At 40.3% G+C, this 47,153-nt stretch carries 35 protein-coding genes and 1 pseudogene (1 of these 36 cut by a window edge); 26 read left to right on the forward strand and 10 right to left on the reverse strand.

Features of this window, described 5'->3' with window-relative positions; translation table 11 throughout:
- The 9 genes from RM368_RS05425 to RM368_RS05465 form a co-directional block, all read right to left on the reverse strand.
- On the reverse strand, nucleotides 1-602 hold the 5' portion of the coding sequence (locus tag RM368_RS05425; protein WP_322693106.1) for a class I SAM-dependent methyltransferase. The gene continues 220 nt to the left of window position 1, outside the view; the window shows 602 of its 822 coding nt (coding positions 1-602); its start codon is at nucleotides 600-602; its stop codon lies beyond the left edge, outside the window.
- 63 nt (nucleotides 603-665) lie between these two features.
- The gene (locus RM368_RS05430; protein ID WP_322693107.1) at nucleotides 666-1,847 is read right to left on the reverse strand and encodes an acyl-CoA dehydrogenase family protein; all 1,182 of its coding nucleotides are present in this window, start codon (nucleotides 1,845-1,847) and stop codon (nucleotides 666-668) included.
- Between the two features lie 409 nt (nucleotides 1,848-2,256).
- On the reverse strand, nucleotides 2,257-3,738 hold the full coding sequence (locus RM368_RS05435; RefSeq protein ID WP_322693108.1) for an amidohydrolase family protein: 1,482 nt from the start codon (nucleotides 3,736-3,738) through the stop codon (nucleotides 2,257-2,259).
- 89 nt (nucleotides 3,739-3,827) lie between these two features.
- On the reverse strand, nucleotides 3,828-5,312 hold the full coding sequence (locus tag RM368_RS05440) for an amidohydrolase family protein (protein WP_322693109.1): 1,485 nt from the start codon (nucleotides 5,310-5,312) through the stop codon (nucleotides 3,828-3,830).
- A 57-nt stretch (nucleotides 5,313-5,369) separates the two neighbouring features.
- Complete coding sequence (locus RM368_RS05445) at nucleotides 5,370-5,525, reverse strand: hypothetical protein (protein WP_322693110.1); 156 nt, start codon at nucleotides 5,523-5,525, stop codon at nucleotides 5,370-5,372.
- Nucleotides 5,526-5,581: 56 nt separating this feature from the next.
- Nucleotides 5,582-6,640 (reverse strand): ABC transporter substrate-binding protein, encoded by a 1,059-nt coding sequence (locus tag RM368_RS05450; RefSeq protein ID WP_322693111.1) that lies wholly within the window; start codon nucleotides 6,638-6,640, stop codon nucleotides 5,582-5,584.
- A 161-nt stretch (nucleotides 6,641-6,801) separates the two neighbouring features.
- On the reverse strand, nucleotides 6,802-7,131 hold the full coding sequence (locus tag RM368_RS05455; protein ID WP_322678249.1) for a ferredoxin family protein: 330 nt from the start codon (nucleotides 7,129-7,131) through the stop codon (nucleotides 6,802-6,804).
- A complete protein-coding gene (locus RM368_RS05460) occupies nucleotides 7,128-8,795 on the reverse strand; it encodes an FAD-binding protein (RefSeq protein WP_322693112.1) in 1,668 nt (555 codons plus the stop codon). The genes RM368_RS05455 and RM368_RS05460 overlap by 4 nt, the downstream gene beginning before the upstream one ends.
- A gap of 510 nt (nucleotides 8,796-9,305) precedes the next feature.
- Nucleotides 9,306-11,117, reverse strand: coding sequence for an iron uptake porin (locus RM368_RS05465; protein ID WP_322693113.1), 1,812 nt, complete (start codon nucleotides 11,115-11,117; stop codon nucleotides 9,306-9,308).
- A gap of 879 nt (nucleotides 11,118-11,996) precedes the next feature.
- On the opposite strand from RM368_RS05465, the gene ssuD reads away from it, so the two are divergent.
- The 6 genes from ssuD to RM368_RS05495 all read left to right on the forward strand — a co-directional run bounded on the left by ssuD (nucleotide 11,997) and on the right by RM368_RS05495 (nucleotide 17,324).
- Nucleotides 11,997-13,145, forward strand: a complete 1,149-nt coding sequence (ssuD, locus tag RM368_RS05470; RefSeq protein WP_322693114.1) for an FMNH2-dependent alkanesulfonate monooxygenase — start codon at nucleotides 11,997-11,999, stop codon at nucleotides 13,143-13,145.
- Nucleotides 13,146-13,243: 98 nt separating this feature from the next.
- Nucleotides 13,244-14,071, forward strand: a complete 828-nt coding sequence (gene ssuC / locus RM368_RS05475) for an aliphatic sulfonate ABC transporter permease SsuC (protein WP_322693115.1) — start codon at nucleotides 13,244-13,246, stop codon at nucleotides 14,069-14,071.
- Between the two features lie 140 nt (nucleotides 14,072-14,211).
- A complete protein-coding gene (locus tag RM368_RS05480) occupies nucleotides 14,212-14,982 on the forward strand; it encodes an ATP-binding cassette domain-containing protein (protein WP_322693116.1) in 771 nt (256 codons plus the stop codon).
- Nucleotides 14,983-15,227: 245 nt separating this feature from the next.
- Entirely contained in the window at nucleotides 15,228-15,752 is a 525-nt protein-coding gene (locus RM368_RS05485) for a GNAT family N-acetyltransferase (protein ID WP_322693117.1), read from the forward strand.
- Nucleotides 15,753-15,853: 101 nt separating this feature from the next.
- Nucleotides 15,854-16,237 (forward strand): hypothetical protein, encoded by a 384-nt coding sequence (locus RM368_RS05490; RefSeq protein WP_322693118.1) that lies wholly within the window; start codon nucleotides 15,854-15,856, stop codon nucleotides 16,235-16,237.
- Nucleotides 16,238-16,373: 136 nt separating this feature from the next.
- Nucleotides 16,374-17,324, forward strand: a complete 951-nt coding sequence (locus tag RM368_RS05495; RefSeq protein ID WP_322693119.1) for a D-2-hydroxyacid dehydrogenase — start codon at nucleotides 16,374-16,376, stop codon at nucleotides 17,322-17,324.
- A 138-nt stretch (nucleotides 17,325-17,462) separates the two neighbouring features.
- On the opposite strand, the gene RM368_RS05500 is transcribed toward RM368_RS05495, so the two are convergent.
- Entirely contained in the window at nucleotides 17,463-18,659 is a 1,197-nt protein-coding gene (locus RM368_RS05500) for an acyl-CoA dehydrogenase family protein (RefSeq protein WP_322693120.1), read from the reverse strand.
- A 217-nt stretch (nucleotides 18,660-18,876) separates the two neighbouring features.
- On the opposite strand from RM368_RS05500, the gene RM368_RS05505 reads away from it, so the two are divergent.
- The 20 genes and pseudogenes from RM368_RS05505 (at nucleotide 18,877) to RM368_RS05600 (ending at nucleotide 47,027) form a co-directional block, all read left to right on the forward strand.
- Entirely contained in the window at nucleotides 18,877-19,065 is a 189-nt protein-coding gene (locus RM368_RS05505; RefSeq protein WP_322693121.1) for a hypothetical protein, read from the forward strand.
- Between the two features lie 1,935 nt (nucleotides 19,066-21,000).
- Nucleotides 21,001-24,111: a peptidase domain-containing ABC transporter gene (locus RM368_RS05510; RefSeq protein WP_322693122.1), complete on the forward strand. Its 3,111-nt coding sequence runs from the start codon at nucleotides 21,001-21,003 to the stop codon at nucleotides 24,109-24,111.
- Nucleotides 24,112-24,227: 116 nt separating this feature from the next.
- A pseudogene (locus RM368_RS05515) lies at nucleotides 24,228-25,772 on the forward strand (HlyD family efflux transporter periplasmic adaptor subunit).
- 175 nt (nucleotides 25,773-25,947) lie between these two features.
- Nucleotides 25,948-26,736 carry a peptidylprolyl isomerase gene (locus RM368_RS05520; RefSeq protein ID WP_322693123.1) on the forward strand — a complete coding sequence of 263 codons (789 nt, stop codon included), beginning with the start codon at nucleotides 25,948-25,950 and terminating at the stop codon, nucleotides 26,734-26,736.
- Nucleotides 26,737-27,173: 437 nt separating this feature from the next.
- A complete protein-coding gene (locus RM368_RS05525; RefSeq protein WP_322693124.1) occupies nucleotides 27,174-27,425 on the forward strand; it encodes a hypothetical protein in 252 nt (83 codons plus the stop codon).
- 534 nt (nucleotides 27,426-27,959) lie between these two features.
- Nucleotides 27,960-31,052: a tetratricopeptide repeat protein gene (locus tag RM368_RS05530; protein WP_322693125.1), complete on the forward strand. Its 3,093-nt coding sequence runs from the start codon at nucleotides 27,960-27,962 to the stop codon at nucleotides 31,050-31,052.
- A gap of 72 nt (nucleotides 31,053-31,124) precedes the next feature.
- The gene (locus tag RM368_RS05535) at nucleotides 31,125-31,562 is read left to right on the forward strand and encodes a Nif11-like leader peptide family RiPP precursor (RefSeq protein ID WP_322693126.1); all 438 of its coding nucleotides are present in this window, start codon (nucleotides 31,125-31,127) and stop codon (nucleotides 31,560-31,562) included.
- A 67-nt stretch (nucleotides 31,563-31,629) separates the two neighbouring features.
- The gene (locus tag RM368_RS05540) at nucleotides 31,630-32,892 is read left to right on the forward strand and encodes a nif11-class peptide radical SAM maturase 3 (RefSeq protein ID WP_322693127.1); all 1,263 of its coding nucleotides are present in this window, start codon (nucleotides 31,630-31,632) and stop codon (nucleotides 32,890-32,892) included.
- A 6-nt stretch (nucleotides 32,893-32,898) separates the two neighbouring features.
- Complete coding sequence (locus RM368_RS05545) at nucleotides 32,899-33,069, forward strand: hypothetical protein (protein ID WP_322693128.1); 171 nt, start codon at nucleotides 32,899-32,901, stop codon at nucleotides 33,067-33,069.
- A gap of 108 nt (nucleotides 33,070-33,177) precedes the next feature.
- A complete protein-coding gene (locus RM368_RS05550; protein ID WP_322693129.1) occupies nucleotides 33,178-34,458 on the forward strand; it encodes a calcium-binding protein in 1,281 nt (426 codons plus the stop codon).
- Nucleotides 34,459-34,844: 386 nt separating this feature from the next.
- Entirely contained in the window at nucleotides 34,845-36,854 is a 2,010-nt protein-coding gene (locus RM368_RS05555) for a tetratricopeptide repeat protein (protein WP_322693130.1), read from the forward strand.
- Nucleotides 36,855-37,060: 206 nt separating this feature from the next.
- Nucleotides 37,061-39,046, forward strand: a complete 1,986-nt coding sequence (locus tag RM368_RS05560) for a tetratricopeptide repeat protein (protein ID WP_322693131.1) — start codon at nucleotides 37,061-37,063, stop codon at nucleotides 39,044-39,046.
- Nucleotides 39,047-39,049: 3 nt separating this feature from the next.
- Nucleotides 39,050-40,078 (forward strand): SDR family oxidoreductase, encoded by a 1,029-nt coding sequence (locus RM368_RS05565; protein WP_322693132.1) that lies wholly within the window; start codon nucleotides 39,050-39,052, stop codon nucleotides 40,076-40,078.
- A gap of 19 nt (nucleotides 40,079-40,097) precedes the next feature.
- Nucleotides 40,098-41,363 (forward strand): class I SAM-dependent methyltransferase, encoded by a 1,266-nt coding sequence (locus RM368_RS05570; protein ID WP_322693133.1) that lies wholly within the window; start codon nucleotides 40,098-40,100, stop codon nucleotides 41,361-41,363.
- A 39-nt stretch (nucleotides 41,364-41,402) separates the two neighbouring features.
- On the forward strand, nucleotides 41,403-42,200 hold the full coding sequence (locus RM368_RS05575) for a glucose-1-phosphate cytidylyltransferase (protein WP_322693134.1): 798 nt from the start codon (nucleotides 41,403-41,405) through the stop codon (nucleotides 42,198-42,200).
- Nucleotides 42,197-42,850, forward strand: coding sequence for a PIG-L deacetylase family protein (locus tag RM368_RS05580; RefSeq protein WP_322693135.1), 654 nt, complete (start codon nucleotides 42,197-42,199; stop codon nucleotides 42,848-42,850). The genes RM368_RS05575 and RM368_RS05580 overlap by 4 nt, the downstream gene beginning before the upstream one ends.
- A 45-nt stretch (nucleotides 42,851-42,895) precedes the next feature.
- Nucleotides 42,896-43,429, forward strand: a complete 534-nt coding sequence (gene rfbC, locus RM368_RS05585; RefSeq protein ID WP_322693136.1) for a dTDP-4-dehydrorhamnose 3,5-epimerase — start codon at nucleotides 42,896-42,898, stop codon at nucleotides 43,427-43,429.
- 185 nt (nucleotides 43,430-43,614) lie between these two features.
- Nucleotides 43,615-44,499, forward strand: a complete 885-nt coding sequence (locus RM368_RS05590; RefSeq protein WP_322693137.1) for a hypothetical protein — start codon at nucleotides 43,615-43,617, stop codon at nucleotides 44,497-44,499.
- Between the two features lie 35 nt (nucleotides 44,500-44,534).
- Complete coding sequence (locus RM368_RS05595) at nucleotides 44,535-45,452, forward strand: NAD(P)-dependent oxidoreductase (RefSeq protein ID WP_322693138.1); 918 nt, start codon at nucleotides 44,535-44,537, stop codon at nucleotides 45,450-45,452.
- A 183-nt stretch (nucleotides 45,453-45,635) separates the two neighbouring features.
- Nucleotides 45,636-47,027 (forward strand): DUF4910 domain-containing protein, encoded by a 1,392-nt coding sequence (locus RM368_RS05600; protein WP_322693139.1) that lies wholly within the window; start codon nucleotides 45,636-45,638, stop codon nucleotides 47,025-47,027.
- The last annotated feature ends 126 nt before the right edge of the window (nucleotides 47,028-47,153 follow it).

The raw sequence follows: 47,153 nt of genomic DNA on the forward strand, positions 1-47,153 counted from the left end.
AAAGCCGAATTGCCAATGACGACTTCATGAGGAGGATCGACTGGCTTACGAGTGCCTTGTCCTCGTTGTCCAGTCCGCCGCTCATTGCCTAACCATTTCTTTACGACTCCAACAGCAGCTTGTTTCCAAGGTAGATTGCTTTCCCAAGGATTATCACCGGTCTGAAGCAGTGCTAATCCACCATCATCAGTAAGCAATTCATAAAGGCTTTCAAGCACTAGTTCGCGTTCCATCCAGTGGAAGGCTCTACCAATAGTGGCTAACTTAAATTTTCCTAAACTAGCGTCGATGAATTCTGCGCCTTGTTGTAACCAAGTGATATTATTTGCTCCGACTGCTGCTGCTTGGCGTTTAGCTTCTGCAATCATGTCGGGATCGGGATCGATCGCTACAACTTCTTCAAATTTGGTACGCAGACCAATTGAAATTAATCCTGGGCCAGTACCTAAATCAAGGAGTCGTCCTTGACCATTGAGATTAAATATTTCCGCTAGTTTGTCGAATACAATCGGTGGGTATTTGGTTCTATATTGAGCATAGCCCTCTGCGGCTCCCTCAAATAAACTTGGGTCATAAGTAGGAAGTATTTTTAGTTGAGTCATATCAATTTTAGATTTTGGATTTTGGATTTTGGATTGTAGAGACGCGATGAATCGCGTCTTTGGCTAAGAATATTGCGTGATAACGGGTAATTCATCATTGAGTACCCAATCGCCGATCGCTTTCAATTTGTAATCCACAGGATCGTGCAGGGTAAAGGTTCGTAAATCCCGCCAGTAACGGTCAAATCCATATTTGGTTGCTGTGGCGCGAGTTCCGGTAACTTCAAAGATGCGGTTGGTAATATCTATACCTACACGGGTAGCTAATGCCTTGGACGCGGAAACTGCGATCGCTACTTCTCCCCTTTCTTGATGAGTCAGTTCTACATCTTTATCCCACGCTGCTTGTACTTTCTCGGCTGCTTGGTCAGCTAGTGCGATCGCAGCTTGAATTTCCACCCAAAAGTCTCCGTAATGATGCAGAATATATGGGTCTTGAGTAGCACTATCTACCCCTGATGTAATCCACGGTTGAGTAGTAGTTTTAGTATATTCACGAGCAGCAGCAAAAGCTCCTTTAGTAATTCCTAGATAAACGTTGGTTTTTGTTAGCTGGGCAATAATCCCAAGAAAAGTTGAGAAGGCACTATCATGCGGATTTGGTGGCCCCAAAATCTCATCTTTTTCTACTAAGACATTGTTAAATGTATAACTACCGCTATCAGTGCGGCGTTGCCCAATATTATCCCAATCTTGATTAGAAACTAACCCTTCTCTGTCTTTAGGAATTATAAATATGAAAGGTAATTCTACGCCATCTTCCAAAGCGGAGAATACTCGGTAATCGGCAACGGAAATACCTGTACCAAAGCTTTTAACACCATTAACCCGAAAATTTTCGCCTTCTGGGTTAATCTTCAGCCTAGTATCCTTTGTATTGATAGCATTTGCCCAAAATAAGTTATTTTTAGCAGTTTCTCTATAGTATTTTTCCTTTTGGGCTGGTGTGCCAGAAACGTGACCCAAAGCCGTTAAATTGAGATGATTACCATATAATTGACCAATTGAACCATCTGCTTTTGATAGCTTTCTGACAATTTTTAAAGCATCAATCCAAGTTGCACCAATGCCACCATATTGCTTAGGTACAATCAGTGGCAACAAACCACTTTCACGCAGTTTATTAATTTCCTCTTCTGGAACTCCAGCTTTAGCATCCCGTTCAACTGCGGATTGAGCAAGTTCTTTGGATAGAGAAGTTGCTAGGTCAACGTAATCTTTTGGTTTTGTAATATCTAGTACCATAATTAAATCATTTTTGTGTAGGTTAGTTTTTACAAACCAATGCATCAAAGGTGCAACCCGATGCAATCAAGATGCAAACCGATGCAATCAAGATGCAAACCGATGCATCAAAGGTGCAACCCGATGCAATCAAGGTATAAACCTATGCATCAAAGGTGTAAGTCGATACAATCAAGGTGCAACCCGATGCAATAAAGGTACAAACCGATGCAATGAAAGTGCAGATTGTGGCTATTAGACACAGAATTTAGAGAAATGTAGAGTGGGCAAGGCCCACGCTACAAGTGAACAGAGGAAATGGAACATGGAACGTTGTTATTGTCCTTTGTCATTAGTCCTTTGTCCTTTGTCCTGCAAATGACTAATACTTCGACTACGCTCAGTACAAGTGACTAATGACTAATGACAGTTATTTCTTAGCCGCTAGATATTCGTTTGCGGCTTTCTCAACACCTGTACCCTTGAAGAAGTCTTGATTGAGACTGGTGTACAACTCTAAGGGATGGATTGAGAGGAAGTAGCGAAGGTCTTCTTCGGTAATGATTTCGCGTTCTGCCATTGAGTAGGCGTTGGCTGTAACGGCGGTGATATCAGGTACATCCCAGTGACCGGAATCTGAACCCAAGAAGGCTTTAACGCGATCGCCAAAAGGATTAGCGGCACGATTAAAAGCTTGAGCTACACGGGTATCATCTGATTCTGTACCGAAGTAGAAGTGATTCAAGAAGCGATCGCGCACATCTTCTGGCTTCTCTATTCCCGCTAGTTCAAATTCGTCGAGTTCGCCAGGATCTTCTGGCGCTAATAATTGATGGTGGAATCCTAAACCGTCACCAATTTTATCTAAGCGTCCATCTACAAGTTCGCCACCGTAACGAGTATATAACTCTACTAGTGCTTCCTTGTCGATAATCGCAGGATTGTTATTTGATAACAAATGTTGTTTGTTGCGGGTTTCCCAGTGCCAAATAATATCGGCGTAGAGACTAGCACCCCAAGCTGAACCACCTTCTAAGAAGGCAAACTTTAGTTGTGGGAAGCGGCGGGTAACTCCACCAAAAAACAGCGATTTGCATAATGCTTCCGCCGCAAAGGCAAAGTGATTAATGTGATTGTACTGGGCATTGGTGACAGAACGCTGAGTTGTCCAACCTTGGCTAGAAGCATGAGTTGTGGGTACAACTTTCAGTTCTACACATTTCGCCCAGAATGGATCGTAATCATACTGGCTATCTAAGCCAAAGTTATCAATCCAAACTACTTCGTTAGCGACTTCTTTGCCATACTTCTCAAAGGCAGGAATTGGACGACGAACATAACCGGGGATTTGAATTGCTTTGAGTCCCAGAACATTCACCGCATATTCCAACTCTTCAATCCCTTCTTCGGGAGTGTGCAGTGGGATGGCGGCGATGGGTGTTAAGCGATCGCTATAAGGATGGAAAATATCAGCATGGTAGGTGTTAACTGCCCGACAAACAGCCCGCCGCATTTCTTCGTTGCCGATATTTGGGGCCATTGTTGCCAAGTTGGGGTAGACAACGGCAAAGTCTGTACCTGCTTCTTGCAAGCGTTCGTGTAGCAACTTGGGCAAGCTAATGGTAGCCAAATTCAAAGTATTTTTGGTCGGACGACCCCACCAGTTAGGGCGATTGGTGCGATAAGCAAAACGTTCTTCCCAACTTTGCTTGTACCACTTAAAGCGAGAAGCTCCTGGTAAATTTTCTTTGAAACGTTCGACAATTTCAGTTCCACCAACTTGCTCTAAATAATCCAAGACTGCTGGTTCAAATTCCTGGGTATGTACATCGGTGTCAACGATTGGATAACCAAGTTTTTCTCGAATTTGAGCAGACCTGGTTTTTTGTGGGCGGTCTAAAGCGATCGTCATGATAGTTCACCCTAAATTATTCAAATTGTTTATGGAGATTGGCAAAGACGCAGAATCAATCCTTTGTAGAGACGGCGATTTATCGCGTCTTAGCTTAATTTCCCAGCCAAAAATTCATCTGCGGTTTTCTCCACAGTCGTACCTTTGAAGAAGTCACGATTCAGGCTGGTGTACAATTCCAAGGGATGAATTGACAGGAAGTATTGCAAATCTTCTTCACTGATAATTTTGCGTTCTACCATTGAATAGGTATTGGCAGCGATCGCAGTAATATCAGGTACGTCCCAATGACCAGAATCGGAACCCAAAAATGCTTTGACGCGATCGCCATAAGGATTAGCTTTCCGGTTAAAAGCTTGAGCTACACGGGTATCATCCGATTCTGTCCCGAAGTAGAAGTGATTCAAAAAGCGATCGCGGATATCTTCTGGCTTGATAACTCCGGCAACGGCGAATTCATCTAAATCACCTGGTTCTAGGGGAGATAATAAATCAGCGTGGAAACCTAAACCACTACCTAGCCGTTCCAAACGACCATGTACTAATTCACCACCGTAACGGGTATATAGTTCTAACAGTTCTTCGCGATCGATATTGGCAGGATTGTTATTTTCCACCAAATGGTCTTTATTGCGAGTATCCCAGTGCCAAATCAAATCGGTGTACAAACTAGCACCCCAAGCTGCACCTCCTTCTAAAAAGGCAAACTTGAGCGTGGGGAAGCGGTGAGTTACACCACCAAAAAATAGAGATTTACACAGTGCTTCTCCAGCCGATGCAAAGTGACCAATATGGTTGTATTGGTAATTGCTAATGGAACGCCGATTGATCCACCCCATACCGGAAGAATGAGTGGTGGGGACAACTTTCAGTTCTACGCACTTAGCCCAGAAGGGATCGTAATCATATTTACTATCCAAGCCAAAAGTATCAATCCAGATGGCTTCGTTGGCTACTTCTTCGCCATACTTCTCGAAGGCGGGAATCGGGCGGCGGATATGTCCGGGGATTTGAATTGCTTTGAGTCCAAGCACTTTCACCGCATATTCCAATTCTGCGATCGCCTCTTCGGGCGTATGCATGGGAATAGCGGCAATTGGTGTTAAGCGATCGCTATAAGGACGGAAAATATCAGCGTGGTAAGTGTTAGTTGCACGGCAAACAGCCCGCCGCATTTCTTCATTGCCGATGTGTGGAGCCATCGTTGCCAAGTTGGGGTACACAACAGCAAAGTCTGTACCAGCTTCTTGTAAGCGTTCGTGTAATAGCTTTGGCAAACTAATGGTAGCTAAATTTAGGGGATCGTTAGTGGGACGAGTCCAGAAAGGAGGGCGGGCGGTGCGGTAAGTGCGGCGTTCATCCCAAGATTGCTTAAACCATTTAGAGCGAGATGCACCGGGTAAATGCTCTTGAAAACGCTCTGCGATCGCACTTCCAGCAACTTGCTCTAAATAGTCCAAGAATGCTGGGGGAAACTCTTGGGTATGTACATCGGTGTCAATGATGGGATAGCCCAATTTTTCCCGAATTTGAGCAGACTTGGTTTTTTTGGGACGTTCTAACGCAATAGTCATAAGTTCTACCTGATTTTTCAATTGGATTGGGTAGATAGTACTGATTAAGAAGGTTGTCTACTTTCTTCTTACCAGCATTTTTTTGAAGAAGTTGGGATTTTTATTTACATCTAATGTGGCGAGATTAGTAAATATAAAATCTCGATAATTAGCAAAGCTAATTATTTCCTTCTCCACAAACTTGTAGATATTAGCTGTAACAGCAATAGTCATAAAACCTTTTTCCAAACTGAGGAGTATTTTTCTATAACAAGCTAATAAAGATAAAATTAATGCGATTGTTCATTAACAGCCCAATCTGTTAATTTAAAGTCCGACTTTGCTAAACCCTGCGAGACTAAAAATTTCTTTGTTCCCTCTAAAAGTTTCACTCCGTCGGCTGGTAATGGTTCTTCTGAAACCTGTTTTAGTGGGTACGATACTTTAATAATATCGATAGAATATTTAGTAGTTTGAGCGTGATACTGATAATATTCTTCAGAATTAGCTTTTAAATCCTTGGCTGCTTCTGTGAGAATTGCATTAAATTTATGTGGGAAATCAGGCTGTTTCGCTAGAAAGCTTTCAGTTGCAACAACTAATGATGTCCCTGATAAACCCTGATGATTTGCCGAAGAATCAATCACTGGAAATCCTTGTGATTTTAGAAAAGGCCCCAAATCGCTGGAAGTTGCATAAGCTGCTACATCACCACGTTCTAAAGCAGCTTTTGCTTCAGTAGTCATCAAGTGAACAACTTTTACATCTTTGGCAATTTTAGCTTCAGCTAATAGACCCAGCAGGTATCTATGCATATAAGAACCTTTTTGAGTAGCTATTTTTTGACCTTTCAGTTCAGCAAGCGATCGCGCACCATTTTTTTTCGCCACTAACCAGGCGGTTGTATTAAATTGAGTAATTCGCAGCAGTCGCGTTTCCTGACCCCTTGCTCTCAAAATTATGGCTGGTGTATCGCCTAAAGAACCAACATCTAATTGTCCGGCAACAAGCGCCTCATTTAGATCCGGCCCGTTAGGAAATCTTGCAAAAGTAATGTTTTTAAATCCTGCTTTTTGCAACTCCCGATCTAAAATTCCTTTTTTCTTTGCCCAACCAAGTGGCCCCGTCGGTGCTGAACTACCTACATAACCTATACGTAGTGTAGAAATATTATTGGATGCAGCAACAGTGTTATTGACATTAACAGCCTCAATGGATTGAGCAGATTTAGTTTCGCCTTGGCTACATCCTGTAGTTACGAACAGTAGGATACAAGTCACAGAGGTTGATAATCTGGAAGTAAATTTATTTTTACTAATAGAACCTGTTACTACTGAAAACGACAGCATAACTTTTTTCTCCGCCGTACTATACGCGGTGTACAACTTTCTCTTAGACCTAACCCCCAACCCCTTCCCTAGAAGGGAAGGGGAGCAGGAATCAAAGCCTCTCTCCCTGCGGGGGAGAGGAATGGAAGCGGGGTTCTAAGGATAAGTTGCACATCGCGTTACTATTTCATCTGCTTCAAAATTTGGAATGTTTCATCGGCTTTTGCTGTTGAGGTGCGTTTATGTCCCCAACCAACATTTTCACGATAACTACCCAGTAGCCCTACTTCTGCCAATTCTGCCTCGTTGACTGAAGTCGTTACATCGCTTTCTGGTGCAACATAAAGAGCATCAACTGGACAATACAACTCGCACATATAACAGGTTTGGCAGTCACTCTGTCGAGCAATGGTTGGCGGTGCATCAGGTACGCGGTCAAATACGTTGGTTGGGCAAATATTCACGCAGATATTACATTTTATGCACCGCGACTCGCTGACCAACTCAATCACACTGCTGCTCCTATTTTGGATTTTAGATTTTGGACTTCGACTTCGCTCAGTCGAGCGATTTTGGATTGGAAAATATCTTCTGCATTCAGTAAAGGCTGAGTTTTTACCCAGACTCGATCTAATCCACCACTAATCAAGTGATGTTGCTGGTTAGCATCAAGTTCTGGATAGTCTTGATGTTTGTGCATCCCACGAGTTTCTTTCCGTTCAATGGCACTGCTGTACATCCATCGCGCTGTGGCTACCATCGCCGCAGCTTCTCGCGCCCGAATTAGCTCTTTATCTGACGTTACCTGGCTACTGCGAAGTTCTTGCCAAAGATGATTTAGCTTACCCAAAGACTCGGTTAAGCCTTGCTCTGTACGGAAATAGTTCTTTTCGTAGGGGAATACTTCAGCTTGGACTGCTTGAATAATTTCATCAGTTGCTAAAGAGCGATCGCCCCCACTTTCTAATCCTACCTCTCCAACTCTCTTTATTTGTCGTTGAGTTTTCTGTTCGCCCAAACTACGAGCATATTCAGCAGCCGATTTCCCCGACCAATAGCCAGAAGATATTGCCCAAGCAGCATTATGACTACCACCGCCAGTAAATCCGCCACAAATCAGTTCGCGTGTAGCGGCATCTCCAGCCGCATAGAGTCCTCGTACAGAACTGGCACAACTCTCATCTACAATCCGAATCCCCCCCGTACCGCGCACAGTTCCCTCTAGGCGAAGAGTCACAGGAAAACGTTGAGTAAATGGATCTATACCTGCACGGTCAAAGGGTAAAAAGAAGTTGGGCTGTGCTAAACGCATAGATGGCCGCATCGATTCTGCGGCTTTGTCTATGATGGCGTAAACTGGCTGTTGCAGTAATGTCTGGGCTATTATTGAACGTCTATGAGAACTTGCCCCTGGAATTACAGTACCGTCTTCGTAGGTGAAAGTTGCCCAATTATAAAACAGGGTTTTGGTAACTGAAGAAAAGGCGGGAGAGATGCCATAAGCATTAGAAAATTCCATACCCGACATCTCGGCTCCGGCTTCTGCCGCCATCAGATAACCATCCCCCGTCAGGACGTTGCATCCTAACGCTTTACTGAGAAATGCACAGCCACCTGTGGCGATAATTGTGGACTGCGATCGCACTATCCATTTCTCACCAGTTTGACGGTTCACACCTGTTGCACCAGCAACAGCACCATCGTTATCAACCAGTAATTCTAAGGCGGGGCTGTTGTCTAAAATCTTGACCCCAGCGCGTTGAATTTGCCGCCGCATCAGCCGCATATACTCCGGCCCTTGCAGCGATCGCCGGTAGGGTTTACCTTCATCGTCGGTAGGGAAGGGATAACCCCACTCTGCTAACTGATTGACGTTTACATAGGTCTGATTCAGTACCCGATCCATCCAGTTGCGATCGGATAAAAACCCACCTAACGATTCCCGACTTGCCTTTGCTGTTTCTCTTGCTTCGGGATCGGGTGGCACGTACCACACACCATTTCCAGATGCAGCAGCGCATCCAGTTGTGCCGCAATATCCTTTGTCCACCAAGACAACTTTAGCTCCACTTGATGCAGCACTCCATGCCGCCCAAGTTCCAGCCGGCCCACCTCCAATCACAAGTACATCTGCTTTTAAGTCGAGTTCAAAATCGTTTGTTAACGTCTTTAGCATCTACCATTTCCCTCCATCAATAAACTCTTAAGCATCAAGTCTTCACCCCATCCATGCTGCAAAATAAATATTTAAATATCTAGAAATCGCGATCGCTTAATACAGGTTCTAACTAGCTTGACATTAATTAAGTACTTTATCTTGATCGATAAACCGTAGTTACAACTTAATAAAGTCTTTCACAGTTTTCGGCAAAAAGCAAGCATTTTACCAAACAACTTCAAACGTAAATTTATGTAAAATCAACGGAGTTATCTTTCTCAAGAACTTGCTTTGTAACGTCTTTTGTGTAGCGATCGAATTTTAGTTCATAAGATACTTAAATTCGATAAGTTTGCCGTAGTTTAATAAATTTTTCTAAACGGTTTTGTCTAGATAGAAAAGACACGAAATTGAATTGTCTTTGTCTTGCGGCAGTAACATTCGCTCCCTTAAGACTCAAGAATCCCCGGACTTTTGATTAAACGAATGTAAGTCCTGTTTTTATTCAGTCCGGGGAGTGCCATTCGGTTAAAACCTAAAGACAGTACGAACCCAAGCAAATAAACTATCAGGATTGCTGGAATCCGAATCAGGTGCAGTAATCCAGATCAAACCTGGCGTAACCTCAATATTATCTCCGATTTTATATTGGTAGAATGCCTCAACGTGCAGAGAAGTATCTCTGTCCGCTTGTCCTAGACCTTTTCCCAAATTTATATTATTACTAAGACTGATGAGTTTTGGCTCCATACCAACTAAAATCCCCCCTAAAGCACCTTCACTAAAAAGATCCGGGAATGCCAGTCCTACCGCCCAATCCATAGCTTCACCATTTCCGCGCCCCAAATAGGTGTGTACCCCATAACTTACCCACCCATTGATTGCAAACTTGGGACTAACTTGATAGAACGCCTGTAAGCCATAAAGGTTGCCTAGAGTTGCTACTCCATCCACAGTGCTGTTTACCAGGTTACTCCCGACTGCTGGGCCAAAATTTGTCCCACTAAAACCTATTGTCCTTGGTGGGCTATAGGTATTAACGTAAGTTGCAGCTACTCGAAAATTCCGATTACCGGAGTAGTATATTAACTGTGCTAAAGCTAAATATCTGCCTGTAAATAAGCCATTATTAAGTGTCGGATTACCACCGTTTGGTGCGCTATACGCTATCCCGAATTGAAGTTGTTTGCCCAATCCCTGGAGTATGGCAATTCCAGGGCCGCTATCTCCATAGTTATAGACCAAAGACCGCCGTGAAAACCGTGAAATCCCATTAGCACCAGTCGCAGAAGACGATTCAAAATATGGGTTAATGGGGCCAGAAAGACCTATCTCACTAGCTCCGTCAGACAAGGGATAAATGTTGACTTGGGTATTTGGAAAAGGTAGAAACCGATAGCGAACACCACTGAGAATAAGAGTGTTGCGTGCAAAAGTAATACTGGAGTTATCAGCAGTTCTCCCCTCATAAGTTCCCAATAATCCAGCTCTTGTTTGTCCGAGTGATTCAATATTTCCACCTCCTATTGTTATACCTAGTGAATCTTTACCGTTAAAACTGGTGTTTAACCGTAAAGTCGTTGAGCCTTGAAGTGTGAGATTGTTAGGTGCTGGTCTCTTAGTCTCGACATTATTACCCGCCAGAAGTTCGCCAGCAACAATCTGAACTCGACCTATAAGTTTAGTTGTGGTCGCAAACTGAGTTGATTCTAACTTCGCATTTCGTGCTTCCAAGCTATCTACGCGTCCCCGAAGTTGAGCGAGTTCTGGAGAAAATTGTTCTTGTAGTTTTTTGATGGTATCCAAGTCTTCGCGTTTGACTAAATCTGTCGTTGAAGTCGCTATTAGTTCATTGAGGCGATCTAAAGCTGCATTCAACCCAGCGGCAAATTCATAGCGCGTTAGGGAGCGATCGCCTTTAAATGTACCATCTGTATATCCTGCAATTACACCGTAGCGCTCAACTAGAGACTGTAATGCTTGAAATGCCCAATCTGTCGGTTTAATATCTGATAGTTGCGAGACAGATGTAACTTGCCCTGCTGCATTCTTTGGGGTTTTTTGGTTAGTTGGCGGTGCAACTTGCAACAATTGTGATACAGGTATCACTCGATCTTGCAGCTCGTTTGGAGCTTTTTTAAGAGTGACTGGTGCAATTGAAGTGTCTACTGTTTGATTGACAACTGCTTCTGGAGCTTTGTTCTCTTCTACAATAGTAGATACATCAGATTTAGGTAATTCAGCCTGACTTTTAGCTGGATGAAAAACCAGTATAGCTAGAATATCTAGCACCGAAAGCAGCAACACTATGGATCTATAATTCCAGCGAAATTTCGACATGACTCCTTAACTCCTCAACCTTAAAGATGAATAAATTGCCCTTGATTTGACATGAAAGACAAGACAAATCATTGCTCTAATGTTTTTACAAACTGATTAGAACATAGATTCATCAAGGCTTTATCCGCTAAAAAAAGTGCAAAGTTCTGATAAGTATCGAAACCAGTACTAAGTAGTTAAATGTCCAACCCAAAATTCGCAGTAAAATAAGAATTCTGACGTTTAAAATAATCCTAAAAACATCTAGAATCAGACAATCACTGCCTTAGCAAGGACTTCTCTACTTTTAAAGGAAACTCAACCACACGCTATATGAACTGATCCTTTTAATACATCCTAAAATCCTTTTTTTGGGTTATGCTGTATAAAGTTCATCAATGGCTATTGACATTGACTCAAGCTTGATTTAGATTCGATTATTTGCCAATTAACATTAATTGAAAACACTATTTTCTAATCAGTTATATTTTGACAGCATCAAGCGTTACTGAAGTACGATACTTCTATCGACTTACCGTACATTCGTAGCATTATCTTTGCATAGAGCTTGGTACAATGCAAGACCTAGTACTTTTTCATCCTTAGAAAGTGCAAATTAGCCAGGTTTCTGTCGATGAAACCAGAAATGAACACTTCAAAGTCGCAAAAAGGTGAGTAATTGACACAAAACTTGTATTCTTCACGACAGCTATTGTTGCAAAAAAAGTGTCATGATGATTGGCATTGTGCGTAAAAACGTCAATCTTATGGGCAGTTATTCTTTATGAATCGTTAATCTATACTGGCGTTTTAAATTATTTCCTGTAAAATGCTGACTATAAACTACGGTAATTCGATCGATCTGCCGTAGGATATATACTTGTACCCTGTCTGACACAAATGCAAATTCTCTGGTTTATTCCTACTGGATCTCATGACGGACGCTATTTAGGCACAGATATTGGCTCTCGTGTTGCCACACCTGATTATTTACAGCAAATTGCCCAAGCTGTGGATAGTTTAGGCTACACAGGCGCATTGTTACCTACAGGGAGTTCTTGTGAGGACGCTTGGATAACCGCCGCCGCTTTTATATCTGTCACCAAGCAGATGAAGTTTCTCGTGGCAATTCGTCCAGGGATTACTTCCCCAGGTGCTGCTGCACGGATGGCAGCAACATTTGACCGGATTTCTAAAGGAAGATTGTTGATTAATGTAGTGACAGGTGGAGATCCGGTGCAGCTGGCTGGGGATGGCTTGCATCTTAGTCATGACGATCGCTATGATTTAACCGATGAATTTCTCAGAGTTTGGCGGGGTATCGTCAGTGGGGAAACAGTTGATTTTAAAGGAAACTACCTGGATATCAAAGGTGGTAAACTCTTATTCCCACCAGTTCAAAAACCCTATCCACCTTTGTGGTTTGGTGGCTCATCTGCTGCCGCCAAGCTGGTTGCTGCTAAACATATAGATGTTTACCTGACTTGGGGCGAACCTCCACAACAAGTGGCCCAAAAGATTGCCGAAGTTAAGAAATTGGCGGCTGAACAAGGTAGAACAGTTCGTTTTGGGATTCGCTTGCATGTAATTGTGCGAGAAACCGAGTCAGCTGCTTGGGATGCAGCCAATGAGCTAATTAAGTATGTGGATGAGGATGCGATCGCTAAAGCTCAGAAAGACTTAGCTCAATCTGATTCTGAAGGACAGCGGCGCATGAGTCAACTACATAGCGGTAGCCGAGAAACCTTAGAGATTAGCCCCAACCTCTGGACAGGAATTGGATTGGTGCGGGGTGGTGCTGGTACGGCCCTAGTTGGAGATCCCGACACTGTTGCCGCTAGGATGCTGGAATATCGTAATTTGGGGATAGAAACATTCGTTTTTTCTGGATATCCCCATTTAGAAGAAGCGTATCGCACTGCTGAATTATTATTTCCCCGCCTACCTTTGCAAAGTGAACCTGCACCTTTAACACCACCAGTCTTGAGTTCTGTTGGCGAAACCGTCGCCAATGAAAAATTTGCGAAACAACTCACAAGTGCTTCATGACCTAATAATTAGTAATTTGTAATTAAAGAGTAAATTACTAATTTTGTTGGTGATGCTTCTAGATTCATCCTTTGGAACAATCTAAAATCCCAAATTCCATGACTATTACCTTTAAAAGCACCAAAAGCAAAAACAAGATATCCCTGAGCGAGGTGTTAGACAACCCGCAAATCGAGAAAATAGTTCCTTGGATTGTGCCTGTTACCATATTAATTCTTTGGGAACTTGCTTCTAGAACTGGTCTACTTTCAACCAGGATTTTACCAGCCCCTAGTGGTGTAATCGCTACAGCAATTAAACTTGGCTCAACTGGAGAACTGTTCCAACATATAGGAATTAGTGCTGGGCGGGCGATATCTGGTTTTATAGTTGGTGGCAGTATTGGGTTCGGTTTAGGATTGCTCAATGGCTTTTCCCGTACTGCAGAAAAGTTATTGGATAGTTCCTTACAAATGCTCCGTACTATCCCTAATTTGGCATTAATTCCGCTAGTGATTCTTTGGTTTGGTATTGGCGATCAAGCTAGATTATTTCTAGTATCTATGGGGGTATTTTTTCCGATATATCTCAATACATTTCATGGTATCCGTAGTGTTGATCCTGGACTGATTGAAATGGGAAAAGTCTATGGATTAAAAACACCACAACTTCTGTGGCAAATAATTTTTCCAGGAGCTTTATCTTCGATTCTCGTTGGTGTCCGTTTTTCATTGGGGATTATGTGGTTGACACTAATTGTGGCAGAAACGATCGCGGCAGATTCTGGTCTTGGTTATATGGCAATGAATGCCCGTGAGTTTATGCAAACCGATGTTGTAGTATTGAGTATTGTAATCTATGCACTGCTGGGTAAATTAGCAGATACTGTCGCCAGAGGATTAGAAACAAAATTTCTGGCTTGGAACCCCAATTACCAAAAGTCATAAAAGCTAAACTCACTAGACTCAAAGGTTGAAAATTACAGATTTTAACTTTTGACTTCTATTAATTTTGACTGTGATTTGCTTTCTTCAAGGTCTGATCAAATAATTAAATTTCAGTTGTTCTCGAAAAGGAGGTTTTGCAAGTGAGTTCAAATGTACAGGGTACACAATTAAGTATTTTGGATTTGACGAAAGCTTTTGGTAAGAAAACTGTTTTAAACTCGCTGAATTTAGAAGTTGAAGCAGGTGAGTTTGTCGCTATTGTCGGACGAAGTGGTTGTGGTAAAAGTACCTTATTGCGTCTTGTGTCAGGATTAGATAGAGCAACTTCAGGTGGAATATTACTTGATGGAGAACCACTACATAGACTCAGCCGCTCTGTAACAGTGATGTTTCAAGATCCCCGCTTGCTGCCGTGGAAGCGCGTTATTCAAAACGTAGGGTTGGGCTTAGAAGGTAATTGGCGTGAAAAAGCTTTGTGGGTACTCAATAAAGTTGGACTTAAAGATAGAGCTGATGAGTGGCCTTATGTTTTGTCTGGAGGACAACGGCAACGGGTATCATTGGCCAGAGCGTTAGCCAGTCAGCCCCGTTTGTTGTTGCTAGATGAACCTTTGGGAGCATTGGATGCTCTAACTCGCCAAGAAATGCAGCATTTGATTGAAAACTTGTGGCAAGAGCGAAGATTTACTGCGTTTTTGGTTACTCACGATGTGGAAGAGGCTGTGGCGTTGGCAGACCGAGTGATAGTGATCGATCAAGGAAAGATTTCTATGGATTTACCTGTGAAACTTTCACGCCCGCGAGATCGAAGTAGCGAAGTGTTTATCAATATCAGAGAAGCTGTTTTAGAACGAGTAATGAGCAATGAAAATACTCAAGTAAATAACCAGTTATTACAGCTAAGTAGTTGAAATTTAAGCTTTTAGTAGTCAATCAATATTCAACTTGAGGTAGCTGCGGTAAATAGGCTACTTCGAGATTAAAACTTGCCTATAGCAAAAAATTCTTTATGAACACTCAAAATACCTCCCAACTTTCCTCTGTGCTGGTCTGGGTAATTTTTTTATATTTACGAGCTAGATAAACTAAAATATAATCTATATCGCTTTATTGAAAATCAATAATACACAAATATCTATTATTTATATTTAATGTAATGATCGTCAAAAAATTAACAAAGGATGATGCAGAAGATTATAGACAGATCAGATTAGAAGCTTTAGAGAAAAATGCAGATTCATTTGGCACAACATATCAAGAAGAAGTAATTAAGACGACAGAACAATTTCGGGATAAAATTCCAGTAGATAACAACAATTTTATTTTGGGATGTTTTGAGGATAAACATTTAATTGGAATAGTTGCATTTAACCAAGAATCCAGAATAAAACTTTGCCACAAAGCACATATTAGTAGCATGTATGTTAAACAAGAATATCGGAGAAAAGGTATAGGTAAACTACTATTGAATAAGTTAATTGAAAAAGCAAAAGCTATTAACAAAGTAGAAATTTTATTACTTGATATTGTTAAAAGCAATTTTTTAGCAAAACAACTTTATTTATCATTGGGCTTTCAAATATATGGTACACAGAAAATGGCATATAAATTTAATAGCCAATATTTTGATCTAGAGTTTATGTATTTACAGATTAAAGAACAAATTCTGAAATATTACTAAATATCATCATAATGTGTGCCAAGGAAAAATGGCACTTAGTTTTTTGTCAAGCATAGGCAATTTCCAGAATAGCCTTGTAAATAAAGAAGAGGTAATCTACAATGAAGCTCATTTTGCCGCTCGATTTGGTTGCTGACATTGAGCCACATCTACCATCTAATACACAAATTGTACGAGTAGATGTTGAAGGAAATCTAGATGGGGATGCTAGCGATGCTGAAGTTTATTTCAGTTGGTTTTTATCGAGAAGTCCTATACTGCATACAATACTAAAATCAGCACCAGCATTGCGTTGGCATCATGCACCAAATGCAGGGGTGAATCACATCCTGACACCAACTTATTTGCAAAGAAATATTATCCTCACTAATGGGGCTGGAGTGCATGGAATTCCGATCGCAGAATTTGTCATTACTTACATACTGGCTCATGCCAAGCATCTACAAGAATTATATGCTTTACAAGCAGAACATTACGAAATGTAGTAGATAAAGAAGCAGGATACTAAACATTGGGCATTGGTCATTGGGAATTGGTAAAGAATTTAACTTTTAATCTTCTGTCTTTCTGCCCTAATACCCAGTTCCTTTGAAAATTCAAAATGAAATGGAAGACTAACAAATGGTGAAACTAATTTTACCCGATCATCTCATTGCAGATATAGAGCCACACCTACCATCTAATATCGATGTAGTAGAGGTGGATAGTGAAGGTAATCTCGATGGTGATGCCAGCGATGCAGAAGTTTATGTCAATGGATTTTACCTGAAAACCTCTACTCTTGACAAAGTACTGACAGCAGCACCCGCGCTGCGTTGGCAACAGTCACCGAGTGCTGGCGTAAATCACATCCTCACGCCAAATTTTTTGCAAAAGGACATTATCCTCACCAATGGTGCAGGAGTTCATGCAATTCCAATTTCGGAATTTGTACTGGCATTTATGCTCTATCACGCCAAGAATCTGCGGAAATTGCAAACTTTGCAGAATGAACACACTTGGGTAAGAGGAGTGTTTCTCGAAGAGTTGGCAGACGCAACTTTATTAATTCTCGGCACAGGAAATATCGGTCAAGCGATCGCATCTCGTGCTAAAACCTTTGGAGTCACAGTTTGGGGTAGTCGTCGCCATCCCGAACCCTTACCGAATTTTGACAAAATTGTAGGCGCTGATGAGTGGCGATCGCTCCTCCCAGCCGCAGATTATGTAGTGATTGCCACACCATTAACCCCAGAAACTAAAGGCTCGATCGATGAAGCTGCATTGCGCTCTATGCGTCAGTCTGCTTACCTAATTAACATTGCTCGTGGTGCGATCGTGGATGAAGCCGCATTGCTGACTGCACTACGTGATGGCTGGATTGCGGGTGCTGGATTAGACACTGTTGCAACCGAACCTCTGCCGCCAGAAAGTCCTTTATGGTCGTTACCGAACGCTTTTATCACTCCCCATTGTTCAGCCTTATCGCCACGCCTGAGAGAGCGCATAGCACAACTATTTATCGATAATCTTCAACGCTACCAAAACGGTCAGCCCTTACGGAATGTTGTAGACAAGCAAGCTGGATATTAAATATTGGGCATTGGATATGGACAAGAGACAAGGGAGACAAGGAAGAAACTTGTTCAATAATTCCTCCTTGTCCCCCTTGTCCCCCTTGTCCCCCTTGTCCCCTGCTCCCCTGCTCCCCTGCTCCCTACTCCCCAATCACTAAACTTTCAGCACCGACTTTCCTAAAGATTGGCAAATAACATCATTTTGCGGCGTATGTATACGGCTGCACAAAACGTCACGGTAGTGACGCTCTAAAGGATTTCTTTTTAATAAACCAGGATTGCCAGTTAGTTCCAAGGCAATTTCTACAGCACGAATCGAGTTAGTTGTAGTGAGGTATTTAACAGCCTGTGCCTGTAATCCTACGTTAGGCTCATATTCGTCCTTGTCAATATCTTCAGCCAAACTATAAATCAATCTATTATTAGCAAACAGCAGTGCTTCTATCTCACCCACGGCAGTTTGGAAGCGTGACAGAGTTGCCAGTGGCTCTTGGAGATTAGAAGGCGATCGCTCCCAAAGATATTTAACAAGCCAGTCTCGCGCACTACTAGCAACACCGAGATATAAGGCACTCACTGTCAAACTGCCCCAAGTGGAAATTAGCGGATCGAAAGATAGTGCAACTGATATGGGGTTGATATTTAAAGCATACTCTGAGGGAATTAATACATTCTCTAAAATCAGGTCGTGGCTGCCTGTAGCTCTCATCCCCAAGTGATCCCAGGTTTCGACAATTCGCAAACCTGGGAGATCGCGCGGAACCAGAAAATTCCCAACTTGTGGTTCATCTTCAGTTGTCCGTGCCCAAACAACAAAATAGCTGAGGATGGGACTGCCTGTGGTGTATTGCTTATGTCCTGTTAAACGCCAGCCTTCTGTTGTTCGTTCGGCAATTGTCGCTGGCAATCCGCCTCTCGCTGGCGTTCCTAGCTCTGGTTCAACACGGGCAGCATTTAGCAGGGCAATGCCTTCAATTGATTCACGACACAGCCGTTTATACACTTCTGGATGCCAGCGACGGCTATGGGCTGCATGAGCGTGTTGAAGATAGTGCATTGTTAGTACTAATGCGGTCGAAGCATCGCCACGTGCTATCCCTTCAATCACCCGACAGATAGTTGCCAAACCCAAATCCTGTCCACCGAATTCGCGTGGAATGGTGAGGTTGAGTAATCCTGCCTCATGCAAAGCTGTAAAATTCTCGAAGGGAAAGGAAGCATCTCTATCGTGTGCCCCTGCGCGGGTAGCGAAATCTTTGGCCAGAGCCTCAACTTGGTCGAAAATATTGGGGAGAGTTTCTAAGCCTTGGGCTACAAAGGTGTCTGGCACTGCTTGCTCCAACTGTGACATAAGTACTCCTGCGTAATTCACTGTACTACTAAATCAGAGATGTTTTTCAATATGGAAGCATCTTAAGTTTGCAGGAATATCAATTTTTCGCACGACACCAGTCTCCCCTCACCCCCAATCCTCATTGCCCTAACTGTATTACTTCTAATGCTCCCTAATGCCCTGAAAATACTACTTAAAATCGACCGATATTTAGTAATTAGTGGTTTTTGTAAGTATGACACAAACTCCTTTCATAGAGCAAGCCAAGCGGAAAATTCAGCGATCGCGCCACAATTTAGGAACTAAATTCCCTACCGATTTAGGATTTACGCAAAATATCTCTCAAACTCTAATTTTTCCGCGTTCTCTGTGCCTCTGCGGTTCGTTATTTCGTAACTTGTGCGTAAGTCCTATGGTCTTTTAAGCTAATCATCGTTTAAATTAAATCTTTGCGTTTGGAACCAAGCATTTAAATATTCTCTGTTGAGAGTAATATAAAGATCCCTAGATCGCACAGGGATAATTTCCTCATTAAGTAGATTTTCCAATGGATAAATATACAGCAACAGCATTGGCGATCGCAACCAAAGTGATATTGGTTACTTTTATAGCGGTTCCTCTGCAACTGAGGTATAACTGGACTGGATATATATTTTTTTAACTTTGAGGATGTACTTTATCTGATTAAGAACCGCTATGGATGATTTTCTATATTTTACCAAAGCGATGGTGTTACACTTTGTCAGGGCACTGGCTCATAAACCACCATTCAATTTATCCATTTATTATTACTTGACTCGATCGGCTCGCAATCTTTGGTTTTAAAAGACGAATTTGCTACTTATTGTCATTTTTTGAACTATAAGCTCATTTAAACATGATGATTATTTCTCAACTTCTATCAAGCTGTAATATGTATTGCTGCTATACCCTTGAGGGAAAAAATGCTAAGATTGGCTTAGTTAACTAGTGTGTGTGCCGGATCACAACATTAATGTGTTTTACCTCACAGCTAATTTAAACAACTTAAATATTACCTTTAAGCTAACAATAGTCGCCGTTATGACTAGCATCATGTTATGCTACCTCGCTATTTAAAGATTTAATGTATAAATGGTTGTTAAATATATTTTTTTTGTTAAATATCATCTATTAGGTGACTTGTCAGAAAATTTACATTAAGAAACTACTAAAATATCTAAATTTAAGAACAGAAAGAGTGTAAGCTAATTATGTAAATATCATGTTTGTATGTAAATATGATGATGTTCGCAAGTCTCTTTTGGTTACTTGCATTTATTACACTATAGGAGGTATAATACAAACGTTAAATAGCTTGCTAGATGCTCCCTAAAAGATACTAAGCAGTGCTGGAAAAAGATCCATTCTGGAATCTCCAAGCAAACTCAAGCAATATTTGTTTAAGTGTAATTTAGCTAAATTGGTAAAATACTACTTAAACAAAATTACGATGTGCTTTTATAGTTTTTATCGTCTTCTGTTTCTTGTAGCCTACTCAAAATCTTCTTTTGTTCCAGGTTGCACGAGCGGGATGAAGCTATCCCGGAGACTATCCCCTAGACTCGCCAAAGTACTAGGGAATATGCTGGGAGCTAATTGCACGTTGTGTAAATTTCTGATTAACACTACAACGTTAGTCAGATTTGTAGTTGTGGGTTTTTTGCTGTCAGGCTTTGTTCACACAACTGCTAATGAATTACGTTTTCACATAATTTACGACTCAATGCAATTTCTAACTACAATTATGTCACACCATTTAAGTCAAGACAAGGCTGTTAAAAAGTTAGGAATGTCTGAAAACATTCTTTTAAAAATTCTTCCGAGTCAGGTGTTGTTCGAGAGCATGAAATAACTTTCAGCCATAACATTGTCCGGAACTAAAAAAAACTTCAGTTTGTGATTGAGGAATGAAATACTTTGCACAGATCTTACTGCATACAGCAAATTAGATCGCGAAAATAATTCCTCTTAACGATCGCTTACAACCACTGCTGATTGCAAAAATGAGCAATCCATATTTGTGCGGAGGCTGTCAATGCAGCTAGTTGCTTTTGAAGCTAAATGTCGTTAAACAAAGCTCTAGCTCGATATTCCAGCATTTACACTAGTTATTGCCACATCAATAACTCGCTGCAACAACTTCTTGTAGATTGCCCACTCAATAAAAATACCTTGGATGTAAAAGATAGATGCTTTAATAGCATACTGTTTCTTTCTCAACTCTACTTTAATAAAGCTGAGAGTTTCCTCGGTAAAAATACGGGATTAAATAATATTTTTAATGAAGTTTTGAATTGGATTCGACTGATAAGTAAATTTTTTTTGTGGAGATGAAAAAATGCCATCAGTGCTTTCTGAGCAACATCTGGGTGAAAGAATTTTGTACACCTTAGATACAAAACTCTCAGAAAAAGAATTAGAGGACTTCTTGGCAGAAATGGAGATTGTGGAGCCACCATCAGCAAAGCAATTCTGGGAATCTGCACAGGCGAATCCTGGTATATATATTATTCTTACAGGTAAAGTCCGACTATTAGATAGCTCTGAGAATTTAATTACTACCTTTGGTGCGTGGTCTGTTTTTGGTGAATTGACCTTGTTTCCCGAAGCTAACTTTAGTCCTTATGTAGTTAGAGCTTCGACAAGCTTGAAACTTGGCTATTTCAGGCAAGAAGCATTGCAAAGGTTGATAGACAAGTATCCTAACATTCGCGATCGCCTATTTGCCCGTGCAGAACTTTGGGATTTGTTGTTGTTATGTCGCCAAGTATCACAATTCCCCCGCCATACATCACAAGTTTCAGGAATGCTCAAAGCCTTATCTTTGTTTGAGCGACACCAGTTAGAAACTGGCTCTGTAAGTCCACAAATATCCCAAGATTCACAGTTGTGGCTATTGTACAAAGGTCAAGTGCGGCATTCTGAAGGCGATTTTTTGACACCAGGTACAATCTTTGCTCAACCAAAACAAGGAGATTGGCAAACAACGCAACCAACGATTGCTTACATTCTGAAAAATGACCAAATGCAAACAGCAATAGAATACTTCCCGGAGTTGGGGGAGTGGGCTTTTGGCATGAGTGTCAGCGAAACGGAATTGGAGACTGAGGACACAACGACCGACTCAGTGTGTCGCAGGGGATTAGGTACTAGAGAAAAAACTTCCCAATCTCCAAAATCTAAAATTATTCCTTTTCCCCAAAGAGAGAAGCCGTCACAACAACAGCCAACAAAAAAATCACGTTTTTACTTTCCCAGTCCGAAAGTACAAATGGGGCATTGGTGGAAGCGGATTACCAAAAGCTATCCCTTCTATGCCCAACAAAGTGCAGCTGATTGTGGCTCTGCTTGCTTGGTGATGATTGGTAACTATTGGGGCAAACATTTTAGTATCAATCGCCTACGGGATATGACCAATGTCACTCGCAACGGTGCATCCCTAAAAGCGATGGCAGCAACAGCAGAATACCTGGGTTTTGCCACCCGTCCAGTGAAAGCTACTCTTGATAAATTAGCAGAACAGCCTTTACCTGCAATTGCTCACTGGGAAGGTAAACACTTTATTGTTGTCTATGAAATCACTCCTAAGCGGGTGATTGTATGTGACCCGGCTCTTGGTCAACGCAGTTTGACAAAAGCTGAATTTCAAGCAGGTTGGACTGGTTATGCATTGTTACTACAACCAACAGCTCTACTAAAAAGTGCTAAAGACGAAAGTAGAAGCTTCTGGAAGTTTTTTGAGCTAGTCAAACCTCACTATCGAACACTACTTGAAATTTTCATAGCTTCGATAGTCATTCAATTATTTGGGTTAGTAACACCAGTATTTACCCAGTTGTTGCTTGACAGAGTACTTGTGCAACGCAGTGTTCCAACCTTAAACGCCATTGGTTTGGGAATGATTGTTTTTGGGTTGTTTGGTGTTGCTGTCAACGGTGTACGGCAATATCTGTTATTTCACACTGCTAACCGCATTAGTATCGCCTTACTTGTAGGCTTCATTAAACATACCTTCCGTTTGCCCCTTGCTTATTTCGAGTCGCGTTTCGTTGGGGATATAATCTCGCGCATCCAAGAAAACCAGAAAATTCAGCACTTCCTTACTGGTCAGACACTCTCCATTGTCTTGGATATGCTGACATTAGTAGTTTATCTGGCTTTGATGTTCTCCTATAGCTGGCGGATGGCATTATTCGTGCTGTGTACTGTACCGCCATTTTTTATCTTGGCGCTAGCCAGCACAAGTATTTTGCGCCGCATCTCCAGAGATATTTTTAATGCAGCTACCAAAGAACAAAGCTATCTCATAGAATCCCTAAGCGGAATTCGTACTGTCCGCTCATTGGCAATTGAACAGACAGTGCGTTGGCGTTGGGAGGAACTGCTAAATGATTTAATCAAAAAAGACTTTAATGCTCAAATCATTGACAATCGCTTGCAAATTATCAGCGGCGTCATCCACACCTTTGTAAATACTTCATTGCTGTGGTACGGAGCAACCCAGGTAATTAATAACGAACTAACTATTGGACAATTAGTTGCTTTCAATATGTTGGTGGGTAACGTCTTGAGTCCTTTCCAACGGCTAGCTTTGCTGTGGAATGAATTACAGGAAATCGTGATTTCTACCGAACGGATTAATGATGTATTGGAGGCGGAACCAGAAGAAGACTTAGCAATTAAACCCCGCAAATCGTTGGGTAAACTTCGCGGTAACATTTGTTTTCAGAATGTTACCTTTCGTTATCACTCAGAAAGCGATACTAACGTATTAGAAAATCTCAACTTTGAAATTCAGCCGGAACAGATGGTTGCAGTCGTAGGGCGCAGTGGTTCTGGAAAAACAACTCTCAGTAAATTAATTTTAGGTTTATACCCACCGACAGATGGCAAAATACTCATTGATGGTCACGATATCACCAGTGTATCTATGCGATCGCTCCGTTCCCAAATCGGCGTTGTAGACCAAGATACTTTTCTATTTGGTGGGACTGTTCGCGAAAACATTGCGATCGCTAATCCAAATGCATCTTCAGAAGAAATTAGCCAAGCAGCAAAATATGCTGGAGCTGATGAATTTATTCAAAAACTACCGATGGGTTACGAATCCGAAATTGGTGAAAGCGGTGGTATGCTTTCTGGTGGACAGCGCCAACGCCTAGCTATTGCTCGTGCTTTGCTCGGAAATCCCCGGTTATTACTGTTTGATGAAGCCACTAGTCACCTAGATTCAGAATCAGAACGGATTATTCAAAACAACCTCAAAACAATTCTTAAAGGACGCACAAGTGTAATTATTGCCCACCGCCTCTCTACAGTCCGCAACGCGGACTTAATCCTGGTTTTAGATCAAGGTATTTTGGTAGAAAGCGGTACCCACGACGAATTAATCGCTAAAAAAGGTCATTATTACTACCTGAATCAACAACAGATGTCTCAAGTTAGTTGATGGGGCATTGGGCAGTCTTTTTCTTCTTTACGAGACTCTACACGAACAATTTTGAATTTTGAATTTTGAATTGATTTCTCCCTCATTCCCCATCTACTGTTATCGGAAATAAAACCATGCCACATCCCAACAGATCGTCCCCACTTCCCCCAGATGAGCAAGATGAATATCAAAGTTACAAACAGCAAGAGGAATCGGTATTTGACGAGCAAATAGAGGCAGAAAATGAAAGTCAAGATTTGTACTACGGTACAGAAAAACTACTCGATGCCTTACCTCGAATTTGGACTCGTGGTTTGTTATATACGCTCATCGGCTTTGCTGGTCTATTCTTGCCTTGGGCAACTCTTTCAAAAGTCGATGAAACTGGTAGCGCCAGAGGGCGTATAGAACCTAAAGGCGCAACTCAAAAAATAGACGCTCAAGCTGGTGGGAGTGTTAAAGAAGTTAACTTCAAAGAAGGAGATACGGTTAAAGCCGGTCAGGTTTTACTGAAACTGGATTCTGATTTGCAGCAAACGGATCTCCAACAAGTCCAGAGCAAATTGCAAGGGCTGGAAAATCGGCAATCTCAACTGGAACTGCTGAAAAATCAACTCTTAATGTCAACGAGTCTTTTAGAACAACAAAATAAATCCCAAGAATTAGAAAAATTGGCTCAACTCAACCAGGTACAGCAAAACCTGGATGCCAAACTGAGTAGCTATAACCTTCAAAAGTTAGAAAAACAATCATCCGTTAAACAAGCAGAGCAGCAAATTTCCAGCAGTCGCGACGATCAAGAATCGGCTAAAAAACTTTTGAGTATAAATTCTAAGCAAACTGAACGCTTTAGCACACTCGTTCAAGATGGCGCAGTTTCTCCAACCCAAGTTGATTAAATAAAAAAACAAGAGGAAGAAAGCAAACGACTTTATAAAAAATCTCAATCAGATATTAAACAAGCCGAATTACGTTTAGCCCAAGAGCTAAATAATTATCAAGTAACGATCAAAACGTTGGAATCTGATATCAAACAAGCAAAACTCCGACTACAAGAAGAACAAAGTAGTTATAAAAGTGCCACGCAAGCCGGACAACTAGCTGTAATGAAAAATCAGGAGCAGCTAAAAGATATACAAGCACAAATAACAGCAACGCAATCAGAAATCGCTCAGACTAAAATCCAGCTTAAATCTATAAAAGTACAAATTGAGCAGCGCATGGTGCGATCGCCGATTAATGGAGTGATTTTTGAATTACCCACAACTAAACCAGGAGCGGTGGTACAAGTCGGTCAAAGGATTGCCCAAATTGCACCCGCAACAACAGACTTGGTACTCAGAGCCAATATGCCTAATCAGGATAGCGGTTTCTTGAAGGTAGGAATGCCAGTAAAAGTCAAGTTTGATGCCTATCCTTTCCAAGAGTATGGCATCGTGCCAGGAAAAGTTACTTGGATCTCGCCTGACTCGAAAGTTAGCCAAACACCCCAAGGCAACATCGAAACCTATGAATTAGAAATCACCTTAGACCAGCAGTATGTCCAAAATGGCAACAAACGTATTCCATTAGGTGCCGGTCAGACAGCAAATGCTGAAGTGATCATTCGTCAACGCCGAGTAATTGACTTTGTTCTAGATCCATTCAAAAAACTGAAAAAGGGCGGTTTGGAGATGTAGTTAAAGATATCGCACCCAAATCAGGAAATAGGACAAGGGAGATTGGAGGAATAATTAATGCCGCGTGCTCACTTGCCCTGAGGGACTTGTGTCAAGCGTTGCGAAGTAAGCCGTTCGCCTAGCGTCTCGCAGAGAAGGGATACCCAATCCCCTTAATTATTGGAGATATAGTGTTATGCCCCACAATCTGACCATTTCTACCTCAGATATCATTCACAATCTTAAACTCTCTTGTCAGATACCTGCTGTTGTAGAAGTGATCGCATCGCAAAGTATTATTACCGAAGCAGCTCAAGCGGCAGGAATTACAGTCACGCCAGAAGAACTACAGCAAGAAGGAGATAACTTAAGGTTCGCCAAGAAGCTTGTCAAAGCTAAAGACACCTGGTCATGGCTAGAAAAACACCACCTCTCTGTGGATCAGTTTGAAGAATTAGCCTACAACAACATCCTTTCGCGGAAGTTAGCGAATCATCTATTTTCCGATCAACTGGAAAAGCACTTTTACGAACATCAGCTAGATTATATCGCCGCCGTTACCTACGAAGTTGTCTTCGAGGATCGAGACTTGGCTTTAGAACTTTTTTATGCCCTAGAAGAAGGCGAAATCAGTTTTCCAGATATTGCTCGTCTATATATCTCAGAACCAGAAGCTCGTCGTGCTTATGGATACAAAGGACTCCGATACCGCAAAGATTTTCGTCCAGAGATTGCAGCCGCTGTCTTTGCTGCTGCACCACCAGAAGCTCTCAAACCGATAACGACTCCCAAGGGAGTGTATTTAATTTGGGTGGAAGAAGTCATTCAACCCCAATTAGATGAACAGTTGCGCCAAAAAATCATTACAGAATCCTTTTCTGATTGGTTAAAGCAACAAATCAACGCGATGAAAATAGTTACTCAAATAGATTCAGACGGTTCACAAGAGGAATTAATAGATATGTTATTCACCAAGACTAAATAGTTCAGGAAATCTCAAATGTTTTTGTCGCTAATTATCTCCCTGAACTAGGGTAGATTTCTCTAGTATTCAAAAAATGTTGCAGATACAGTTTTGATTTCCTTTAAAACTTAATAGTTTTAGTTTTTTAGTGTTTTGTAAATATATCTACAAAGTGCTGTATTTGCGTTATTTAAAACTTAAATTAAACCGCTATAACTCTTGCTAGGCAGTAATAATCTTAATTTCTGCTTAAATTTTTCATGCATTTTTTTCTAACTTCAATTAAGACTATAAATAATGATTTTTTCACACAAATATATTAGTTTTTTTAATCATAAATTCCTCAAAAAAGCATTGACTTATTTGAGGAATAAAGTATATTAGATGTATAGCCAAACGAAATAAGTTGGTTAAACCAAATATTCCCAACAACAGTTACAAATTTTAGGAGAACTCAAATGATCATTTCTGATCTGAACTACTTGGAAAATACCTCAGAAGAAATTATTGGTGGTGGTAACGGTAAGGTAATAGTAATAGTAATCAAACCCAAACCTACTCCAAAATACACCAACTTTGCACAAGCAATAGCAGATGCTTCTGCAACCGGCGGCGTGAACAATTCAGCTTTCACCCAAACTAACGCTACCACCACTAAGAATAGTGCTACTGCTTCCTCAATAAGCCAAGCTTCCACTAAGTCCAGTTAGTAAGTAATAATTAAACTCTACTCAAAAAAAGTATTAACTTCTGCAAGTAGAGTTAGGTTCGAAAGCTTAGTATATTGATAAATTGCCGAAGGCTCTTTGCTCATTTGAGCCTTCGGCTTTTACCAAAAAGGTGTCCTTTGGTCTTAAATAACTGTTTACGCAATAAAATTTTACAACTTACAACATTTAATTTTAAATTCAGTTTGCAGTCTGTGTTGTTTGCCCGCCCTGAATTAAAACTCTGGGCTAATAGTCATAAGAGGAACACTTTACCGTAGCCTTAAGCTTCTCGTAGACCCCCGAAAGGTAGAGAAGAGTAAAATTCCTTTTAATTAAGTTTAGGAAGTAATCAAGCAGACATGATATCAATCGATATCAGTTATAAGTTTCAAAAGCTTGAGTTCTTTGCAGATATAGTAACAAAAGACATTTTAACTAAAAAAGATTGTAGAAATTATAGCCCATAAATAAAAGGATATAAGCTCCTAAGTTTATTTATGGAGATTCTTAATTTTGAATTTGGAGCAAAGCGACGTGACTACAATTCCTGATGCTCTCCAACTCGCAAGTCAGTATCATCAAACCAAGCGCTTCGCCCAAGCCGAAGAGATTTATCGTCAAATTATAGATGTAGATCCCAAGCAGTCAGAGGCATTATATGGATTAGGTCTGCTGGCGCAGCAACGGGGACAATATCAAAATGCAGAACAATTTTTTCAAGCAGCCTTGCAATTACAGCCAGAAGTAGGGGCAATATACAACAGCTTGGGGTTTACTCTGCAACAACAGGGTAAGCTAGAAGAAGCGATCGCCTGTTATGAAAAAGCACTGGAAATTCTCCCTGACAGCATAGAAGTGCAAATCAATATTAGCAATATTCTCCACATTCAAGGAAAGCTGTCACCAGAAGAACAAGTCCACTACGCAGAGTTGAATGAGCAGTTTGGTTTAAATAGGCAAGAGGCAGGCGATTTCAAGATAGCAGAGTTATATTATCGCCAAGCTATTGCATTGCAGCCAGATTTAGTATCATCTCATACTAATTTAGGAGAAGTACTCCAACAACAAGGGCGATTCAATGATGCTATCGATTTTTACAAACAAGCACTAAAAATTCAACCAGACTATCATCACGCCTATCATAACTTAGGGTATCTTTTCCAGGAAAAAGGAAGATTTGAAGAAGCAATAGAAGCTTACGAAAAAGCTTTAAGCATTCAACCTGATTTGGCAACTACCTATAACAATTTGGGAAACATTTTTAGGGAACAAAATAAATTTGATGTTGCCATAGAAACCTTTCAACAAGCTATTAAAATTCGCTCTGATATTGATTACATCTATTGCAACTTAGGAATAGCATTTATAGATATTAACAAAACAGAAGCAGCAGTCCAAGCATTTGAGCAAGCCGTCAAGGTGACGCCAAACTATGATATGGCTAAATTTGGTGCTTGTATCTGCCAACTACCAATTATCTATTCTAGTGTTGATGAAATTGCATTCAGGCGAAATCAGTATCAACAGTATTTGCAAAATTTAGCTAAATATTATGAATTAACCGATCGGGAAGAACGAGCAAAAGCATCTGAGGCTGTGGGAACATTTCAGCCTTTTTTCTTGGCATATCAAGGCTTAAATGACCAAGGTTTACAGCGAACTTATGGGGAAATGATTTTCCAGATTATGTCGAGTCGCTATTCCCAAGATAGCCAGCCGCTTGTTCTGCCAAATTTAGATAAAAATCAAAAGGTTCGTATTGGTATTGTATCCGGATTTTTATCTAGTCATTCTAATTGGAAAATCCCGATTAAAGGTTGGGTAGAAAATATAGATCGAAGTGAGTTTGAATTATTTGGTTATTACACTGGGGGCAAAACAGATAACTCAACAGTTAGTGCAGCCAAGGCTTTTGATAAATTAGTTCAAGGTGTTCGCTCAGTTGAACAATGGTGCGAGATAATAACACAAGATAAATTACATATCCTGATTTTCCCAGAATTTGGGATGGACCCAATGACGATCAAACTGGGTTGTTTGAGATTAGCGCCAATTCAAATGACATCTTGGGGACACCCTGAGACTAGTGGACTCCCGACAATTGACTATTACTTGAGCAGTGAATTAATGGAACCAGAAAATGCTCAAGAACATTATACAGAAAAATTAGTTAGATTACCCAATCTATCTATTCATTACATGCCTTTAGCAATTCAACCCGAAAAAATTAAGAAACCAGATATAGGTTTAAAAGAGGATGATATTTTCTTCTGGTGTTGTCAATCATTATATAAATATTTGCCCAATCATGACGACGTTTTTCCCTTAATTGCTAAAGAGTTAGAAAATTCTAAATTTGTATTTATTAAAAACTCAAGCGAAGAGACTACAGAAGTATTTCGCCAGCGCTTAAACCATGCTTTTGCAGCATTAGGGTTGGATTATCAAAATCATTGTTTATTTTTGTCTGCACTAAATAATAGGAAGTTTGCAGGGACTACAGCCTTAGCAGATATCTTTTTAGATAGTATTGGTTGGTCTGGATGTAACTCCACTCTCGAATCTATTGCTCATAATATTCCGGTTGTCACTTTACCAGGAGAGTTGATGCGATCGCGCCATTCTCTAGCAATTTTACAGATGATGGGTATCGAAGAGACGATCGCTTCAAATAAATCAGAATACGTCCAAATTGCCATCCGTCTGGGGAAAGATGCTAAATATCGGCAATATATTTCTCAGCAAGTTGCAGAAAATAAACATAAATTATATGGCGATTTAAAGCCAGTTAGAGCGCTGGAAGATTTTATTTTGCAGCTGGTTAATAAACCAAGACAATTTAACGCTCAAGATGTTGCTGAACTGTTTCAACTTGCACTTCAAGATCATCGAGCTAATCGCCTAGATACAGCTGAACAGCTATATCGTCAAGCGATCGAAAAACAACCAGACTATTCAGAAGCATTATACAATTTAGGGATGCTGCTACAGCAGAAAGGTGAGTTGGAGGAAGCTCAGAAGCATTTGAGTGCAGCTTCGCAAGTTCAGCCTAACTCCGTGAAAATTTGGTTTAGTTTAGCCAATTTGCTGCAAGGTCAAGGACAGTTACCAGAAGCTGAAGCAGCTTACCGAAAAGCTATTACTTTACGACCAGATGCAGGGACAATATACAATAATTTGGGCTACACCTTGCAACAACAACAGAAGTGGGAGGATGCGATCGCATCATATCAAAAAGCTCTGGAATTTCAGCCCAACTGCATAGAAGCAGAAATCAATTTAGCGAATGCACTGTTTGCTAAAGGGAAGCTTTCACCAGAGAAACAAGCCTATTACGCAGAATTGAATTATCAGATGGGCATTGGCCACCAAGAAGCAGCTGATTGGCAAACTGCTATTGCTTACTATCGAAGTGCGATCGCAATACAGCCTGATTTGGTAGATGCCCATTATAACTTGGGGGTGGCACTGCAAGCACAAGGAAAGCTAGAAGAAGCGATTGCTTGCTATCAAAAAGCTTTGGAGTTCAATCCCCAACACCAGGAAGCCAACATTAAATTAGGAGAGATTTACCAAAACCAACAACAAAAAGTTACACAAGTGGACCCACTAAAAGTTTCTAGCTAAACGGGTTATTTGATGCGATCGTCAATTTTCATCAATCTAAACTTCAACTTTCAAATTAAGGGGGTAAAATTTATGTCATTAACAATTTTCGAGAAAGTTAAAGACTTCCTGGTAAGACTAGTCAAAGACGAGGCTTTTTACACTCAATTGATGAGTGATAAGATTGAGGAAGTGATAAAAGTCATGGAAGAAGGTGGCTATAATTTTTCTCAAGAAGAATTTGAAACAGCCTCAATTAAAATCTTGGAGTTAAAAGAACTAGGCCAGTTTGACGACCTTAGTGAAGACGAATTACTAGGAGCCTTTGGCGGGCTTACAAACAATAAGGATTCAGTCCTTCAGCCATTGTATGGTGTTGTAGTCTCACCTCCCGAAGAAGGTGGAAAAACACCAGTTAAAAAATGTAAATGGATTCCTAAACCAAATCCAAAGCCATGGCCACTTCCCATAGGAAAAATTCCACCTGTACAAGCGTTATATGGAGTAGTTAGCCCAACAGAAGTACAATAACCCGATAAAACGATGAAGAAATAGAATTCGTTCGTTTATTTCAAGGGTTGAGATTGAGAGTTAACCTATGACATATCACCGTAAAAGCTACGCAGTTTGGGAAATTACCTTAAAGTGCAATCTAGCTTGTAGTCACTGTGGTTCCCGTGCAGGACATGAGCGCGCCAAAGAACTTTCCCCAGAAGAAGCTTTGGATCTCGTCAAGCAGATGGCAGAAGTTGGAATTAAAGAAGTTACTCTCATTGGTGGTGAAGCATTTCTGCGTCCAGACTGGCTGGAAATTGCCAAAGCTATCAACGAGGCGGGAATGTTATGTGGTATGACTACAGGCGGTTATGGCATTTCCTTAGAAACCGCCCAAAAAATGAAGGAAGCGGGAATTCGTACCGTCTCTGTTTCTATTGATGGCTTGGAAGCAACTCATGACCGCCTGCGGGGAAAGAAAGGCTCTTGGAAATATGCATTTAAGACCATGAGTCATCTGCGAGAAGTCGGTATTTCTTTTGGTTGCAACACCCAAATTAATCGCCTCTCAGCGCCAGAGTTTCCGTGCATCTATGAGTGCATTCGTGATGCAGGTGCTCGTGCTTGGCAAGTTCAATTAACTGTACCAATGGGAAATGCAGCCGATAACGCAGATATCCTCCTCCAACCCTACGAACTATTAGATATCTACCCCATGCTTGCCCGTGTGGCGCGTCGTGCTTACCAAGAAGGCGTGCAACTTCAGGCGGGAAATAATATTGGTTACTACGGCCCTGATGAACGACTGTTGCGGGGACGAGGAAAGGAGGATGACTTCTCATTTTGGCAAGGTTGCGGTGCAGGACTTTCCACTTTGGGAATTGAAGCTGACGGAGCGATTAAGGGTTGTCCCTCACTGCCGACTACTGCTTATACAGGTGGTAACATTCGAGAACATACCTTGCATGATATTATCGAAGGTGCAGAAGAACTACGCTTCAATCTAGGAGCAGGAACACCTGAAGGTACAAAACACCTGTGGGGTTTCTGTAAAACCTGCGAATATGCTGAACTTTGTCGTGGGGGTTGCAGTTGGACAGCCCATGTTTTCTTTAATAAGAGAGGTAATAATCCTTACTGTCATCATCGCGCTCTTGTTCATGCCAAACAAGGTATGAGAGAGCGTGTAGTACCCAAAGTAAAGGCGCAAGGATTGCCATTTGATAATGGTGAATTTGAGCTAATTGTCGAGCATACAGATACTTTATTGCCAGCAAACGACCGCTTACACTTTACTGCTGACAGCATTCAGTGGTCGGAAAGTTGGCAACAAGAACCCGAATTTTATTACTCATTTGTGAGATAATAAATCATGGCAGAAAATTCCGAAATTAACACAATTTCAGAGAAAAAAACTGACCTTAAGTCATCACCATCTGAAGAATTAGAGAAAATCCCACTGCTTCCACGTTCCGCTTGGAATAGTCAATTAACCTATTTCAAAGTGCTGTTAAAAGCGAAGCAAACCCTGGATAAAAGCTAACAGATTCATTAGGTATATCAAGAGCTTTAGCTCGTAAATTAGGAGAGAATTACTCCCCAGATATTTACGCGCAAATTTGTTAACTCACAAAATCAACACAGGTTTTTTATGGCATCAAGAGTAAGTCTAACACTGACAATTCCAAAGTTACTTTCTTTCAATGGTAGAACTAATCTCAACAATAAGCCCGATCCCAAGCCCGATCCTAGTCCTAATTTTGTTACCGCTGAAGGTGATGCTACTTTTTCTAACTATAGTGAAAGTGCTGCAAGCATTTTAACTGCTACTCAGGCAGATACCTTAGTTAAAGGTGGGATAACTGCTGCAATTGCTGAGGCTCAAGCAAGTTTTGATCCAACTTTTTCATCACTTTTCACTCAAGCTGCTGTAGTTGGATTAAGTGGTCAATTTGAAGGTACTTCTAACAGTGAAGCAAAGGTACTTGCTAGTTTTGCGGTTGGTCGTAATGAAAGCTTCTCTTTTGATTTTTCAGCAAATTTAAAATTGGCAGCTAAAGAAATTGAAAATCCTGACGTTGAATATAACAAGGGCCAATCGACAACAACTTTTTTGGTATTAGATACCACAAATCCTAACAGGGCCAAAGTTTTAGATTATTTTGGCATCCAGGGTAAATTAGTTTCCTCCGACCAAATCGGGGATCTAACATTTGGTCGGAGTCGCAATGTCACAATTGAGAGTCGTGATAAAGATGATGATATTGATGGCGACAATGGTACTGATTTCCTAAATGGTAATGCTGTTGGGACTTATGAGCGGAATTTTAATCGCAAAACCAACCTAACTATAGTCAAAATTAATACTAGTTCTGTTGAATTGGCAGGAGATACTTTAATCGGCAACCTGGGTAGAGATGTTATCTATGGCACGATTCGGAAGGATAATCTGACGGGAACCAACGGTGCGGACAAACTTTATGCCAGTTTGGGGGATGATAAGCTATCTGGAAACAGAGGTAATGATAACCTCGACGCCGGCCAAGGTAATGATTTGCTAAATGGTGGCGATGGCAATGATACACTCTATGGCGGTAAAGGCAATGATACTCTAAATGGTGGTAGTGGTAATGATGTCTTAATTGGTGGCGATGGTAATGACACATTTACTTTCAAACGTAGCGATATCTTGTTGAAAAAAGACTTTGATGTTATTCAAGATTTCCAGGTTGGTGTTGACAAGCTTGTATTAGATGGTTGGGGAAGTCGAGGTAACATCACAGATACCAGTGATGGCGCTCTTCTCACCTTAAATACTTTATCTATCGGTAATATTTTGTCTATCGGTAATACTTTGTCTATCGGTAATAATCCTCAACAAAGCATACTATTTTCAAACGTGAGTGCAAGCGATCTCAGCTCGGTAATATAATTTGCTTAAGGCTAATTGCTCGTTTCATTTCCTAACAAACTTTGATTTACAAGCATCTCAGTCAAAACAATCGGGTGAGTAAAAAAATCTGATTGTACAAGAAAATGTCGATACCTTTTCTGGGAGAGGTTTTACCAACAGCAAACCCTATGGTGTACGCACTTAAATTACTTAACTTGGTAATGTTCGATCGCTAGCTTCAGGCTTATTTCTTGTCCATACTGTTGACAAAATCTCTCCCTTATTTTAATTGAATAGCCTTGCTTGATTAACAAACAAAAATAGGTAAAATATTTTATTAATAGTTATCACTTATCTTCTGAAATTATAGTAATCTATAACAATATAATATCAAATTCAAATATAGTTATAGATACTACAAGGTTATGAGTACTACAAATATTTCAGAATCTAGAGTTAAATCTCTTATTCAAATTGCGATACAAAAGCATCAGTCAGGTGACAAGGATGAAGCTGAATCGCTAAATCAAACAGAAGTAGCTGAAATCCTTGAACTAGCAGTTCAACAGCAAAGAGACAATAGTTTATTGGAGGCAGAACTGCTGTATAGTCAAGTTCTAGAAAAACAACCCGATAACCATGAAGCTTTATATGGTTTAGGGATGTTAGCGCAACAGATAGGGCAACTCCAAACTGCGGAACAGTGGCTAAGTGCGGCTTCACAAGTCCAACCAAATTCTGTAAAAACTTGGTTCAGTTTAGGTAATTTGCATTTAGTTCAAGAACAGTTTTCCGAAGCAGAGAAAGCTTATCGGCAAGCTTTAGTTTTATTACCTAATTCATTACCAATTTACAACAACTTGGGTTATACTCTGCAACAACAAGGATTATTTGAAGAAGCAATTAACTATTATCAAAAAGCTCTAGAGTTAAAGCCAGACTTTATCGAAGCAGAGACTAATTTAGGCAATGCGTTACACGCTCAAGGTAAGCTCTCCAGCAATCAAAAAATATACTATGCACAATTAAATAATCAATTGGGTGTTGCCCGGAAAAAAGCAGGGGATCTGAAAAATGCTGTTACTAGTCACAAGCAAGCGATCGCACTACAACCAAATTTGTTAGAAGCCCATTATAACTTGGGGTTAGCGCTGCAAGAACAAGGGGAATTAGAAGAGGCGATCGCATCCTATCAAAACCTCTTAGAACTTAATCCCAATTATGGAGAAGTTTACCTTAATTTAGGCAAAATTTACCAACAGCAGAATAATTTACCACAGGCAATTTCTGCTTATCGACACGGGTTAAAGCTAATTAATCCCCACTATGCCAAAGTAGCAGCAGCTACCCAAGCACTAGAAAACACAGATGAGATATCAGTAACTCCTCTATTGCCTCATGGAGAAGTGCAAATAGGTAAGTATTCCTTTCCACTAATCCCTACAGTATCAGAAACGGAAGACAAGCGACCTTTTTGGAGTGTGGTTATTCCTGCATATCAACGTCCTGACTATCTGCTAGAGTCCTTAGTCAGTGTCCTAGCTCAATGGTCAGGTATTGAGGAAATGGAAATTGTTGTGATTGATGATGCAAGTACGCCACCTCTATATCAACTAGTAAATGCGATCGGGCGAGGTATAGTACGCTATTACCGCAATCCGCAAAATCTCAGACAGCAGGGAACTTGGAATGCAGGAGTTACTAATAGTCGAGGATTGTGGATTCACTTACTTCATGATGATGACTACGTGTTGCCAGGTTTTTATACTCGCCTCAAGCAAGGTCTCGAAGGTTGTCCAGATTCCGTTGGAGCAGCTTTTACAGGTTATGAAAATATCAATGAAACAGGAGAAATTACTTTCCGTCAACAATTATACGGAACAGATAAAGGTATAGTTTCAGATTTATTACTATATGTTGGTGTTGCAAACCCATTGAATCCACCTGCTGTTGTGATTCGTCGAACAACCTATGAACGGCTAGGTGGATATCATCCAGAATTAACCTCTACTCTCGACTGGGAAATCTATAAACGGATCGCTACCTTCTATGATTGGTGGTACGAGCCAGAAATTTTGGTTCACTATCGCGTGCATTCCCAAAGTATGAGAACTGAACTTTCCTTATCTGGAGATCGGGTAGCATCTATCCGTCGTTCTATTGAGATTTCTGAAAGTTATCTTCCAGCCGATCTTTGTGCAGGAATTACAGCACAATCACGTAAACATTACTTTATTAATTGTTTAGCAGATACAGAAGTTCCTCTCAAGGCTGGTCATCTGACTGGCGCTTTTCGCACCCTTGAAGAGATCCTCAAAATCGATCGGTCTGCTGAATCACTAGCGCAATTATTTGCTTGGCTGAGAACAGATGTTGCCACTCCTCTGAGGGATGAGATCGCCTTCAGGTTGATCTGTTTGCCTCTCGATAATTAGATAGTTAAAACCTTAACTAAATACTGGGAGTTCGCCCATTTTTTTTGAAGTTAGAGAAATTAGTAAATGACGTAGAAATAAGGTTTTTGATAATAGCGATCGCAATCTGGGACAAACGTTATAACCCTTATTTTTACATTCCGTCTTTTTTATAACTGCCTAGAAAATGAGCAAACTGGGAGTAATAAATCATAAAAATACTTAAAATGACAACAATTACTGAATCTCTCCAAATAGCATCGAAACATCATAGAGCTAATGATTTAACCAAAGCCGAACAACTGTACCGTCAGATTTTGGAAAAAGAGCCTAACCACCCAGAAGCTTTATATGGGTTAGGCATGCTGGCACAGCAAGTCGGTCAGTTTCAAAATGCTGAACAGTTGTTGAATGAACTCCTCCAGATTCAGCCCAACTCCGTCAAGGCTTGGTTCAGTCTAGGTAATTTATATCAAGCCCAAGGTCAGTTACCAGCAGCCGTGGAAGCATATCAGCAAGCCATAGCACTAAAGACAGACTCAGCGCCACTTTATAATAACCTTGGCTATACCTTGCAACTACAAGGCAAATGGGAAGAGGCAGTTGCTTGCTATCAAAAAGCATTAGAGTTACAGCCCAACTGTATTGAAGCTGACGCGAATTTGGGTAACGCATTGCACGCCCAAGGAAAGCTTTCTGCCCAACAACAGGCTCAATACGCGACGTTAAACAATGAGTTAGGTAGAAGTCGGCATAAAGTAAAAGATTTAAAGACTGCTGTGGCTTACTATCGAGTTGCGATCGCTTTACAGCCTGATTTGCTTGATGCTCACTATAACTTGGGAATTGCGCTTCAACAACAAGGTGATTTTGAAGAGGCAGTAGCCTCTTATGAAAAAATATTGGAACTCTATCCTCACAACGGAGAAATTTACTTCAAATTAGGCAAAATTTACCAAGATCAAAATAAATTACCAGAGGCAATATCTGCCTATCAACAAGGGTTGAAGCTCACCAATCCCCACTACCTCAAAGCGTTTGTACCTGATGCAGAAACCGACAAACATCAGGAAGTGCCGATTACACCAGAGCTTCCTCAAGAGGAGGTAATTGTGGGAAACTATAAGTTTCCCAAGATTCCAGCCGTTGTGGCTAGTGAAAAAAAGAGGCCATTCTGGAGTGTGGTGATTCCTGCATATAAACGCACCGACTATCTTCTCGAATGTCTAGCTAGTGTTTTAGCACAATGGACTGGAGAAGAAGAAATGGAAATTCTGGTAATGGATAATGCCAGTACGCCGCCACTTTTCGATCTAGTGAATTCTATTGGCAGAGGTATAGTAAGCTACTACCGTAATTCGCAAAATATTGGATTAGCGGGAAACCATAACACAGGTATTACACTCAGTCGAGGGCAATGGATTCACATACTTCACGATGATGATTATGTTCTCCCTGGTTTTTATTCCCAACTCAAGGAAAGTTTGGAGAATTGTTCGGATTCTATTGGAACAGCTTTCACAGGTTTTGATAATATTAACGAAAAAGGGGTATTTCTTTCCAAAGGGGATATTTGTGACTGGTATGGAGAGCATAGAGGTATTATTGAAAATTGGCTATTACAGATTGTAGTGACAAATCCATTGAGACCCTCGGCAATAGTTGTTCGTCGGCAAACCTATGAAATACTAGGGGGATATTGTTCTGAGTTGAGCGATCTTAACGGGTGGGAAGTATGTAAACGGATTGCTACTTTTTATGATTGTTGGTATGAACCAGAAATTTTGGCTTGTTATCGCGTAGATACAAGTTTGTACACTAACAAAAGATCGAATGATCTTTTTTTGACAGGAAATCATGCAGTATTTCTTCGCCGTGCTATCGAGATTACAGAGAGCTATCTTCCTGAGGATCTCTGTACAGAGATGACAGCAAAAGCCCGTAGCTATAACTTTGAATATCTTCTAGAAAGTAAGGTAATTATTCCTCTAAGAGCCGATAATCTGACTGGTGCTTTGCGTATGCTCCAAGAAGCTCTAAAAATCGATTGTTCTCCTGAAGCAGTAGCAAAGTTATTTGCTTGGTTGACTAAAGATGAAGCTGCTCCCTTACGCAATGAGATTGCTACCAAGTTGCTTGCTATTCCTGGAGAAAATATTCCAGACAATATTCCTACTGAATTAAAATCCCCACAAACTGCGATCGCACTATAGGATATGAAAATACTTGTAACTGGAACTGAAGGCTATATCGGCTCATTATTAGCTCCCCTGTTGCTCCAACAAGGTTATGAAGTTATTGGTTTAGATACTGGCTTCTATAAAGTAGGTTGGCTATATAACGGCACCAAGCTAACTGCCAAAACCCTCAACAAAGACATTCGCCACATTACAATAGAAGACCTGCAAGGTGTAGAAGCAGTAGTTCACATGGCAGAACTCTCTAACGACCCTTTAGGTCAGTTAGCCCCTGATATCACCTACGATATCAACCACAAAGGCTCAGTACATATAGCAAAACTGGCGAAAGCAGCCGGAATTCAACGCTTTGTCTATACTTCATCATGCAGTGTCTATGGTTTTGCCACTGAAGATTACGTTAGCGAAGAGTCTGCTATCAATCCCCAAACAGCTTATGCCAAATGCAAAGCACTTGTCGAACAGGATGTAAAACTCCTTGCTGATGATAGCTTTTCTCCCACCTTTCTCCGAAATGCTACAGCCTATGGCGCTTCTCCCAGAATGCGCTTTGATATTGTCTTAAACAATCTAGCCGGTTGGGCATGGACAATTAAAGAAATCAAGATGAACAGCGACGGTACACCTTGGCGTCCCCTAGTGCATTTATTAGATATCTGCAAAGCAATTATCTGTACCTTAGAAGCTCCGCGCGATCTAATTCACAACCAAATTTTCAACGTCGGCGATACAAATAGCAACTATCAAGTCAAACAAATTGCTCAAATAGTTGCAGATGTCTTTACAGATTGTCAATTGAGCTTTGGTAAACACGATCCCGATAACCGCAGCTATCGAGTTTTATTTGATAAAATTAACCAAAATTTACCGGGATTCAAATGTGAATGGGATGCCCAACGCGGTGCCCAACAACTCTATAATGTCTTCCAACAAATTGATATGGATAAAAAAACATTTGAGTCTAGAGGTTTTACTCGCCTGAAACAATTAGAATACCTCATTCGCACTCAGCAAATCGATCGAGATTTCTTTTGGCAGACTGTTTAAAAATTTCATATAATAAGTTATGAATTTACTACAGCCAACAAATAATCAATTAATAACTGGTAACTGTCTATTCTGTGGGACAGGCTTACACCATACCTTCGTAAATTTAGGTATGTCTCCTCCTTGCGAAAGTTATCGTAGTCTCAAACAACTCAATGAAGTAGAGCCATTTTATCCTCTGCATGTCTATGTTTGTGAGAAGTGTTTTTTAGTTCAACTCCAAGAATACATTAGTCCAGAAAACATTTTTAGTGACTACGCTTACTTCTCTTCCTACTCTGATAGCTGGTTACAACACGCTAAAAAATATGTTGATTTAGTAGTAGAACGTTTTCAATTAAACCAGGAAAGTCAGGTCATAGAAATTGCTAGCAATGATGGCTACTTACTGCAATACTTTGTAGCCAAAAGCATCCCAGCGCTGGGAATCGAACCAGCAGCAAATGTAGCTGAGGTAGCAATTCAAAAAGGTATTCCTACAGTTGTCAAATTTTTTGGTCAGGAGACAGCAAAAGAACAAGTCGCTAAGGGTAAACAAGCAGATTTATTACTCGGAAATAATGTCCTCGCTCACACACCATATCTGAATGATTTTGTCAAAGGGATGAAAATTATCCTCAAACCGCATGGTGTAATTACTATGGAATTTCCCCACTTGATGCGGTTAATCGAGGAAAATCAGTTTGATACTATTTACCACGAGCATTTCTCTTATTTTTCCTTTATTACCGTAGATAAGATTTTTGCTGCTCACGGCTTGACAATTTTTGATGTAGAAGAATTAACTACTCATGGTGGTTCTTTGAGAATTTATGCCCGCCACAATGAAGACTCTTCTAAACCTATTAGCGACCAAGTATCAGAACTAAAATCTAGAGAAAAAGCGGCTGGTTTTACGCAATTAGAATACTATTTTTCCTTTGGAGAACAAGTTAAAGAAACTAAACGCAACTTATTAGATTTTTTGATTAAAGTGAAGCGAGAGGGAAAATCGATTGTTGGTTACGGTGCTCCAGGTAAGGGAAATACTCTTTTAAACTATTGTGGTATCCGCACAGATTTTCTTGACTATACAGTAGACCGTAATCCTTATAAACAGGGTCAATTTTTACCAGGAACTCATATTCCGATTTTTCATCCAGACAAAATTGCCGAAACAAAGCCTGACTATATACTAATTTTGCCCTGGAATCTGAAAAATGAAATTATGACACAAATGGCTTACATTCGGGATTGGGGAGGGCAATTTGTTGTACCAATTCCGGAAGTTAATATCTACTCTTAAGTATTTGATATTTTTTATTATCAAAAAGGGGTAAGTGACATGAAAGTAGTTTTGTTTTGCGGTGGTTTAGGAACTAGAATGAGAGAGTATTCAGAAAGTATTCCTAAGCCAATGGTAAATATTGGTTATAGACCAATATTATGGCATGTCATGAAATACTATGCTCACTATGGGCACAAAGATTTTATCTTATGTCTTGGTTACAAAGCTGATTTAATTAAAAGCTATTTTTTGAATTACAATGAATGGCTTTCTAATAACTTTAGCCTTTCCAATGGCAGCAACATTCAGTTATTTAATCGGGATATTCAAGATTGGAATATCACATTTGTAGATACAGGGTTAACTGCCAATATTGGACAAAGATTTAAGGCAGTAGAAAAGTATTTAGAAGGAGAAGAAGTATTTTTAGCTAACTACAGTGATGGTTTGACAGACTTGCATCTGCCAACGTATATTAATCATTTTTATGAGCGTGATAAAATTGGTAGTTTTTTGTGTGTTAGACCTAGCCAAAGTTTTCATCTAGTTGATATGGATGAGGATGGTTTGGTAAAGGATATCAATGAGGTCAAGCAACGTGATATTTGGATTAATGGAGGATATTTTATCTTTAAAAGAGAGATTTTTAACTACATTAATCGTGGCGAAGAACTTGTTCTTGAACCTTTTCAAAGACTGATTGCCAAAAAAGAACTTTTTGCGTATCGATACACTGGCTTTTTTGGAGTAATGGATACGTTTAAAGAGAAGCAACAGTTAGATGATATGTATGCTCAAGGCGAAAGACCTTGGGAAGTATGGGGAGATGAACAACTAGAAGTTAGCCATCTATGATCCAACTTAGGTTAAATAAGACAGAAGAATCTGAGTACAAAATTCTTTGTCTCGGTTCTCATTGTGATGATATCGAGATTGGTTGTGGAGGCACAATCTTAAAGCTAATAGAGAGTTATCAAGATGTTGTTATCTATTGGGTTGTTTTTAGTTCCAATGAGCAAAGAGCGCAGGAAGCAACTGCAAGTGCTAATCTATTCTTAAAAGAAATCCCAGTTAAGAAAATTATCATTAAAAATTTTCGAGATGGCTTTCTGCCTTTTGAAGGGATAAAGGTAAAGGAATGTTTTGAACAGTTGAAGCAGGAATTTTCACCAGATATCATCTTTACTCATCATCGAGACGATCGCCACCAAGATCACCGCTTAATTTCTGACTTGACTTGGAATACCTTTAGAAATCATTTAATTTTAGAATATGAAATACCCAAATATGACGGTGATTTGGGTATTCCTAATTTATTTGTTCATTTAAATGAAACACTCTGCCATCGAAAAATTCAATATATTTTGGATGCGTTTGCTACCCAAAATAATAAGCAGTGGTTTACAGAAGAGACTTTTCGTGCAATTCTCAGAATTCGTGGGATTGAATCAAATTCACCGAGTAAATATGCTGAAGCATTTTACTGTCGAAAAATGTTTTTCTAGAAAATTAGAAATAATTTTAATTTCTTTTCATAATTTGTAATATTTATGATTTTCACTGAAACTAAAATAAAAGAAGCATTTATTGTTGATTTAGAACTGCACCAAGATATTCGCGGCTTTTTTGCTCGGAGTTTCTGTACTCAGGAATTTCAAGATCGTGGCTTAAAACCTACTATTGCCCAATGCAATTTATCTTTTAACTATAAAAAAGGAACATTGCGGGGTATGCATTATCAAATGCCTCCTTCTCAGGAAACAAAATTGGTGCGTTGTATCAGGGGAGCTATTTATGATGTAATTATCGATTTGCGTCCAGATTCTCCTAGCTATTTATCTCATATTGGTATAGAGTTAACTGCTGAAAATCGTCTTGCTCTCTATATCCCAGATAGGTGTGCTCACGGTTTTCAAACTCTCAGCGATGAGACGGAGGTGATGTATCAAATGGGTGACTTTTATGCACCAAAATATGCTGACGGGTATCGCTATGATGACCCAGCTTTTGGTATTGAATGGCCTCTATCTGTGACTGAAATTTCGGATAAAGATCGGTCTTGGAGTTTATTTGAATCGAAATAAATTGAAACGCCTACGGTGATGTAAGACTTTTAAGAGCAATTTAATAAATATATAGTTACTGAGTAAATATAGGATTAGGAACGCACAGAGGCGCACAGACACAGAAAATCAAAATTTGAAAAATTAAATTTTGATTTTCATACTTAATACTGTGTTCAAATTTTGTTACAGCAAATGAGGGCGAAGTGAGTACAATTTATTTTGATTCGATTTTTAGTGATGAAATCAGACGCAAGCATCTTTATGATGGACAAGTGTTTGTCTTTTCTCCTTGCGCCAGTGCGATCGCTCTATGCGATTTTGCTCGTGGCATGGTTGAAGAAGCATTTGCCCCTTTAGATCCAAGAGATGCACAACATAGCTTGCCTGTAGAGAAATACGTTGATATTTTAGCACAACTCAAGCCAGCTTTTATCCATCACCCTGAATCTAAACAACTCATTCAAGGTATCTTGAAAGAAAGTGGATGTGACTTAAACAAAACCTATTTCGATGTACCTCGCCTGAGAACAGCAACCAGCGATCGCTATCTGACTGCTGGTATTGCTTACGCTTTCCATCCTCATCGTGACACCTGGTACTCTGCTCCTATGTGCCAGATCAACTGGTGGATTCCTGTCTACGATATTACCCCAGAGAATGCGATGGCATTCCATCCGCGCTACTGGAGTCAACCAGTTAAGAATAGCTCAAGGGATTATAACTACGCTCAGTGGGTTAAAGAAAGTCGCAAAAATGCGGCACTGCATATTAAAACAGATACGCGCAAGCAACCCCATGCCGAGGAAACTTTAGAAATGGAGCCGCAATTGCAGTTAATCACACAAGTCGGTGGCATGATTCTCTTTTCAGGAGCGCAAATGCACTCCACTATTCCCAACACATCAGGATATACCCGTTTTAGTATTGACTTTAGAACTGTACATTTTGATGATGTCATAGCTCAAAAGGGTGCGCCAAATATTGATTCAGCTTGTACAGGAACTTCTTTAGGCGACTTCTTACGAGGCACTGACTTCTATCCGATTACTGACACATTGTTGTTGTCTACAACAAACAATCTCTTGTAGAATAACTTTTGTTTTCCCAACTCCAGTCTGTATAAATGGTGAACTCTGTTGAAAGATTGTCTGGACAAACAATACTGATTACAGGTGCTAGCGGATTTCTAGGATCTCATTTAGTCCGTCATTTATGCCACGATGGTGCAGAAGTACATGCTGTTTCTCGCAGTTTTCATACTTCTGATATCAGCTGCTTGCGATGGTGGCACGGTGACATGGAAGACATTAAGTTTGTTCAAAATCTTTTCCACAGCATTAAACCTGACCTCATCTTCCATTTATCCGGTCTTGTGACAGCAGTTCCGAATCTAGAGTTCATATTGCCTACCTTTCACAGTTTACTGACTAGTACTATTAACTTATTGACGGTAGCTGCCGAAATTGGTTGTAGTCGCATTGTGTTAATAGCTTCTTTAGAAGAACCAGAACAAGATCGTCCTGAAGTAGTTCCTTCTTCTCCTTACGCTATTGCTAAATTTGCTAGTAGTACTTATGGTAGGATGTTCCATCGACTCTATCAGACACCTGTAGTTCTTGTTAGACCCTTTATGACCTATGGGCCAGGACAAAATGTGTATAAGATCGTTCCTTCTGTTATTCTTTCCTTGTTGCAAGGGCAAGCTCCAAAACTTAGTAGTGGAAAGCGTCAAGTTGATTGGATTTATATCGATGACGTGATTGCAGGACTTCTGGCTGTAACACAAGTTCCTAGTGTAGAGGGTTGTACATTCGATTTAGGTTCGGGAGAACTAGTACCCATTCATGCAGTTGTGTCCCAGCTTGTTAATCTGGTTAACCCTCAAATCCAGCCTCTATTTGGTGCTTTACCTGAGCGACCGATGGAAAGAATAAGAGTAGCTGATACGGCTTATACATACGATAAACTGGGTTGGCGACCTTTAATTCCTCTAAAGAAGGGCTTGGAATTGACTGTAGATTGGTATACAAAACATCATTAACAATTCAAAATTCAAAATGACGCTCGCGGACTCGCTAACGCTGCGCTAACAAAATTCAAACATTTTAGACAGTTGAAGTTGGGAATTTAAACCCCAACTCAATTGATACTACGTGTAGACGTAGGGATACCCCTTGATTTCAGGATAAAAGATTAGATACACCAGTTAACAAGGATTCTATTTATGGTTGCTGATAGACTTCAGAATATTAATTTAATTGAGCTAAAAAATTCTTTTAACTTAGAGGATATCAGTCGAGAAATTTACCAACTAATTTCTGATTTATATCCCATTTGCCGTAGTATTACAGGTAATGGTTTTAGAGAAACTTTAAAAATTCTCCAGCAGTATATTCCTTTGTCAGTTCATGAAGTGCCAACCGGAACAGAGGTATTTGATTGGACAGTCCCTAATGAGTGGAATATTAAAGATGCCTATATTAAAAACTCTCAAGGTGAAAAGATTGTAGATTTTACTAATTCAAATTTGCACGTTGTTAACTATAGTATTCCTATACATCAAAAAATATCTCTTCCAGAACTTAAATCACATTTATTTACACTTGCCGATTATCCTAATTGGATTCCTTACCGAACTTCATATTACAAGGAAAGTTGGGGTTTTTGCCTGACTCATAATCAGTATTTGCAACTAGAAGATGAAGAATATGAAGTATGTATTGATTCTTCTCTGCAACCAGGTTATTTGACTTATGGTGAGTATTATATTCCTGGAGACAGTACTGATGAAATCTTGATTTCTTGCCATGCCTGTCATCCTTCACTGTGTAATGATAATCTTTCGGGAATTGCGATCGCTACTTTTCTGGCTAGATATTTAAGTCAAACTACACCAAGATATTCCTATAGATTTATTTGGATTCCCGGAACCATTGGCTCAATTACATGGTTGGCTCTTAATGAAGCTCAAGTCAATAACATTAAACATGGCTTGGTATTAACTTGTTTAGGAGATTCAGGCAACTTTACCTATAAAAAAAGCCGTCGAGGTAACACTGAAATCGATAAAGTTGCTGCTTATGTACTGAAAAACTCAAAACAAGATCACAAAATTATCGATTTTTTCCCCTATGGCTATGATGAGCGACAATATTGCTCGCCTGGATTTAATTTAGCTGTAGGTTGCTTCATGCGATCGCCTCATGGTACTTTTCCTGAATACCATACCTCAGCAGACGATTTAAATTTCGTTCAACCCCAATATCTAGCCGAGTCATTCTTTCAATGTCATTCGATGTTGCATATCCTCAACAATAACGAAATCTACTACAACCAAAATCCCAAATGTGAGCCACAGTTAGGTAAAAGAGGAATATATCGGACAGTTGGTGGTAACAAAGATAGCGGGCTAAATGAAATGGCAATCCTGTGGGTTTTAAATTTATCTGACGGTCAGCATACTCTATTAGATATTGCAGAAAAATCGGGGATGTCATTTGATGTAATTAAATCTGCTGCCGATACATTATCAACACATGACTTATTGAAGAAGAATTCAGAAGTCAGAATGGGAGCATCCAGTTTTGGAAGATTTACCATTTCTGAGAAAATGTAGAAGGAAAGAACCCTGTGCGATCGCTGACTATGAACCAAGAGAAACAAGAACGGATCAAAGCGTGCTTACAAGAATTGTCAACGGGAGCATCCAGTTTTGGAAGATTTACCATTTCTGAGAAAATGT

It is taken from the genome of Nostoc sp. DedSLP03 (genome assembly GCF_034530815.1).
In the GTDB taxonomy this organism is placed as follows: Bacteria; Cyanobacteriota; Cyanobacteriia; order Cyanobacteriales; family Nostocaceae; genus Nostoc.

Excerpts from the sequence above, each read along its gene's own strand:
- RM368_RS05450 (WP_322693111.1), bottom strand. The coding sequence starts at position 6,640 with ATGCTGTCGTTTTCAGTAGTAACAGGTTCTATTAGTAAAAATAAATTT.
- rfbC (WP_322693136.1), top strand. The coding sequence starts at position 42,896 with ATGATTTTCACTGAAACTAAAATAAAAGAAGCATTTATTGTTGATTTA.
- RM368_RS05565 (WP_322693132.1), top strand. The coding sequence starts at position 39,050 with ATGAAAATACTTGTAACTGGAACTGAAGGCTATATCGGCTCATTATTA.
- RM368_RS05580 (WP_322693135.1), top strand. The coding sequence starts at position 42,197 with ATGATCCAACTTAGGTTAAATAAGACAGAAGAATCTGAGTACAAAATT.
- RM368_RS05495 (WP_322693119.1), top strand. The coding sequence starts at position 16,374 with ATGGTGAAACTAATTTTACCCGATCATCTCATTGCAGATATAGAGCCA.
- RM368_RS05430 (WP_322693107.1), bottom strand. The coding sequence starts at position 1,847 with ATGGTACTAGATATTACAAAACCAAAAGATTACGTTGACCTAGCAACT.
- RM368_RS05445 (WP_322693110.1), bottom strand. The coding sequence starts at position 5,525 with ATGACTATTGCTGTTACAGCTAATATCTACAAGTTTGTGGAGAAGGAA.
- RM368_RS05575 (WP_322693134.1), top strand. The coding sequence starts at position 41,403 with ATGAAAGTAGTTTTGTTTTGCGGTGGTTTAGGAACTAGAATGAGAGAG.
- RM368_RS05550 (WP_322693129.1), top strand. The coding sequence starts at position 33,178 with ATGGCATCAAGAGTAAGTCTAACACTGACAATTCCAAAGTTACTTTCT.
- ssuD (WP_322693114.1), top strand. The coding sequence starts at position 11,997 with ATGCAAATTCTCTGGTTTATTCCTACTGGATCTCATGACGGACGCTAT.
- RM368_RS05505 (WP_322693121.1), top strand. The coding sequence starts at position 18,877 with ATGACACAAACTCCTTTCATAGAGCAAGCCAAGCGGAAAATTCAGCGA.
- RM368_RS05435 (WP_322693108.1), bottom strand. The coding sequence starts at position 3,738 with ATGACGATCGCTTTAGACCGCCCACAAAAAACCAGGTCTGCTCAAATT.
- RM368_RS05560 (WP_322693131.1), top strand. The coding sequence starts at position 37,061 with ATGACAACAATTACTGAATCTCTCCAAATAGCATCGAAACATCATAGA.
- RM368_RS05440 (WP_322693109.1), bottom strand. The coding sequence starts at position 5,312 with ATGACTATTGCGTTAGAACGTCCCAAAAAAACCAAGTCTGCTCAAATT.
- RM368_RS05460 (WP_322693112.1), bottom strand. The coding sequence starts at position 8,795 with ATGCTAAAGACGTTAACAAACGATTTTGAACTCGACTTAAAAGCAGAT.
- RM368_RS05485 (WP_322693117.1), top strand. The coding sequence starts at position 15,228 with ATGATCGTCAAAAAATTAACAAAGGATGATGCAGAAGATTATAGACAG.
- RM368_RS05600 (WP_322693139.1), top strand. The coding sequence starts at position 45,636 with ATGGTTGCTGATAGACTTCAGAATATTAATTTAATTGAGCTAAAAAAT.
- RM368_RS05545 (WP_322693128.1), top strand. The coding sequence starts at position 32,899 with ATGGCAGAAAATTCCGAAATTAACACAATTTCAGAGAAAAAAACTGAC.
- RM368_RS05535 (WP_322693126.1), top strand. The coding sequence starts at position 31,125 with ATGTCATTAACAATTTTCGAGAAAGTTAAAGACTTCCTGGTAAGACTA.
- RM368_RS05490 (WP_322693118.1), top strand. The coding sequence starts at position 15,854 with ATGAAGCTCATTTTGCCGCTCGATTTGGTTGCTGACATTGAGCCACAT.
- ssuC (WP_322693115.1), top strand. The coding sequence starts at position 13,244 with ATGACTATTACCTTTAAAAGCACCAAAAGCAAAAACAAGATATCCCTG.
- RM368_RS05500 (WP_322693120.1), bottom strand. The coding sequence starts at position 18,659 with ATGTCACAGTTGGAGCAAGCAGTGCCAGACACCTTTGTAGCCCAAGGC.
- RM368_RS05525 (WP_322693124.1), top strand. The coding sequence starts at position 27,174 with ATGATCATTTCTGATCTGAACTACTTGGAAAATACCTCAGAAGAAATT.
- RM368_RS05540 (WP_322693127.1), top strand. The coding sequence starts at position 31,630 with ATGACATATCACCGTAAAAGCTACGCAGTTTGGGAAATTACCTTAAAG.
- RM368_RS05555 (WP_322693130.1), top strand. The coding sequence starts at position 34,845 with ATGAGTACTACAAATATTTCAGAATCTAGAGTTAAATCTCTTATTCAA.
- RM368_RS05510 (WP_322693122.1), top strand. The coding sequence starts at position 21,001 with ATGCCATCAGTGCTTTCTGAGCAACATCTGGGTGAAAGAATTTTGTAC.
- RM368_RS05570 (WP_322693133.1), top strand. The coding sequence starts at position 40,098 with ATGAATTTACTACAGCCAACAAATAATCAATTAATAACTGGTAACTGT.
- RM368_RS05465 (WP_322693113.1), bottom strand. The coding sequence starts at position 11,117 with ATGTCGAAATTTCGCTGGAATTATAGATCCATAGTGTTGCTGCTTTCG.
- RM368_RS05595 (WP_322693138.1), top strand. The coding sequence starts at position 44,535 with ATGGTGAACTCTGTTGAAAGATTGTCTGGACAAACAATACTGATTACA.
- RM368_RS05520 (WP_322693123.1), top strand. The coding sequence starts at position 25,948 with ATGCCCCACAATCTGACCATTTCTACCTCAGATATCATTCACAATCTT.